The following is a 57,671-nucleotide window of genomic DNA, read 5'->3' as shown; positions in this document are numbered from 1 at the left end:
GCATAGCCTGCTGCTTAAACTGGTGATGCAACATGATCAAGGCGAGCGCTTTCATTTCTCCGGCGTGTTTACCGATGCGGCCGGGCGCGCATTGGAAGGCTTGAAAACCCAAGTCGCCGACCCCGATGCCGATCTGGCTTTGCAACGCATAGCCGGCAAATTGCGGCCTATCGTGTTCGTTGACGCACCGGCCAATCTGCCGCATCAGGGCGACGCAGTGAAGCTAAAAGTGGATTTACGCTGGCAACCTGTTTTGGAAGAAATGACATTATCGGCGCCGCTATTGCGTTTCCCGGCAAAGTTACGCCTGCGTCTGGTCGATTACAACGGCAAACAAATCGCTGAACGGGAAATTAGCGACACCTTTCCCGGTCAGGTCGAAGCCGATTTCGGCAAGCTGCTTGAGCCGGGCTATTACGCGGTCTATCCATCCTTGTATACAAACGATGGCCGCTTGATCATGCGTTATCCAGCCGACGGCTTTAGTGTGGTCGGCGGCAATGCCGCCCAAAAGCAACGCTTGGCGCAAAAAAAACTCTGGAACAACGATTACTATGCGTTGGCCGATGGCGATAAAAGTTTCAGGCAAGCCGGCGATTATTTCGCTTGGCTGGAACGGATGGGGATTTTCAAAAGCTACGGCAGCTATCCGGGCTTTGATCCCCAGTACCGGCCGCTTTGGGAACAAGCCAAGCAGCGTGGCTTACAGCTAGTCGCCGATTCTTCAGGCGACAGCAACTGGCTGAACGACAAGCCGGGGGACGGCCAAAGCTTTGTCAATGCAGCGGCTGCTTACACTCGCTATTTCAAAGCCACGAATGAAATCGACATTCGTCATGAAGCCGACTGGCAAAAGCTGCGCGAGCCGGCGCATTGGCTCGAGCGAGCGAAATGGGAGTACCAGCAGGCCCATCAAGCGCGCAGTGATGCGCATGTCGTCGGCGGTAGCCTGGTTAGGCCGGGCGAGGGTGAGTGGTTTAAACAGGTATTGCAACTGGGTTTGGATAATTATCAGGATGCCTGGGATGTGCATGCCTATCCGCAACAGCCGCCGCGTTTTGGCGGCCCCATCGGCAATGGTTCGAACGAAGATGAGCGGGGTGTTTTGGCAACCTATGCCAGCCTGGGCCGAAGCAACCAATTGCCGTTCTGGCTGGGCGAAACCGGCGCCAAGGCCATGCACGGCTTCAGCGGTCGGCGCTGGCAGGCCGAGCAGGTGGCAAAAATCATCGCCTGGGTCAACAGCCGTCAGGATTATCTGGGCGTGGGTTTTTGTATTGCACACGAATATGACCTGGCTTATGGCCGCATCTGGGATTATTCCTTGGGCCATAAGCCGGGCGAAGCGACGATGTATACCGCCGGCGCGCTGATCGACGGGCTGCCTTACCGTGCTATCGATACCAAGGATGGCAATATTCAGGCCGCCTATTTTGGCGACACCTTGATGATCTGGCGTGCGGACGAAACTATTAGTGTGTGGGCCATGCAGTTAGACCCAAAAAAAGCCTGGGTGGCGGTGGATGTGGTCGGGCAGGTTCGAGACTTGGCGGTCGATAGTGCAGGCAAGGCCAATGTTTCCATTTCATCCAGCCCTGTCTATCTGTTGTCGCGCGCTGACTATCTAAATTTGCTTCGCGATTAAAACCTGGCCTATTTGTGGTGCCTTTGCAAGGAGAATGGCTTTTCTATCCAGCAAAATAATGCGGCCGAGGGTAATAAGCTAACCAGGAAAGCCGGCGCTAAACCCATCCAGAATATCAGTTCACTACCGTGATGAGGAGGAAGTAATTTGGCAACTACCATGAAAATAGCTTTTAATGATAGACCATGAATTAAATAATAAGAATAACTCATGTTGCCCAGCCATCTAAGGTAGGGCAATGTAAATAAATAGTTGGTAAATCCTGAAGTACAAAAACATTCCAGACAGAAAATAAAAAACAGCGTGAAAAGCAATAAATACTTTAATGAAATATTGATGGGATAATAGCTGGTTATCCCGAATGATGTAATAGCCAATATTAAAGCTAGCAAGCCTATAGGCGGGAAGTGTTTTAAATAACCGCTTTCGACAGCTTCGTACAAAATTATTCCGGCAATAAACATTAATAAGCGAATTGGGCCGCTATGATTATAAAAATAGCCGAATAATATAATCGATGTCGATAAAAATAATAATATCCGGTATCTTCTCGGCCAAGAGCGCAGCTTAAGTGTCGTTATTAGTAACGGAATCAACAGGTAATAAAAAAACTCATAGCTCAATGACCAGGCTACGGTAATGATAGGAGTAATATCGAACAAGCCGGGCATCAGCAAATAATTTTGCATCACGAAAACAAATCCGCTTTTCCAGTCGTGGGGGATTTTCGATTCGGACGGAAAAGCAAACGAAAGTGCCAAATAAATAATAAAGACCACGGTAAAGGTTGGATAAATTCGCTGTATTCTGCGGTATAAATATTTTTTGAACTCGGTAGGCTTTTTTATCAGCATGCCGTAAATCAAATAACCGCTTAATACAAAAAACAAATCAACGCCGGTATTGCCGATGGTATGAATGTTTCTCGCAATTGCGTGAGTAATCGAATTTGTCAGCAGCCATGGTTCGATTAATGTCACATAGTGAACCAGAAATACCAGAAACACCGCAAAGCCGCGTATGCCTTCCATCGAGCGAATGGCGTTATGGCCAATATGGGATATTTCGAAAGTATTGCGGATCCAACTTGCGATATTTATCATAGTTATTGCTTAGGTTATTGATGCTGAGTCGAGGGTAAAAGTAATTAAATTACAAACCAATAGCGGCTGATTTACAAATCGCCAAGGTCCGTTCAACACATTGACCGTACTTGGCTGTCATTGGCGCAGGCAAATGAACCGTTTTTAAATTTACTTGGTCGGACTTCGTCCCGGCGCTAGACTTATAAAATCGCTAAACAGTATAGGATGGTCACGGTGACTAGTTCAAAGCAAACGCCCTTGTACGATTTACATCTGCAATTGGGCGCCAAAATGACCACATTTGCCGGCTACCAAATGCCGGTGCAATATAAAAGCGGGATCATTCACGAGCATTTGCACTGCCGCAGTCAGGCGGGTTTTTTCGATATTTCGCACATGGGACAGTGCAGAGTATCAGGCGAACACGCAGCAGAGGCCTTGGAAAAACTCACGCCCGGTGGCATCGTCGATCTAAAGCCGGGTGCGCAGAAATATACAGTGTTGACCAATGCCGAGGGAGGGGTGATAGACGACATCATCGTTACCCTCAACGCATCCGGTTTATCCCTCATCGTCAACGCCGGTTGCAAGGACAAAGATTTTGCTTACCTGCGCAGCCATTTACCGGCCGATTGTTTATTCGAAGCGTTAAGCGATTTAGCCTTGTTTGCCTTACAAGGACCGGGCGCAGTGGCGGTGATGGCCAAGTTTTCGGCTGAGGCCGGCGGGCTGAAGTTTATGCAGGCTTGCGCAACCGAGATTGCCGGGAGCGTATGCCATATCAGTCGCAGCGGGTATAGCGGCGAGGACGGCTTTGAGATTTCCTTGCCGCAAGCCGACGCGGAGCGAATCGCGCGTTTGCTGTTGGCGGAAGACGGTGTCGAACCGATAGGTTTGGGTGCCCGCGATACGCTACGCTTGGAAGCCGGTCTGTGTCTGTACGGGCACGAACTCAAAGAAACGATTACGCCTATCGAGGCAGGCTTGCAATGGATATTCAAAAAAGGCCATCGTGATTTTCCCGGCGCGGAAAAAATTCTGGCGCAATGGCAAAACGGCGCCGAGCGGGTACGGGTCGGTTTGCTGGTGGATGGCCGAATCCCTGTGCGTGAAGGTTGTGAGATAGTTCATCATGAGCAACAAGTAGGCACAGTGACCAGCGGCAGTTTCTCGCCCACTCTGAACCGTCCGGTGGCGATGGCGCTGCTGGACCGCCGGTTTGCCGAGCAGGGCAAGGTATTAACCGCGCTGGTGCGGAACTCTGCCATTCCGGTTACGGTCACTTCGCTACCTTTTGTTCCACACCGCTACTTGAGAAAATAAGCCCATGTCTGCCAAACACCCTCGTCTCGACCAACTGGAAATGCGCGGTAATTTCATTCAGCGGCATATTGGCCCCAATCCGCCGCAGACTAAGGAGATGCTGGCCGAGTTGGGCTTGAACGACCTGGAAGATATTGTCGGCCAAGTCATTCCGGCCAATATTCTCAACCACGAACCCTTAAAACTCACCGGCACCATCAGCGAGCGCGCGGTGATCAAATACCTGCGCAAGATGCGCGAGCGTAACAAGGTATTGGTGTCGATGATAGGGATGGGTTACTACGACACCATCATGCCGGCGGTGATCAAGCGCAACGTGTTGGAAAATCCCGGCTGGTACACCGCCTATACGCCGTATCAAGCTGAAGTGGGGCAGGGCCGGCTGGAGGCGTTGTTGAATTTTCAGCAAATGATCATCGATTTGACCGGCATGGAGATCGCCAACGCCTCGTTGTTGGACGAAGCGACAGCGGCTGCGGAAGCCATGACCATGTCGCGGCGCTTAGCCAAAAGCCAGTCCAACACGGTGTTGATCGATAAAGACTGCCATCCGCAAACCATCGCGGTGGTGCAGACCCGCGCCGGCTCCTTGGGCTATGACGTGGTAGTCGCCGATCCGTTCGGTAATCTAGAGCAATACGATTTCTTTGCCTTGATTCTGCAATACCCCGGTTCCAGCGGTGAAATCCGCGATCTTAGCGAAGCAACCGCGATCGCCCATGGCAAGCAAGCATTGGTAACGGTGGCCGCCGACTTACTGAGTTTGGTCCTGTTAAAGCCGCCAGCTCTGTTTGATGCCGATATCGCCGTGGGCAGTGCCCAGCGTTTTGGCGTGCCGATGGGTTACGGCGGTCCGCATGCGGCTTATTTCGCCACCCGCGACGACTTCAAACGCTCGATGCCCGGTCGCTTAATCGGGGTGTCCAAGGATAGTCATGGCCAAATCGCTTTGCGGATGGCCTTGCAGACCCGCGAGCAACATATTCGCCGTGACAAGGCCACTAGCAACATCTGTACGTCGCAGGTGTTGTTGGCGGTGATCGCCGGTTTTTATGCGGTCTATCACGGTGCGGAAGGGCTGAGGCTGATCGCCGGACGGGTGCATCGCTACGCACAAATTCTGGCTGCGGGTTTGGCGCAATGCGGCCATCAAGTGCTGAGCCAGTGCTATTTCGATACCGTGGTGGTCAGGGTGCCGAATCGCGCTCGCCGCATCGCCGCGCAGGCAGCTGATGTGAACATTAACCTGCGAGTTATCGATGCCGATACCCTGGGTATTTCGGTTGATGAAACCACCACCCGCGAGCATTTACGCACTTTGTGGCAAGTATTTGCTTCGCCCATCGCCGAACTGCCAGATATCAGCGCACTGGACGCCGCGCTGCACGAATGCATCCCCGATGCGCTGTTGCGCGACGATGCGATTCTGGAAAATCCGGTGTTTAGTCTGTATCACTCGGAAACCGAAATGATGCGCTACATGCGCCGGTTGGCGCGGCGCGATATCGCTCTGGACCGGGCGATGATTCCGCTGGGCTCGTGCACGATGAAGCTCAACGCCGCGACCGAGATGCAGGCCATTTCGTTCTACGAATTCAATTCCATGCATCCCTTCGTGCCGCTGTACCAGGCGCAAGGCTATCAGCAATTGTTCGCGGAGCTGGAAGATATGCTCTGTGATCTAACCGGCTTCGATGCGTTTTCCTTGCAGCCCAATGCCGGCTCGCAAGGCGAATACACCGGCTTGCTGGTGATTCGCAAATACCATCAAGTCAACGGCCAGGGGCAACGCACTATCTGCCTGATTCCGGCGTCCGCGCACGGCACCAATCCGGCCAGCGCCAGCTTGGCCGGCTTGACCGTGGTGGTGGTGGCTTGCGACGAGCAAGGCAATGTCAGCGTCGATGATCTACGCGCCAAAGCCCTGCAATATCAGGACACGCTGGCGGCGCTGATGATTACTTACCCGTCCACCCACGGCGTTTACGAACAAGCCTTCCGCGAGATCTGCGACATCGTCCATCAACACGGCGGCCAAGTGTATATGGACGGCGCTAACTTCAATGCTTTGGTCGGCATCAGTCGGCCCGGTAAAATCGGCGCGGACGTGGCGCATTTGAATTTGCATAAGACTTTTTGCATCCCGCACGGCGGCGGCGGTCCGGGGGTTGGGCCGATAGGCGTGGGGGCACATCTGGCGCCGTACTTGCCGGATCATCCGCTGGTGGAAGGCGTCAATCCAGCCAAGGGCGAGCATGGGACAGTGGGTACCGTATCAGCCGCGCCGTGGGGCTCCGCGAGTATTTTGACCATTTCCTGGGCGTACATCGCCATGATGGGCGCTACTGGTCTACGTCGAGCCACCTTGGCGGCCATCATGAATGCCAACTACATTGCTCGGCGACTGGCGCCGCATTATCCGATTCTGTACACAGATGCCAATGGCTGGGTAGCGCACGAATGCATTATCGATTGCCATCAGTTCCGCAAATCCGCCAATGTCACGGTCGAAGATATTGCCAAACGTTTGATCGATTACGGTTTCCACGCTCCGACCGTGTCGTTTCCGGTGGCAGACACTTTGATGATAGAGCCCACCGAAAGCGAGAATAAAACCGAGATCGACCGCTTTTGCGCAGCCTTGATTGCGATTCGTGAGGAGATTAAAGAGATCGAAGACGGCCTGGCCGACAGTCATAACAACGTGCTGCACAATGCGCCGCACACCCATCGGCTGCTGTTGGAGGAATGGACGCTGCCGTATTCCCGGCAAAAAGCCTTCTTCCCCGACAGCCATCAGCACGACGATAAATACTGGCCACCGGTGGGGCGTATCGATAATGTTTATGGCGACCGCAACATCATGTGCAGTTGCCCGACCGATTGGGCCGAGCCCATTGAGGGGATCTCCTGAACGCTTGCATGCAAGCCTTGGCCTTTGTCGATCTGGAAACCACCGGCGCTTCAGCCACCAAAGACCGCATCACCGAAATCGGTATCGTTTTGGTTGACGAGGACGGCGTTCGCGAGTGGAACCAATTAGTGCATCCGCAAGCCCGTATCCCGCTGTTCATTGAGCAATTGACCGGCATCAGTAACGAAATGGTCGCCGAGGCACCTAGCTTTGCGCAAGTGGCCGGCGAAGTGGCGGAATTGCTGGAAGGACGCTTGTTTATCGCCCATAACGCCCGCTTTGACTACGGCTTTTTGAAGAACGAGTTCAGCCGGGTGGGTATGACTTTCCGGCCGCAAGTGCTGTGTACGGTCAAACTGTCGCGGGCCTTGTATCCGCATTTTCACCGGCATAACCTGGACAGCCTGATCGAACGGCACGGTTTGCAGGCCAAAGACCGGCACCGGGCACTGGCCGACGCCCAATTGATTCATCAATTCTGGACCCAGGCCTATGAACAATTTTCCGACGAAACCGTCGATGCCGCCGTGCAGCGCTTGGTGGGTCGCTCCAGCCTGCCGTCCAATATCGATCCCTTACTGATTCACGATTTACCGGAAGCGCCCGGCGTCTACCTGTTTTACGGTGAGAACGACTTACCGTTGTACATTGGTAAAAGCGTGAATATTCGTAACCGGGTATTGGCGCATTTCGGTGCCGATCATAAGAACAATAAGGAAATGAGCCTGGCCCAGCAACTGCGGCGCATCGATTGGATTGAAACTGCCGGCGAGTTGGGTGCGCTGTTGCTGGAAGCGCGCTTGGTCAAGGAAAAAACGCCGGTTCACAACCAACGCCTGCGTCGCAAAAACGCCTTGTGCGCCTGGCAATTGCAACATCAGGGCGAACAACTGAAGCCACTGTTGAGTTGGGCCGGCGAGCTGGATTTCGGCGCCCAGGACAATCTGTACGGCTTGTACCACAGCCTGCGCGATGCCCAAAAAGCCCTGCGCGGCGTTGCCGAACAGCACGGCCTGTGTCTGAGCGTATTGGGCTTGGAGAAAACCGCCACTGGCCGGCCGTGTTTTGGCTACCAAATCAAAAAATGCCGTGGGGCTTGCTTCGGCGCCGAAGCGCCACTGGCCCATGCGGCGCGGGTGTTGATCGCCATGCAAAAACTCAAACTCGCCGTTTGGCCGTATCCGGGTGCGATCGGCATCAGTGAAGGCGAGGAACTGCATGTGATCGACCGCTGGTGTTACTTGGGCACCGCGAAAAACGAGGCCGAGATAGCGGAGTTATTGCAGGCCGGCGTTCCGGCGTTTGATCGGGATACTTATATGCTGCTCAGCAAGTCGTTGAAAAAGGCGGAGGTTGTGGTGCTGCCGCAGACATTGAGAGTGGTTGGTTGAACCGCATTCGTCCGATTACGCTTTGCTAATCGGACCTTAAATCATCAGTTGTAGCTACGCTCAGTTACTTATCCTTCCGAAGTGGATTTCGTGGTTAAAAAAAGTTTTTTCATGGCGTTATAAAAAAAAATGAGGAATATGAAAAAAGGAATCGCCATTAACATATGTTTTTTGTAATCAAAATGCTCCTCAAACAAATCTCTTGCTTCCTTTATGCCATGAAAAAAAAAGCTTTGCCCCTCCCAAGTATCTGCATTGTTAAATTCGTTTTTATGAATTGTGAATTTTTCTTGGAGTGTGCCGAATATTGGATGAAACCAAAATTTACCAGTGGCACCTTGTATCGCATTTTTTGGAAAACGCGTATATCTGTCGCCGGGTAAACCCCAATAAATTTCATGCTTACCGGAAGAGTCGGCCACATAATAAGTAGGGGGTGAGCATGAGCCTCTTCTGCATTTTTCTTCACCCTCTACAGATACAGTTCCCTCGTAAACAACCGCATCTTTAAGCGTAGGAAAATTTACAAAATGACTATATACCTTACATAAAAGTGGCTGGGCCGGGATGAATAATTTAAAACCCAATAAAAGCCATACTATCAATATAAAAATATTTTTTACTGTTTTCATTTCCTGCTCATAAAGCCATTTTCAACATCACATCTTTTACAGCTAAATCCCCTGCCACAGCCAGCGTAGTACCGTAGGGCGGATAAGCGAAGCGCCATCCGCCAAATTGGCTAATCTTTACTAATGCCAAACTATCGACGTAACCGCATCCCTGGTGGAAGGTATTTCTTCACGCTGAATTTGCTCGAACGCAAATCTAGCCTGCTAGTCGATCATATCGACAAACTAAGGCTCGCGGTGCGGATTGTTCGGGAAAAGCAAGCTTTTCACATCGACGCGTGGGTGGTTTTGCCCGATCACATGCACGCAATCTGGACATTACCGCCTGGAGATGATTGTTATTCAGATCGCTGGCGGGCAATCAAAAAAGCGTTTTCCAAAGCGATTCCTAACACCGAGTACCGATCCCCGAACCGAATCAGACGCCACGAACGGGGAGTTTACCCAAGGGCACAAGTGGCAAAGGCGATTTTGGGAACATACGATTTTCGATGAGGCAGACTACATCGCGCATATGGATTATATTCATTACAACCCGGTGAAACACGGTTGGGTCCGCGCGGTGGAAGATTTACCCACCGGGCATAAAGGCCATATTCTAGCTTTCATCGTTTGGTAGAAGTCGGCGTTTATCCTTCGGATTGGGCGTGCGGTGTTTCAGAATCTGTTAACGCTGGGGAAATGCATGACTTTTAGTAATGCTCGAATGGCGGATGGCGCTTTGCTTATCCGCCCTACGAACTGGGTGGCACATTGTCTGGGGTAAGAAAGGCCGAGACGCAAGGTTTTGCGTCTCGGCGGTATCAAACATTCTAGCAAGGAAAAGCGTTTTGCAAGTGCCGCCTTAAAAACCGGCTTTTGCTGTGGGATTTTACGAATTGCTGGAACAACTGTTTCCACGTTCCCTCGCTCAGGCGTGGGAATGCATATTAGTTTTGAACGCTGTATGGATTCCCACGGAGGATCGTGGTAACCAGAAAATATCGTCGCTCCCGCGAATGCGGGAGTACAGCGGCTATACTGGGTTCTTTGCGCGGTCTAACGGCTCCCGCCTTCACGGGAATGACGAATCCAGGGAATTTAAGAGCCGGGTTAATAAGTACAGCGCCATAGAAAATTTGTTAATCGCTTATGCGCGTTAAGCCCTTAACAATCGAGCTTGGCGGGCATTAGTTGCTAGCCAATATCCAGTGTTTTTCAGTTCCGCTTCATCGGAATGCTGCTATTATCAATCTCACACGACAGACTGTTAACTTCACTGCTCGATTCCACACCAGCCGATGTCTGAAAACACCATCAAATACGCCCAACTTGTCGATCTTGCCAGTCTGCAAACGCTGATGGACGATTTGTACCGGGTGATCGGCATACCAAACGCGATTATCGACACCGACGGTATCGTTATCACCAACGCCGGATGGCAAGACGCCTGCGTAAAATTTCATCGGGTCAATCACAACACATGCAGTAACTGCATAGAAAGCGATACGGCATTGGTTGAGAGCATGCTGAAAGGTGAGAGGTTTGCAATATACAAATGTCTGAACGGGCTGGTCGATTCGGCTATGCCGATTATCGTGGAGGGCCGGCATGTCGCCAATATTTTTACCGGCCAATGTTTTATTGAGCCTCCCGATCTGGAATTCTTTCGCGGTCAGGCCCGGCGCTATGGGTTCGAGGAAAATAGCTATCTGCAAAGCATCAGCAAAGTGCCGGTTATTCCGAAGCAGCGGCTGGAGACCATCACCGAAATGTACGCGCAACTCGCGCAAGCTTTCGCCAAACACGGTGCGGATCGGTTGCAGCAAAAACAGGCAGCGGCGAAATTGGCGGAGCTTAATAACGAATTGAATCGGCGCGTAGAGGAAAGAACCGAGCAATTGATTCAAAACAATCAGCACTTGCTGCTGGAAAAGCGTGCCCTGGCCGCCAGCGAAGCGCGTTTGTCGGCGCTATTCAAACACATGAGTAGCGGCGTGGCGGTATACCGAGCCAGCGAGGACGGTCGGGATTTCATTATCATCGGTTTCAACAAAGCCGCCGAGCAGATCGAAAAAATCACCCGTAAAGAATTGATAGGCAAAAAACTCACCGAAATGTTTCCTGGGGTATTCGAATTCGGCTTATTCGACGTCTTGCAGAGAGTCGCCAAAACTGGAACACCGGAAGCTTTTCCGCCATCGTTTTACCGCGACGAACGGATTCAGGGTTGGCGGGAAAATTATGTGTATAAATTGCCCGGCGGCGAAATTGTCTCGATTTACAACGATGTGACCGAGCGCAAGCTGGCGGAAAAGGCCTTGCATTTGACGCAGTTTTCGGTGGATAGAGCCACTGAATGTTTGTACTGGATAACCGCCGACGCCAGATTCCAATTTGTAAACAACACTGCCTGCCAAGTATTGGGCTATAGCCGCGAGGAGTTGTTGACCTTTTCGGTAATGGATATCGACAAGGAGTTAAAAGCGGAAAATTGGCCCGCGCATTGGCAGGAAGTAAAACAAAAAGGCGCGTTAAAAATGGAAGCCATCCATCGCTGTAAAGACGGCCGGGAAATACCGGTGGAAGTGGCCGCTAACTATTTGGTCTTCGAAGGCCTGGAATATAACTGCGCATTCGTGCGCGACATTAGCGAGCGAAAAGCCCTGCAAGCGGAGCTTGAGCGTCAGGCGCGTATCGATTATCTGACCGGGATTGCCAATCGCCGCTATTTCATGGAACAGGGCGAAGCGGAACTGGCGCGCACTGATCGTTACGGTAACCCTTTGTCGGTACTGATGCTGGATATCGACTATTTTAAAGCCGTCAACGACAACTACGGCCATGCGGCCGGCGATCAGGCCTTACAAAAACTGGGTTCCATTTTGGTAGAGGTTTTGCGGGAAATCGACATCCCCGGACGCATGGGCGGCGAAGAATTTGCGATCTTATTACCGGAAACCGGCTTGCTTAAAGCCATCGACGTGGCGGAACGACTCAGAAGCGTGGTTGCCAACAGCGTGATTCCGGTAGAGTCGGGGCTGGAATTGCAATTTACCGTATCAATCGGCGTGGCCACCCTGACGGATAAAAACAGCAGCATCGGCGATTTGTTGAATTTGGCCGATAAAGGTTTGTATCAAGCCAAACACAGCGGCCGGAATAAAGTCTGTAGTTTTTCGCAGCAACAATAGGACTGCATAGGGAATGCCGCGTGCGGCTTAAATCTACCGGCTTTACCCGTATTGCTGGACGTTTCCTCAGCACCTTCGGTCGAATCCACCACGAGTCCGGTAGGTGTGCCAACATATCCTCAGGATTTTAATAAGCTTCTCAAGCGCGAACGGATTCGATGTATTGCGCCAAGGCCGCCACCGAAGCGAAAATTTTTATCACGTCATCACGCTCGGCATCGATTTTTACCTGATAGGTTTTGCGAATCGCCAAGCCCAGTTCCAGCGCGTCTATGGAGTCTAGGCCCAGGCCGTCATGGAACAACGCGGCGTTGCTGTCGATATCCGCCACATCGACATCTTCCAGCGCCAGCGTGTCAATAATCAGCTGTTTTATTTCAGTTTCCATCTCGCTCATGGCGTTCTCGTTGTTGAGTAAAATAATCCTGTAAATACTGCGTTAAACGCCGCACCGCTATCGAGCGCGGTTGCAGCTCCCGGAAAGGCTGCAATTCGACATCGTCGCCAACGATCATTTGCAAATGAAAACGCTGCTGCGGGATTTGGTACCAGGCTTGGGTTTTGGTCAGGGTGCTGGGTTTACAGGTCAGCGTTACCGGGGTGATTATACTATCGGCTTGTAAGGCAATGGCTGCCGCCCCCCGTTGAAATCGATAGGCCTGACCGGGTACCGAGCGGGTGCCTTCCGGGAAAATCAGCATGGCGCCGCCGTTTTGCAGCCAGGTGGCGCAATCGTTGATCATGGTTTCGGAATCGGCGTTGCTGATATAGCCGGCGTTCAAAATCGGCCCGCGCATGGCGGGGTTATGCCATAGGCTAGCCTTGACGATGCAATTGGCTTGCCGGATGCGGCTGATTAGAAATACCACGTCAACCAGCGTTGGGTGATTGGCGACAATCAGCTGGCGGGGACGGTTGAGTTTTTCCAAGCCGATCACCTCATACGTCATCACGCCCAGCCTGTGCATCAGGCCTATAAACACATAAAAACTGAGATGGACGGTGTATTGGGCGCGGCCGGCTTTTTGGGTGCGGCTGCCCGGCCAAATTGCCAAGAGCGGAAACACCAGCAACCACAGCATCACGCCGCCGATACCGAAGCTGGTAAAGCTGATGGCTGTCGCCAGCAAGCGCCAGCCAAAGTCGATTTTTTTTATGAGTATGTTTGCCATTGCCAGCCGCGGTCCTGCTCGCCGACCAAACCCTATTGCAGGGCGGTGAGCAGGAATTTGATAAAGGCCGGCAATTGTAGCGGTTGCTCGCTGTGCTGACGAGTCGTTGACGATAAATCAAACTGCACGGCTAAGCCTATTCCGCGAGTCGCTAGGAATAGCGAGAAACAGGGCTTTTATATGCAGCCCGGCAGCGGACGGGAGTCCTCTTTGCTGAACTGCGGCAGGGTGGCGAAGGCTTCTTTCAGCTTTTCGTGCCACATCTTGCGGATTTTGCTCAGATACTCGTTGTCCTCCTGGAAACAATAGTATTCGTCCAATATCAGCGTATCCCGATGATAGATTAACAGTTCCACCGGCGCGCCGACGCTGGCGTTACTGCGCATCGTCGAATCCATCGAAATCAAACAGCAGCGGCCGGCTTCGTGCAGCGAGGTGTCGATTTTTAAAAAGCGATCCAGCACCGGTTTGCCGTATTTATTTTCGCCGATTTGCAGATAAGGGGTCTGCCTGGACGTAGTGATGCAATTGCCTTCCGGGTAAATCAAATAAGCGCCGTGCGGCTCTTGGCCGATTTGCCCCGCCAAAATAAAAGTGGCGGACGGATTGAAGCTGCTTTGGCCGGCATCCACATGACGGCGCTGTTTTTCGACGCTGATTCGTCCCAGATAGGCGGCGGCTTCCGACAGATAGTTGACCGTGTCCAGATTAACTTCGGTCTCTTCCTTCATATCGCGCTTCAACTGGTCGATCACGGCCTGAGTGGTGGCCAGATTGCCGGCGCTGAGCAGCACGATCTTGCGATCAGATGCCGTACAAAACGGGTGCATTTTGCCGTAAATGCTGACGTTGTCGATGCCGGCATTGGTTCTGGAATCCGAAGTTAAGACCAATCCGTCCTTTAGGGATACAGCAATACAGTAAGTCATGTGCTCTGTGCCTGAATATAGGGATAGCCGAAGTGTACTAAAGATACAGCGCAAAGGCCAAGGCAAGTCTTGCATTAGCTTGTGGTTGATTATGCTTGCCGTTAGTGGTTCGGTATTTGCACCACAACGATGCGACGTGGCCGGCTTTTGAGATCATTCAGGTGCAAAAGTACTTGTTTCAACAGCTAGTCGAAATTCTGTGTTTGTCGCGGCAGGTGGGCGGTATTCCAGCGATAAACTTGGATGGAGTCACAATAATTTGCCAATTTGTTGCCTAACTAAGGTCTGAATAGACACTTTTCAGTCGTCGGTTAAGACAAGCTTCGCCACTGTATTTTTTTTGGAATAATCTATGCTTGTTTACCGCAGTTCTCAGAATAAGATTATTAAAACAGTAACTTAGTAGGGTTTTTGGGTTGCCGGCAAACCTTAGCTACACACTGTCTTGTAATAAGCGTTTTTTATTTTGATTGAATAAGCTAGGTGCAGGGGTGTCTAGCCAGTATGGATTTTGAGAGGTTTTTAAAGGAAGGTGGATGAATGCCATTTTGCGGATATCTCCGGGTTTGTCGATAGTTGAAGGTGAGCCGCAAATTAGCCTGACAGAATGGGCAATCCCCGATTTTCAAATGCTAGCGAGAGGAGTTTTATGAATGATTTTTTGCAGTCCCATTCGACAAAATTATTGGGATCAATGCCGGTGGTTAAAAGTTTTGAGGGGCGGTTAGCGTCTTTAAACGATTGGTGGGGCAAAATCACGCTGATAGGGAAAATAAATAGCCACAACGTGGCGACGACTATTTTGGACGATATGAGTCGTACCCAGCTTAAATTCGGCGAACTACAGAAACAATTGACCCATAATTTACTGGTCGAAAATGTGCAAAAACTGGTGCTGGATAACTCGTCGAAAGCGCAAGTGGCTATCGATTTGTTGATTCGTAACCTATTCGAGCGCACTGCAGATGTGGGTTTTCTGGCAACCGACGACGATATCAGAGTGTTTCTTGGTTCCGCGAATGTCAGCACCGAGCAAACGCAGTTTATCGAAAACAGGCTCCGTGAATATGTCAAAAAATACAGTGTTTACGACGAGATTATCGTCTTTGATACCCAAGGGAACGTAAAGGCCCATTTGGACAAAGCCAATCCCATATCTTATTCCAATGATCCTTTATTGGCGGCAACGCTGAAGTCAGATCAGGATTATGTCGAAACCTTTCGCTATTCCGATTTACAAAGTGAGCGGCGCCACTCTTTAATCTATTCCTGCAAAATTACCGAAACCGATGACAAGAGTTCGCCGGTGTTGGGTGTTTTATGCCTGTGCTTTCGCTTTGATGACGAAATGCATAGCATTTTCGATGGACTCTTGATGTCGGGTGATATTGGGGTTTTAGCGATTATTGATCGGGATGGACAGGTGATTGCCAGCAGCAACGAACACTTGCTGCCGCTCAATACCGGATTTAATGGCGATGCGGGCTTGAGGATGCTGAATTATCGGCGTCAAGACTATATCGTGAATATGCGCAGCACCAACGGTTATCAGGGCTTTTATGGTCTGGGCTGGCGCGGCCAAATGATGACCGGATTGGGTATGGCGTTCGGTCGCGAAGAAAGGCAGCTGTCCCGTAACAGCTATACCGAGATCATGCATCAGGCAAGTTCTTTTCCGAGGGAATTACGGGAAATCCATCAGGCTTCTTCGGATATCAATACCGACCTTGGCTTGCTGGTCTTAAACGGACAGATTGCATCGGCCCGCAAAAATGCCACCGAATTTATGCCGGTGCTGGAGGCCATCAGGCAAATTGGCTCTGATATTACCGCCATTTTTAACGCGTCGGTTAAGAGTCTGCAGGAAGTGACGGTGATGTCCTCGCATCTAAATAATGCTGGATTTTTGGCGTCCTTGGCGGTCGATATCATGGATCGAAATTTATACGAGCGGGCTAACGATTGTCGCTGGTGGGCGCTCACCTCAGCCTTTAGGCGGGGTTTGGCCAATGCTGAGCTTAGTTTTACCGAAATCCGCCAAATCAGCGAAATCCTGCAATATATCAATGCACTTTACACGGTGTACACCAATCTTTATTTGTATGACAGCCACGGTCGAGTGCTGGCGGTCTCCTCGCCCCAGCAGCAAATGTTAGTCGGCGTCAAGTTAGACGAATCAACCGGCGCGGCCGAAGCTTTAAAACACAGCGATTCCCAACATTACACGGTCTCGGCATTTGATAAAACGCATCTCTACGGCGATCGGCACACTTACATCTATAACGCCGCAATTACCGACCTGGAGGATTCGCGCAAAGTGTTGGGTGGCATAGGCATTGTGTTCGATAGCGAACCGCAGTTTGAATCGATGCTGAACGATGTTTTGCCCTGCGATAAACAAGGTAAGGTATTAGCGGGCTGTTTTGGCGTGTTTGTGCAGAGAAACAAAACTATTATTGCTGTCGCCAATAACCCCGCGCTCGAAATTGGAGACACCTTAGACGTTGATGCGGCATTTTTCGAATTGAAAATCGGTCATCGTAGTTCGGAAGTGATACAGCTAAATGGTACCAGTTATATCTTTGGGGTGGCTGTCTCAAAGGGGTACCGCGAGTACAAAGTGCAGGATGGCTATCTTAACGATGTAATTGCCATGGTGTTTATCCCATTTTGATGGCAGCCACGGCCGAGTCATCCAATTTACGGACAATATTGGAATAGAATCTATTAGACATCTTCACATAACCGGCAGTATCCCCCAACCCAGCGGCTGACGCCGGTGTCGCTCGATGGACTAAACAACTTGTTCGGGTTAAATCCGCAAATAGGCGGCGTGGTCAGTGTTCAGGTTGGAACAGCCCGGTTAAGCGCGGTCGCTTTGTGCAACTCCTTACAATCGTTCGGCTGAGAATGTGTCGTTACAAACATTAGGCAGCCTTTTTTGCGGCTGCCTAGATGTTATCCTTAATTATTTTCATATAAATCAATAATTTAAAATGATTTCATAACTGGCATGGCCTGTGCTTTCTCACTGTATAACCAATCAAGTGAGGTGAAGAATATGGAACTGCCAGTATTAAACGAAACTCCAGCAGCAAGCGCAGGCGGCTGCTCCTCCCATTCTTGCGGTACAAGTGATGATCAACTCGGCCATTTATCCGACGAGATTCGCTCCAAGGTAGAAAACCATCCTTGTTACTCGGAAGACGCTCATCATTATTTTGCCCGCATGCACGTAGCGGTTGCGCCAGCCTGTAATATTCAATGCCACTATTGCAACCGCAAATACGATTGCTCTAACGAGTCACGTCCCGGTGTGGTTTCTGAATTGCTGACACCCGATCAAGCCGTGAAAAAAACCATGGCGGTGGCGGCCAACATTCCGCAAATGACCGTGCTGGGCATCGCCGGCCCTGGTGACCCACTGGCCAATCCAGAACGGACTTTCGAAACCTTCCGTCGCCTGAGCGCAGAAGCACCGGACATCAAATTGTGCGTTTCCACCAACGGTCTGGCCTTGCCCGAGTCGGTCGAGGAATTGTCCAAACACAATATCGACCACGTCACGATCACGATCAACTGTGTAGATCCTGAAATCGGTGCGCAAATTTATCCTTGGATTTTCTGGGAAAACAAGCGCATCAAGGGTGTGAAAGGCGCGAAGATTTTGATCGAGCAGCAACAAAAAGGCCTGGAAATGCTGGCTGCCAAAGGCATCTTGGTTAAAGTCAACTCGGTGATGATCCCTGGCGTCAACGACAAACACTTGGCCGAGGTCAGCAAAATCGTCAAAGCCAAAGGCGCTTTCCTGCACAACGTCATGCCTTTAATCGCGGAAGCTGAACATGGCACATTCTACGGTGTGATGGGTCAACGTGGTCCGACTCAAGATGAATTGATGGAACTGCAAGATTCCTGCTCCGGCGACATGAACATGATGCGTCACTGCCGGCAATGCCGCGCCGACGCGGTCGGTCTGCTGGGCGAAGACCGTGGCGACGAGTTCACCATGGACAAAATCGAGAGCATGGAAATCGATTACCAATCGGCGATGGAAAAACGCAAGGTCATCCACGAAGCGATCGCCGAGGAAATGCATAGCAAGCGCGCCGCGAAGGTGGAAAAAGCCGCCAGCCACGCCGAAGAGCCCAAGCTGAATACCCGTCCGGTGTTGATGGCGATCGCCACCAGCGGTCAAGGCGTCATCAATATGCACTTCGGGCATGCCAAGGAATTCCTGATCTACGAAGCATCGCCAAACGGCGTGCGCTTCATGAGCCATCGCAAGACCGATTTGTATTGCGGCGGCGACGATACCTGCGGCGACGGCGAGAGCGTGTTGCAACAAACCATTCGCTCCCTGGCCGGTTGTGAAGCGGTGTTGTGCTCCAAAATCGGTTACGAGCCTTGGGACTTGCTGGAAAAAGCCGGCATCGTACCCAACGGCGAGCACGCCATGGAGCCTATCGAAGAAGCTGTCATGGCGGTTTACAAGGAAATGGCTGCCGCCGGTAAGCTGGACGAGGCTGCACCACAAGAAGAACGGGCTACTGCCTGATCCGACATTTTCTCTCCTGTGTGAGAGGGTTGGGTGAGGCGAATCAAAATAAAAGCTTCTGCTTTTTAAATTCTCCTCTCCCCAGCCCTCTCCAGCAGGCGAGGAAGATTGTTAGAAATGATTAACCATCAAATCCAAAGGTAACGTCATGGCCTTACAAATTATCGAATCCTGCGTCAACTGTTATGCGTGTGAGCCGTTGTGTCCCAGCAAAGCTATCTATATGTCCGAAAAAGCCGGGCATTTCAGGATCAACCCGAAAAAATGCACTGAATGCGAAGGCGATTTTAAAGATACCCAATGCGCAAGCATTTGTCCTATCGAAGGTGCCATTCTTGACGCGCTAGGCGTCCCCATTAACCCGCCCGGTTCATTGACCGGTATTCCGCCGGAAAGAATGGCTGAAGCGATGGCGGAACTACAAGCACATTGACGGCCATGGCCACGGTGCATTTCTATGAAAAGCCGGGCTGCTTGAATAATACCCGGCAGAAGCAGTTGCTGAGCGCCGCCGGCCATTTGCTGGTGGTCTACGACCTGCTGCAACAGCCTTGGGGCAAGGAACCGGGCAAGTTGCGCTCGTTTTTCGGCGACATGCCGGTCGTGGATTGGTTTAATCGCAGCGCGCCGGCTGTCAAACAAGGGTTGGTCGATCCAAACACTGTCAGCGAAGACGAAGCTATAGCGCTGATGGTCGCGCAGCCGTTGTTGATTCGGAGGCCTTTGATGGAGGTCAACGAACAGCGCGTCTGCGGTTTCGACCAGCAACAGGTCGATGCCTGGTTGGGTTTGGCTGGTTCTGCCTCGCAGAAAGATTTGGAAACCTGCCCTAAGCAGTCGCGCGCCGAGGCTGGTAAGCCATGAACAGCGTCCAATTGGAGAGCGAAGAGGGCGTACCGCTTGCGGTAGCCTTATCCGAACGCGTGCATTGGGTCGGCGCGCTGGATCCGAACCTGCGTACCTTCGACATCATCCTGAAAACCGCCAACGGTACCAGTTACAACGCTTATGTGATCCGCGGCAGCGAAGGCGTGGCGGTAATAGACACCGTGAAAGAAGGCTTTGCCAACGACTTTTTCGCCCGTCTGGAAAGCGTCGCCGATTATTCGGAAATCAAAGTCATCGTCCTAAATCACTTGGAACCCGATCATACCGGCGCCTTGCCGGAGTTGATGAAACGGGCCCCGCAAGCGCAATTGTTTATCTCCCAAAAAGCCCAGTCCATGCTGAAAGGCCTGCTGAAACAGGACGAGCTGAGCTATACCCCGGTGGTGACCGGCGACAAAGTGTCCTTGGGCGACCGGAGCCTGGAATTTTTGCACACCCCTTATTTGCATTGGCCGGACACGCAATGCACCTATGCGCCTGAAGAGGCCATGCTGTTTTCCGGCGACGTATTCGGTTGCCACTTTTGCGATAACCGTTTGTACAACGACAAGGTCGGTGATTTCCGCTTTTCCTTTGAATACTACTACGCCCACATCATGCGGCCCTTCAAGGAATACGTGGTCAGGGCCTTGGAACTGATAGAACCTTTGCCGCTGAAATTGATTGCGCCTACCCATGGCCCGATCTTGCGTGACCGCCCGCAACATTACATCCAGCGCTATCGCCAGTTATCCAGCCCAGCGCTGCATAACGAACTCAGACCCAATCAAAAAACCCTGCTGATTTTTTACATTAGCTCCTATGGCAATACCCGACGCATGGCGGAAGCCATTTATCAAGGCGCGATGCAAATTGAGGATGTGCGGGTATCGCTTTACGACCTGGAAGGGGGCGAGGTTGCGCCGTTTGTGGATTTGATCGAAGAAGCCGACGGCCTGGTGTTGGGCACACCCACCATCAACGGCGATGCGGTCAAGCCGATTTGGGATCTGCTGTCTTCGCTGGCTGTGGTCAATCTAAAAAACAAGCTCGGCGGTGTGTTCGGTTCTTACGGCTGGACCGGCGAGGGCGTGCGCTTGGTGGAAGATCGCTTACGCGGCTTGAAGTTGCGCGTACCTATTCAAGGCCTGCGGGTCAAGTTGATTCCGACCGACGACGAGATCCACGAGTGCAAAGCCTTTGGCTTGGAACTGGCTCAGGAATTGACCGGGGCCAGAGAATCGAGGGTGATTAATTTTGCGGACCTGTAAACCGGATAAAACAGACGCCTGCTATTGAGCCTACAGCTTTATTCGTAGGCTAAACCGATCCAAGGAAGTGTCGGTGACCTCACTGGCCGCAAGGCCGGTGAAAATCAGGAATCGTTTCGGTTCCAAACCGGGAGTCCTCAGATTAGAGGCTGCCGAGATTACTTTTAAACCTTATGGAGTTTTTACAATGGCCAAAGCGACCATTACATTTGAAGATATAAACGTGACTGTTACCGTCCCCGCCGGCACCCGGGTTATTGAGGTGTCCGAGAAAGTAGGTTCCGGTATTACTTACGGTTGCCGGGAAGGCGATTGCGGAACCTGCATCATGAAGGTGACTGCTGGTTGGAATAACCTGACCGAGCCGTCAGTACTGGAAGACAAAATTTTGCGGGAAAACATGGCCGGCAAACACAACCGTCTGGCTTGCCAAGCGCAAGTATTGGGCGGCGAAATTTCCCTTAAACCAGTTTAAAAACGCAAAAGGAGTAACACATGGCATTAGTAACATTTACCAGTCCCGAATACCGGGATAAAACCGTTTACGCCGTTGCCGGCAGTCACACCCAGACTATTCTGAAGCTGGCTTTGGAAAACAAGATCCCCATTAATTTCGAATGCGAAGATGGCGAATGCGGCACTTGCGTGGTCCGCGTCACCAGCATCGATAAAAAAATGGAGCGCATGGGTGGCACGATGACCGAGAAGGAAAAAGCCCTGCTGAAACAAATCGGTAAAGTTTCTACCGAACAGTTGGAGCAAATGATCGTTGACGACCTGCCGCCCGAATGGCGTCTGGCTTGTCAGATGATCGTTAGGGATGAAGATATTCGCGTCGAATATTAATTATCTGCGTCATCGTTAAAAGGGCCGGAGAATCGAGTATGAGTTGCACACTTTCCATAGAACCGAATGATAGGGCAAAGCCCTCGGTAGTTAAGTCGCGGCAACACATTTTTCAAGATCTGATGGCCCGTGCCGACCAGTCGCCCAATAGCGTCTGGTTGGCACAAATCATCGCCAGTTGGCGTGTCGGCGATGGTGTGCTTCCCGATAGCCTGGGCTTGAGCCCGGCACAATTTCAACAACTGATCGATAGATGTTTCCCCGGTTATCTGCTGGCTCCTGAAGCCAGTTCCGGTAGCAGTCTGGATTTCAGTCGCATGTTGGAAAAACAGGATTTGGAAATCCTGCTCGCGCAATTTGCTGCCAATCCCGGTACGGAGACCGAATGGCTGATCGCAATGATCGTGGCGGCCTGTTTGGGCAGCGATCATCTTTGGCAGGATTTAGGGCTGTGGTCACGGACCGATTTGTCGGCCATGCTGGGCTACAACTTTCCGGAATTATTGGTGCGCAATAGCAAAGATATGAAATGGAAAAAGTTTTTGTACAAACAGCTGTGTGAAGCGGAAGGCTTGTACGTCTGCCGGGCGCCATCCTGCGAGGTTTGTAAAGATTATCCGCAGTGCTTCGGGCCGGAGGATTGAACCGGATTTCCGGTTCGGAATAATCTAAATTGCGCCCGTGCGTTGAATCTGCATTTTTCGTTCAGTACACTTTTTTCGGTCAGCGACGCATCTGATCACATCAAACCCAAAATCCGATAAGCCCCTTTCGTGTTCAAAACCACGGTAACCGGCGCGCCGGATTTGTTTTCCCAATACCAGCCGTGTGAACCTTCGAAGGGCGCGCTTAACGAGCCACTGGATTGGCTGTCGGTCGTTTCCTTGTAGCTTTTGAAATAGCCGGTTTTGTCGCCTTGTGGCTCGCCGTGAAAATCAAAATACAGTGCCGCGCCGTCGGTGGACCACGAATATTCCAGGGCCGCGCCTTTGGCTAAATGAAATTTGTATTCCAGACCTTCGCCTGCCGGCACCACAATCTTTACCGTATCTTGCCACTGTAAATTCGAAGCCGCTTGCGCGGCGCTAACCGCTACCGGCTGCTCCGCGCAAGCGTTGGCTGTTCCTGTGCTGGCGGTGTTGTTTGACGAGGACAAACTGATTAAACCGGTCATTTCGCCGAACCCGGTCGGGTCTATGCCGTATTCGGCGGGCAACACCGCCGTGACCAGAACTACACCCGCTAACAACGTTGCACATAGGCTGGCGAGGGTCAGCGATTTAACTGATTGAATCGGCGGGTTGCTGTCTTGCATCGAGTTATCCATGGATGATGTACCCCGTGATTTGGTAGCCGAACAGGATCAAGCCGCCGGACATTAACAGGGTGTTGGTGGCGGTGGAAAAGGTGTAATAACTGCGGTGGCGGCGCCAAAAGTCCAGCGCAATCAAGATAAACAACAGAGCCAGGAATTGGCCGATCTCTACACCCACATTAAACGCCAACAAGTTTTTCCAAAGCCCGGCATCGGGTAGCGAAAAATCCTGCAATTTGGTCGCCAGGCCAAAGCCGTGAAACAAGCCAAAAATCATCACCGCCCATTTCGTATTGGGCTGAAACCCCAAAAGACGCTGAAAACCGCCCAGGTTGTCGAAGCCTTTATACACAATCGACAGGCCGATGATGGCGTCGATCAGAAACGGATTGACCGAGATGTGGCTCAACACGCCGAACAGCAGCGTCAAGCTATGCCCGAGGGTAAACAGGCTGACATAGATCAACACGTCGCGGGTGCGGAATAAGAAAAAAATCACCCCTACCAAAAACAACAAATGATCGTAGCCGGTGACCATGTGCTTGGCGCCGATATACAAAAACGGGCCGATGGCGATGCCTTGGTTAGTCAGCAAAAACCGTTCGGTATTGGCATCGACGCCGTGGGCAAAGGCGGTAGCGCTGAGCAGGAATAGACAAAGCGGTAAGCCGATCAGTCTGATATTTCGCTGGATTGCGGGTCTCATGTTTAAAAATCCAATGGCAATGGGGGCGGAGTATATCCGACTCGGATACTTCGGTTAAATAGCCAGTCTGTTGCCGGTCAAACAAGTCACAGCTTACCGCGCTTAAATTTTTATCCGCTTTGAACCTTTGTTAATTTCCGCTGATTTACAAGGTAATTGCTCTGTACGAAACCGCTAGTGTTAATCTGTTCCAGCCGATACGGCTTAACCATGCAAGGGACGATACTTCTTAAAACAAACGGTTAACGCATATATGACGACACGCCAATGAGTTAATACGGCAATACCCGACTAATAGTGCCGATTGATCGGCCACCAGTAGCCTTGTTCCAAGGCAAACCAAGCAACAAGGAAATTTATGAACAGTTCAAAAACCAGTCTATCCGGCAACCACATGGCTTTGGCTGTGTTATCCGCGCTGATAGGTTCGCCTGCCTGGGCCAACACGATCAACGTCACCAATTTACTTGATGTAGCCGCTGCGGCGGATGGCAGTTGCACACTGCGCGAAGCGGTGGCCAACGCGAATAGCGATAGCGATACCACCGGCGGCGATTGTCCGGCCGGTGCGGGCGCCGATACCATCACCTTTGGCGTGAACGGTACTACTGTATTGAGTAGCACCTTGACCATCAGCGATGTCGATGGACTGAGCATTGATAGCTTGGGCCGTAGCGTCACGCTAAGCGGCGGTAACGCCGTGCGCGTGTTTTGGGTGACACCCGGCGCGGGTTTGACTTTAAAGAATCTGACCGTTGCCAACGGTTATGCGGACCCGCAGGGCGGCGGCGTTTATAACCAATTTGGTAACCTTACCGTGTTGAATAGCACGTTCGTCGGCAATACCGCCACCCGCACCGGCGGCGGCATCGCCAACTACTCGGATACCTCCCTAGCCAATCCCGGCGGGAATCTCACGGTGGTTAACAGTACGTTCTCCGGCAACAGTTCGGTTTTCGGCGGTGCGATTAGAAACTCAGGTATCTCGGCGACTATCACGAACAGCACCATTGTCGGCAATAGCGTGCAGTTGCCGGTTTGCCCGCCAGGCTTTTTTTGCTCCCTGGAAGACAACGGCGGCGGCATCGAAAATCTTGGTACGCTGAATCTACATAACAGCATCGTCGCCGGCAATACGGCGACGGTGGGTGATGCCGACATCGGCGGTTCGCCAACAACGGCCAGTTACAACTTGATTGGCTTTCCCGCTACCGTGTTTTACCGATGGAACGGTGTTGGCCCGATAGTGCCGGTCCACGGCAGCAACGGCAATATTACCGGTGTCGATGCGAGCACATTAGTCGAAGCTGCTTTGGCTAACAACGGTGGTCCGACCCAAACTTTGGCGTTAATCCCCGGCAGCCAGGCCATCGATACGGCCGATAACGTATTGTGTGCAACTGCGCCGGTGAGTAATTTGGACCAACGCGGCTTGGCTCGTCCGCAAGGCCCGCAATGCGATATCGGTGCTTTCGAATTGGCTGCCGTGCCCTCGGCAGATTTGGCCGTGACCGGCTCTGCAAGCGCGGCGATGGTGCGCGACAGCCTGACCTTGACTATTGTCGTTAAGAATAACGGTACAGCCGATGCCACGGGTGTGAAGTTAATCGATACCTTGCCAGCCTCCGGCTTGTCTTCAATCTCCGCAACCGCGTCGCAAGGCAGTTGCAGTGCGCCGGTCAGCGGCAAGATCACTTGTAATCTTGGTAGCCTGGCTAACACCGCCAGCGCCACTATCACCGTCAAAGCCATTCCCACCGCTGCGGTTACGATGAGCAATCAAGTGACTGTGCTTGCCGACCAAAACGACGGCCAGCCGCTAAATAACACTGCTACGCAAACGGTCGCTGTTCAGCCGCTATTATGCAACGGCCTGGTGCCCACCCTCGTCGGCACCCCTGGTGCGGATACTTTAGTCGGTAGCAAACGCCGCGACATCATCCACGGTTTGAGCGGTAACGACACCATCAGCGGCGGCGCGGATAACGACATCATCTGCGGCGGCCTAGGCCAAGACACGCTGAAAGGCGACGCCGGTAACGACACCCTGAACGGCGAAGCGGGTACGGATAGCTGCAACGGCGGCTCCGGTACCGATACCGCGACTAACTGTGAGGCTAAAACGGGTATTCCTTAGGTTTGAGGGTTGGCCAAAAAACTGGTTTTTTCAATCTCGGACAATCACTTCCTTCTTTGGGAGGGGGTGATTGTCGGGAAAATTGACCGATTATGGATAAACTGCTTTTACAACTACTCTGGTTTTACCCAGAGATCATTTGCTTGAGAGCTTGTCGAGTTTTCACTGAAAAGCTCTAAGTCATTCCCGGTTGGAGGCTATGTGGTTGCTAATTTTGAAGGCCTAAAGCTTGAACAAGTATTTGTCTTTCCTCCTGATTCAAATCGAGCAGTACGCTAGTATCTTGGCTACCGGCTTTCAGAAAATCGATGCCGGTGCGTAGAATCCTCAGTGGTAACCGCAACCCGTCGCAACTTTGACCAGCGGTTTCCCAGGCTGAGATCCATTGTTCCAGATTCTCGGGACTGGGTGTTTCGTCTTGATTTCGATGGATGGAAGCCAAGTGTTTAATCAGCGCGTCACCCAGAAAGGTAGCGGCATTATGTTGGATATATACCTCTGTTAATTCGGTTATCTGTTGCTTGCGAATTGAGGGCGCGAGACTGATCATAAAAATTGATGTTACGATGGCCGTCGAGATAGCTTCTTCTGGTTTTGTTTCAGGAGTCAATTTAGACAAGCCGTCGGCAAGCATTCGCAGACCCATTTGCCAATACCCTTTTATAGCGTTAATTAAGGTAAGGGCTAGATAGGCATCTACTACAACATCATTTGGGGCATTCGGTAGCGAGATAATTTTGGTGAAATCTTGTTCTGCATGTTTCTGATCATCCATTCGAATATAAATCAGTCCTCGGTTATATAAAGCATTAGATAACGTTTCTGGTTCCAACCCAGGTAAGGCTGTTGCTTCACTGTAATAGATAACAGCACTGGGATAGTCTTCTAAAACTCCAGAGACCACACCTTTGTTATAGTGCGCTTTAGCAATAAGGTCTGGAGCGATATCTTTCAATTTCAAGACCAAGTTGAAATCGGCTAGCGCATCATTAACGTGCCCAAGTCGGCCTGCAATTATTCCTCGTTGAAGGAATGCTTTTGCTCGTTGGTCAGAAGGGGCATCAGTTAAGCGAATGACGTTACTATAATCTTTGATAGCCTTATCAGTCTGCCCTATCATGTCATAGGTCCTGCCTCTACGATTGAGCACAATTGCGAGCATATCGCTCGATACATCCGCCTGTGTACACATTGTATTTACTGCTTGAATACCTGATTCGAACTGATCTAAATCAAAGTATGTTGTAGCAGCAAGTGCACTGGCCGTTACGATTACTTGTGCGGGATAATTTTTGCCGTCTTTGTAAATATCAGCAAGGTAAATTAAGCCTAATTTGTAATTGCCTTTGGCCAATTCCCCGCAGGCAACTGCTAATTCCTCGGAGAGTTTTACAGTCGATTCGATAAGAGGTAACCAGGTCTCGCGTTGAAAATCGTCGAATTCATTCCGAAAATCCTCAACCAAAAGCTGAGCACGCAAATTTCCCAATACTGAATTTTTATCGATAGCTGCCTGCAAGTAATTGCGTGCCGCGCTGCCATCGCTGGTATTTTGCAAGCGATTAGTCAATTGTTCGCCGTCGTACCAGACTCGCAAGAAATCCACCAGCAAGCGCATCGGTCCCGGTGATTGGTTTTCCTTAACTTCGACGCAGATACGCATCAATGGCTCGGCGATTTCGTATAGCGACTCGCGACCGCGTTGAGCCGATTGCACATAGCCTTTCTCACGTAAATCCTTAAGCTGGCTGGAGATGGTTTGCTGGCTGGCAAATAAGCGACGGGCCATATCCTTGACCGGTGTTGGCCGTTCGCGGCTGCAAAGAAATTCGATGATTTTGCGCTGCTGCGGTGGTAGCCAGCGGATGCGCTCCTGATAGTAGGGTGTCATCTCGTCTACCATTTTGGCGAAAGGCTCAACTAATGAGTCGATGTTATCGCCGGTGATGAATTGCGATAGCACCAGATAAATGCGGTGGTTGCCGCCGGATAAGTGGTGCAAAGCGCGTACCCGTGAACGACCTGTAGAGCTCCGTAGGAATGTGGCGGCTTTGTCCTGGCGATAGAGTGCGGCAATCTTGCCCAGCAATTCAGCGGCTTCTTCCACAGACAACATGGATAGCAATTCGGTTTGGAAAAATCCGAAGAAGGTACTGTTGCGCTTGGTAATGTCGTCTACCAAGCGCTGGGCAGTGGCTACGATGGTGAGTACCGGGTGTTCCTGAATAAAGGCTCGTAAGCGTTGTTGGCCGGCTTTACCCAGTCCTTCGAATAGCGCATCCAGATTTTCCAGCGCGACCAGCAAGGTTTTGCCAGCCAGTTTATCGAGCAGCAATTGAGCCAGCATACGTTCGGCCGTATCGGCATCCAAGTCGTAGATAGGTTCCAGGTCGGCTTCTCGAAACTCGTTTGAATAGCGTTTTGATAGAGCCTGGAATATTCGCCGCAGTAATTCGAGCAAAGTAGTACTGGTTTCGTCTTCGTTTAACCAGGCGATTCGCAGAGTATTTTCCAACGTTTGATCCTGGCCGACACGATGAACCAACAATGTAAGCAAATGGCTTTTGCCAGTGCCGCGTGGACCGATGAATAATAGATGATGCTTGTGCCCGCTGGTTGCGCTCTCACGTACCCGCTCCACGGCATCTATCAGTATGGCTTGGCGCTGTACGAAGATGGCTTCCAGATCTTCCGGAGCGGTACGGCTAGGGGTAAAAACAGATAAAAATGCTCTATCGCTCATGTTAGTTTTTCTTAAAGTCCTCGGGACAGCATCCACCAGCGTTTCAGTAATGGGAACTTGAATTGGTATAGGCCTTGCGCATCACGCGCCAGATAATGATCTTGCTCAACTGCTCTTAATAGCCTGAGCAATTGTTCCCGATCAATTTGCAAGCCCATGTTTTTTAATTCCTGTAACAGTTCATTGACTGGAGTGGGTTTCCCGCGCACCGCTACGCTGTCCAAGAGACTAAGAACTAAACTTTCAGTATTGTTACCGTAGTAGGTTGGAATTCGGTCTTGGTAGTGTGCTAATTCCCAGGGGTCGTTACCGTCCACCAACTGTTTGGTGACCAGTTCGTTTATGGAGTCCACCTTTGCCTCTCGGCCTGAGAGTTTGACTGCTTTGACGATGTGATGAATATAAAATGGAAAACCGTCAGATAGTTCGGCAATAGCTATCGATCCAGCTTCCATATCTTCTGTTTGAATGTTTTCTCCTACAATCAGTTTTGTGGCTAATTCGCGAGCGAAAATCGGCGTCAAAGTTGGTAATTCGAAAGCGAAAAGATCATTCAAGGGGGAATTGGCGTAACCGTGGTGTTTTAAACTATCGACCACGTGATGAAAACCGATGGAGCCAGTGAGTATCATCCGTAAGCCTTGGCCTCCCTGTTCTTGGCGCAAAGCTCGTAAAGTATCCAACACTTCCATTACTGTGCTTTGGCCTTCTCGGGTGGCTATGCTTTGTAACATCAGCGGCATTTCATCCCACAATAGCAATGGACGCTCATGCTGTTGAGCTTCTACCAAGTCCTCGATCGATTTGGTAAGCAGTGTCTTCCAGGGTATTTGTTCGGTAAACGTCGGTAATTTCAGAATACCCTTAATCTCTGTACCGCCGATGGCTTTCAGGAAGTCCTTGGCTCGACGGGCGCTTTGTTGGCGTGTCGACAAAAAACTATCTACCTCGCGATACACGGCTTGAGCGAAATCGAAAGCCGTATGGTATTGCTCCAAGTCTTGAAAAATGGGAACCCAGCCAGGCTTGGGTTCTGCGCAAAGTTTTTTTATGATGGTGGTTTTACCGATTCGACGTTCGGCATTCAGGCGTATCGACTGTTGCGCCAAGGTTTCCCAAATTTGTTCGATGATTTCGCTGCGACCAATGATTTCGCTAAGATCGATCTGCCCGCCAGGATTTGCTTTCATCAAAGCCTCCCCATTTATTCAAAAACTTAAACCTTATACTTTGATTTTTACGTACGTCAATTTTAACGTAAATTATGTGTGAGTTGGTTGTGTCTGGCAGCAACGGAAGTTTGCACAATTTAGCCACAAAGCGAAAATTAAGATTAGCTGGGTATTGCTTGTAAAAACGAGGGTTTTGTTATCTCGTTGGAGATGGCTACAGCACGAGGTAGCTATCTGGGGAATGTGGATAAAATTAATTCGGCATTGATAAATTTGTAATACAAGACAGGTGTCTAGGTATTATTTATAGTCAAGGCTTTGTTCGTCTGACTGTCGTATTGTGTTGGAAAAATTGAGAACAGTTAGCTTGGACGCGCCGCAAACGGCTCGGCGCATCCATTCCCAAACAAGCCTACTCGTCGTCCTGGCAGCCAAAATGATACTGATAATCGGCGATTGCGCGTCTGATGACCTCATGCGCTTCTTCGCGGCCGTAGACATGAGTAATTTCACAGACGCTTTTTTCGCTGGGCAAATGTTTGTAGGTCAGGAAGTAGTGCTTCAAGCGGTTGATATACGATTCCGGGCAGTCGGAGACGTCGCGCCATTGCCGGTAGAATTCGTCGCCTTTCATGACGGCGATGATTTTGTCGTCGGCCTCGCCGCCGTCCAGTAACCGAAAGCCGCCGATCGGAATGGCCTGCAACAGGATGTCGCCATGGGTCACGCTGCGTTCGCTTAATACGCAAATATCTAGCGGGTCGCCGTCGCCCTTACTGACTGGTTTGCCGGATTGGGTGGCGGCGTACTCGGCGATTTTTTCCGCGCAATAACTGCGTGGAATGAAGCCGTACAGGGTCGGAATCATATTGGAGAATTTTTGCGGCCGGTCGATTTTCAGATAGCCGCTGTCTTTGTCTATTTCGTATTTCACCGTGTCGGACGGTACGATTTCTATGAAGGCGGTGACGATATCCGGGGTGTTGTCGCCGGGTGAGATGCCATGCCAGGGGTGGGCTTTGTGTTTTATATTCATCTAAGATTTAGGGGCTTTGGGGAATAGAGTTACAGGGATATTTACCAGGATGGGGGCAATGCGCAAGCCATTCAAGTTTAATACTAGTATCTGATCAGGGTTGCGTTAAATGCCGTTGAGTTTTTTATCGAAATTACTCGTCGGCGGCGACTGGCGCGGGCTTGAGCTTCATGTCTTTATTCAGCCGTTGCAGGCGCTTGATCATTTCTTTTTTCATCTGTTCGCGGCCTATCGAGTGCTTCAGGCTACTGCCCATGCCCGCGACTTGATCGGTGGAGCTGCGGATCGAATAAAACACCAGTGTGCCGTCTTTATACGGTAGGCCGCCGGCTACCACTTGGCTGGAGTTGTAGGAGTGGCCGACGTAAAACTGCCGGGAAACCACAATGCCGCCGCCTTCGCCGATGGCGATGACTCGATGATTAAGTACGGCGGTGGGGCGGTCTTCCACGCGCCGATTCAACCACAAAAACTGTTCGCTGGTATTGGCCGGCAATGCGGCAGGGTAGTTTAACCAGGCTTGTTGCAGTTCCGGAAAGTAACGCGCCCAGGCTTTGCTGTTCACTGCGTCGTTACGCAGCTCCGCGGCCGGGTCGGCTGTGCCGCCGTCGCGGCTGTATGGGGCTATGCCGGCCAACCCACTTTTTTTATAGGCTTGCAGGCGTTGCAGTAAAAATTCTCGGTATTTTTGGTTGGCGGTTTTCAGTATGGTTTTGTTGTCGGCATCTTCCAGTCCGGCTTGCAGACTTTTCAAACTGTCCAGTTCGGCTTTGGATAGATTGAATTCGTCGCCCGGCTCCGCTTCCAGAAAGGCCTTGGCTTCGTCCAGTTGCTTTTCGGTAAAAGCAAACTTCTTAAGACTGTCGACGCCGGCGTTATCGCTCAGCATGCCGGTGGCGACGATGTCGCTCTCGCCGGCGTTGAGTTTGCCCTTTTTGATGTAATCGGCCAGTCGCGGCAAACCTACCGGCATGATCATCGCTACGCCAATAGCCAGTTCTTTTTGACTGGTTTCGCTGACGTCATAACCGATGATTTCGCCGCGTTCCAGTTGCGGGATTTGTGCGGCGCTGATGCCGAAGTTCTGTAGTGCTTGCTGTGGGCTAGGGGCGTCTTGAGCGCATGCCGGTTGGTAAAATAGCGCGGCAGCACTTAGTAACATGATGGGGAAGGAAGGTTTGTCGATCAGCATAAAAACTCCGTTTCAATATAGGTATTCTGATAAAAAGTATGAGGCTTCGGTCGAAGATTGCCGAACGCGTTCATTCTAAAAACTAGTGTGTATCGCCGCGCGCCGTTTATTTGTCCGAACCGAACAATTTGGAAATACTGGAATCGCCGCGTCCGGCCGGTTTTGCCGGCGTTGTTGCAGTTGGTGCGGGTGCTGGCGGTGGTGTCGGTCGTTGATCTTCCGCGTCGAACAGTCGCGTAAATTCAGCAGCAGGCAGCGGTTTGGAAAACAGATAGCCTTGGCCATAGTCGCAACCGGCGGCAGTTAGCAATTCCAGTTGCTGCGGGGTTTCGATACCTTCGGCTATCACTTTTAAGCTCAGTTTATGCGCCATCACGATAATCGCTTCGCACAGCGCCAGGTCGCTGGAATCGGCTTCCAGATTACGTACAAAACTCTGGTCGATCTTTAAATAATCAATGTCGAATTTTTTCAGATAAGACAATGACGAATAACCGGTACCGAAATCGTCGATAGCCACCTGGATGCCGGCATCGCGGTAGGCGTATAAATGGTCGCGGACGATATTATCGGCATCCAGCAACAGGCTTTCGGTAATTTCGATGACGACGCATTGGCCGGATAAGCCTAGTTCATGCAAGTAGTCTATCCATTTGCTGTCGCCCAGATTGCTGCGCGTAAATTGTACCGGCGACTTGTTAATACCCATTTGTAATTCCGGGCGATATTGGGCGCGCCACTCGGCAACCTGTTTTGCCGCCACCCGAAATACCCAATCGCCAATATCGACTATCAGTCCGGTCTCTTCGGCCAAAGGAATAAATTCCGCCGGGCTGATCATGCCGCGCGTCGGATGTTGCCAGCGAATCAGCGCTTCGGTTTTATGCATTCTGCCGTTGCTCAGTTCGATTATCGGTTGATAGAACAGGCAAAATTCTTGATTGGTCAGTGCTTGGCGCAGGTCGCTGGTCAGGCGCATGCGGTTTTGCGCGGTCTGCTCCATCTCTGTGGTGAAGAAATTGTAGCGGTTGCGGCCTTGTTGCTTGGCGGAATACATGGCCTGATCGGCGTTCTTGATCAATTGCTCGGCTTCCAGTGCGTCTTGCGGATAGAAGGTAATGCCGATGCTGACCGAGATGTAGGCCAGTTCCTCGCCCAAACGAAACGGTTCGGCAAGTTGGTGCAAAATGCCTTGCGCGACCCGGTCTATATTGGTTTCCGAGTCCAATTCACCCAGAATGATGGTGAACTCGTCGCCGCCCAGCCGGGCTACCGTATCGACATTACGCACGCAAGCTAAAATGCGCCGCGCGGTCTCCTGCAACAAAATGTCGCCCATGCCGTGACCCAGGGTGTCGTTGATCTCCTTGAAGCGGTCCAGATCCAGCAACATCACCGCCAAGCTGTTTTTGTCGCGGTGGGCTTTTTTGATTTCCTGATTCAAACGATCCTGGAACATGCGCCGGTTAGCCAGGTCGGTGAGCGGGTCGAAATTGGCTTGGCGCCAGATGGTTTGTTCGACGTGTTTTTGCTCGGTAATTTCCGAGAACATGGCCACCCGGCGTTCTACTTCGCCGCGTTCGCCGTAGATGGTATTGATCACCAGCCACTCGTGGTAAATGTCGCCGTTTTTGCGCTTATTCCAGATTTCGCCTTGCCAGTGGCCGGTTTGTGACAGCGAGTGCCACATGGTTTGATAAAAGTCCGGATCGTGGCGGCCCGATTTCAGAATGTCGGTGGAATGGCCTATCGCGTCTTCCGCGGTATAGCCGGTCAGGCGGGTAAATGCCTCGTTGATCGCAATGATGCGATTATCGGCATCGGCGACCATCACCGCTTCGCCGATAGCCTGATAAATCATGGCCATCAACTGCATTTCGTGCTCAAGGCGTTTACGTTCACTGATGTCCAGCACCGAGACGATAATGTAGCGCCGGTTGTCTATATCGATAGGAGTCAAACTGATTTCCACCGGAAATTCCGCGCCGTCGCCGCGTATTGCGGTTAGCGAGCGGCTGGCGCTCATCGGCCGGGCTCTGTTTTCCTGTAAAAATTGCGCGCGCTGCTCCGGGTGTTTAGCGCGGGCACGCTCCGGCACCAGCGCATCGACAGTCAGGCCTATCAACTCATCGAGCTTATAGACAAATACTTTCGCCGCGGGCGGGTTGGCGAGTTTGATAATGCCGTTTTCTCCGACTAAAAGCGTGGCTTCCGGCGAACCATCGACAATCTTGGATAATTGCAGCCATTGCAGGTGTTTGCGTTCGGTAATGTCGGTTTGGGTACCGATCATCCGCAAGGCCTTGCCCTGGGCATCGCGACTGATCACCAGGCCGCGCGTCAGAATCCAGCGCCATTGGTTATCGCCATGCTTTACTCGATGTTCATTGCTGAAGCGCACGCTGCGATTTTCCAGATGGGCTTGCAGGTCTGCCATCATCCTGGCGCTGTCTTCCGGGTGTATCGTGGCTTCCCAATTGCGGTAATCGTTGTCTCTGTCTTGTTCACTGAAGTTCAGAATCTCCATGCAGCGCGGCGACAAAAACACTTTACCGTTGGTCAAATCCCAATCCCAGACGCCGTCACCGCCGCTTTCCAGCGCAAATTTCCAGCGCAATTCGCTTTCTTGCAAAAGCTTTTCCGATAGCTTGCGTTCGCTGATGTCGGTGGAAATGCCGCACACCGCATAGATTTCGCCTTGCGCATTGCGTAGCGGAAACTTATGCGACAAATACGTGTGAATTTTACCGTCTTGATGGGTGAGTTTTTCTTCGAATATCTGCGCCTGGCCGCTATTGACGACCTGTAAATCGTTTTCCCAGAGTAGTTTGGTGTCGTCGCCCGGAAATAAATCGATATCCCGCTTGCCTCTGACGGTCTCGTTATCGACCGCGAACAGTTTTTCAAATTGGCGGTTGATTAGCTGATATTGGCCTTGCAGGTCTTTGCTGTAAATCACCGTGGGCGTATTGTCCAGAATGCTTTGAAACCGTAATTCGCTGACCGAAAGAGATTTGCCGAACTCGATGTTTAAGGATTCATCCTTGACCAGTTCGATAACGCCGACAATACGGTCCTGGTCGTCACGTAAGGGCATTTGCATCGAACTGATCCAGCGGCCGTTGCCGGAGGTAAATGGGGTTTGATAGACCGTTTCGCCTGTCAATGCCTTTTGAATGCCTCCAGGGATCGGCGTTTGCGCCAGCCAGGGAAATAATTCAATCGGTGTTTTCCCCAGGCAAGCGGTTTGAGGCCGCCCCGTCAGGGTTTCCATAAAACGATTCCAGAGTTCGATACGGCCATGCAGATCGTAAACAATCACGCCTTCCTGGACTGAACGCAGAATGTGTTTGTTGAAATCGCCGAGGGCTTTGCTGAATTGTTCGGATCGCTGGTACCGCTCTATGGCCAGCGCCAGGGAAACACCGACGCTGGACAGCACCAGCAAAAACGACCATTGCAGCAATAAGCCGGTTTCACTGCTGTCGGCTGCAAAAAAACCTACCTGAAAAATCGCGCCGAACATGCTTTGCAGCATCACCATGACTATCAGTAACAAGGTGCCATGCAAGCCAAAATACAGTGCGCCGTAAACCAGAAAAGCGAACATATAAAAAGCTTTACCGTAGTGGCCAAGATGCAACGGCCACTCCAGGAAAATCATTTGCCCCGCGAAAAATGCTGTTGTTACATAAAGCAACGCTCGCCAAACTTGATACGGGTTCCAGTCAAAACTTGGCGGCTGCCGCCAGACCAAAATAAGAGGCGTGACAATCGCAATACCCAAGACGTCGCCCATCCACCAATGTGCCAGACTGGTCGGCCATTGCTGCGCGTTTATTACCTCGAAATGCAACAGAATCAAGGAGCCCGCCATTGCCGCGATGATCGATGCAAGGGCGCCGGCAAACAGTACGCGTAAGTAGTCTTGCGGCTGTCGCAGTTTGCGAATCTCGCCCAGCAAATAGCAGCCGGCAAGCGCTTCAAGGCTATTGCCGCAAGCGATAGGCAACGCCTGTTGCAAGGGATTGCCCGCCCATAGATTGCCGAGCAAAGTGCCGAGGAACACGCCGGGCCAGAATTTTTTGCCGCCTAACAACAATGCCGCCAACGCCATGCCGGAGGGTGGCCAGATGATGGAAACGACGTGATTGGCGGCGAAAAACATCAGCACCAGTTTGGCAACGACTGCATAAGTAACCGCCAGGCCAATAAGGCGGACTAGTTCTGCATTGGAAAAGGTCGAGAATCGGCGCAAGAGATTACCTTGATTTATTGAAAGCTTACGAATAGACAAACAAAATATCTTGGTTTATCTCACGAAATGCAAGGTTTTGTCACGGGCTAAGTGCTGGGATTTCGGCGCATTCCTAACGGATGAAAGGTGGCTTCGCGCCGGTGATTCACCAGCGCCGGTTTGTGTTTAGACGCCCAAATTTTCAACTTCCACCGCCACTTTCAATTCGTGGTTCTGACCGCCGAAAATCACCCCTTTCAACGGCGTGACATCGCTATAGTCGCGGCCCCAGGCGACGATGATGTGCCTATCGCCCGGCAATTGATTGTTGGTGGGGTCGAAATCCATCCAGCCCAGGTCCGGTAAGTACACGGAGAACCAGGCATGCGAAGCGTCGGCGCCTACCAGTTTTTTCTTGCCGGGCGGCGGCAGGGTTTCGATATAGCCGCTGACATAGCGGGCCGCCAGGCCTTGCGAACGGATGCAGCCTATGGCCAGATGGGCGAAATCCTGACAGACGCCGCGCCGATGTTGCAGGACGGTGGTCAGCGGGGTAGCCAGATTGGTAAATTCCGGATCGAAGGTGAAATCGCGGTGGATACGTTGCATCAAATCGTGTATCGCTTCAATCAGTGCCTTGCCGGGTGTGAAGGACGCTTGCGCGTAGCCGGCCAGTTCCGCATCGGCGGAGACGAACGGCGAATCCAGTGCAAATTGCCGGGCCTCCAGGAGCGGCTCGCTTCTATCGTTCCAGAGTGCTTCCCTGACCAATTCCCAGCTCATGCCGTGACTAAAGTCCAGCTGCACCGGTTGCGGAAAAATCTGCACTTCGCTGCTGGCGGTGACTACAAACTCCCGATGCGGCTCGCGAATCGAAAACCAGGCGACTTGATTGCCGAAAAAATCGGTACGGGTCCGATAGTCGCAAGGCAAGGGGGTGATTTTCAGCTGCGAACTGAGTAATTGTTGGTTCGGACAAGGACGCGGCTGCATCCTGACTTCGTTGTAGGACAAGCCCACGGCTTGTTGGTAACGGTAGGTAGTGGTATGGGTAACCCGATAACGCATGGTGACTCCCTTAGGACAGCGATTGCGGCGCGTCCCCGTGGCGGAAATAATTGGCGGTCAAGGTATCGGACAGCGCGGCCAGCAGTGCGTAAATCTTGCTGAGTTGTTGGTCCAAGGCCTCGCGAATGCCGGCTTCCGACACGCTCAACAAGTCTTCGATGTTGGCGATATTTAGAATGCAGCTCGCCTCTAATAATAGCCGTTCTTCGGCGCTTATCCGACGGGTACTGGGTTCGCGCGGCAGTTTGCCGACATGTTCCTGCAAGCGGGCGATTTGATAGGCCAGTGAGCGGGGGTTGTTTGGGTCCATCAGCAGCAATTCCAGAAAGGAGGCCAACTCCAGATTGCTGCGGTAATGCTGGCGATAGCATATCAAGTTGTCGCTGGTATCCAGTAAGGATTCTATCAAGCGCGTTTCTGTCGCTTCGGTTTGCGGCATGGCAAATGCAGTTCTCAGCACCGAAACCAATTGCAAGCCGCGCTCCAGGCGCCGGCCGATGTCCAGAAACAGCCAGCCGTTGCCGCGCGTCATGCTTTCCATCACTAAGCCGCTGAATGCCGAGAGGGTGGTGATCAGCTGGTCCATTTGTTCCTGCATCGACCATAAACCGGTTTTACCCAGGCGGCGCGCCTCGGAAACCTGTTCCTCGATTTCGTCGATTACCCGCCAGGTATCCGACGACCATAAATCGCGCACCGCATAGCCGGATTGGGTCATCCTGTTTACCGTGTTGGCCAAGCTGCCCGCTCGGCTTTCGTCGACCACTACCGCCAGTAATTCGGCTTCGGGTGCTTGCAGTAAGCCCTCGTTATCCTCGGCAAAAAAGCCGGGGTAGGTGCCGGTCATGCTGGTGACGCAACGCAGCAGGGTTTCCAGGCTGAGCTGATAGTCAAGGCTGTCGCGATCCGGGTTGCTGAACAATTTTTTGATAGTGGCGCGTAATAACCGTACGCCGCCTTCCGCGCGTTCCGCGTTGCGGCCCACCCAGAAAATATTGTCGGCCGCGCGGCTGGGTAAAGCGTTGCCGTGGCCGGTCAGACCGCCGCCGCTGCGCTTGCTTGGAATGGCCGGATGCTGCGGTTCAGTGGCAACCACCCAGGTATCTTTACTGATGCCGCCGGTTTGGTTGCTGATCATCATATTGCCGTACTGCGGCGCGCTGCGGCTCAAGCCGCCCGGCATCAGGGTATAACCGTCAGCCCGCGCCACCATGAAACAGCGCAACAGGGTTTGACGGGGTTCGTAGCCGCCGGAAACCATCGCCGGTACAGTGGAGAAGCTTTCGTATTCCTGGCCGACGTAAAGCGCGGGCCGGGCCTTGATGCGTGCGCGCCAGTCCGCGAGTTGCGCCCGGCTGAGTTGATGACCGAACACCGAGTGTTCGCCGGGCTTGCGGTAGATCGGTTTGATCACCAGGCGTTCCAGATTGGCAAGCACATAATTTAATTCGCGGGCCTGACCGCACCACCAAGTGGCAATCGAATTCAATTTTAGGGTTTGGCCCAGGAAGTATTTGGCAATACCGGGCAGGAAGGGCATGATGCCGGGGTTTTCCAGCACGCCGCTACCGAGCGGATTGGCAATTGCCACATTGCCGCGTCTGACCACTTCCAATAGGCCGGGGACGCCGAGCCGCGAATCTTCGCGCAGCTCCAAGGGATCGCAGTAATTGTCGTCCACCCGGCGCAGAATGACGTCCACCCGCTGCAAGCCGACCAGCGATTTCAACCAGACATAGCCGTCGCGAATGGTCAGGTCGTCGCCTTGCACTAAGGGATAGCCCAGATAGGAGGCCAGATAGGCGTGTTCGAAGAAGGTTTCGTTTAACGGGCCGGGGGTCAGTACCACGACGCGCGGCGTGTCGGCGTCGCCGGGGGCGATCGCATTCAGACCGGCGCGCAGAGACTGGAAGAAACGCGCCAGGCGGTGAACGTGAGTATCGCGAAACAAGCTTGGCAAGACCCGCGACATAGCCAAGCGGTTTTCCAGTGCGTAGCCGGCACCGGACGGCGCTTGAGTGCGGTCGCCCAGTACCCACATTTTTTTATCCGGGCCGCGAGCCAGGTCGGCGGCGCATAGCACCAGCTGATGTTGGCCGGGCAAGCGCACTTGATCGCAAACGCGCAGGAAACCGCCGTGGTTATAAATCAGCTCCAAGGGCAGCAGGTTTTTCTTGATGAGCTGACGCGGGCCGTACAGGTCGGCCAAAATCAGGTTCAACAGTTCGGCGCGTTGCAGTAGTCCGGCCTCGATGTCGAACCATTCGTCGCCGGAAAGTAGTAGCGGTATTGGGTCGAGTTGCCAGGGGCGGTTGATACCATCCGGGTCGCCGTAGACGTTATAGGTGACGCCGTTTTCGCGCAGCAGCTTTAGCGCTTCCTGATGGCGTTGACCAACTTCGCGGGGGCCGAGCTGTTGCAATGCCTGCATCAGGTGGGCCCAATGCGGTCTAACCCGGCCAGTCTCGTCCAGCATTTCGTCGTGGATGCCCTTGTCGAGGCGGTATCCAGGCGCGAAAGCTTCTGGTGTGCTTAAGGTTTTCATAGGTTTAGTTTGCCGGTTTACCGGGTATTGCGCAATTTATCAAAGCCGATCTCGTTTATTTATATTTTCCAAGCCGGATTTTTCGCGCCGATGCCGATTCTGACGAGACTATGGATTGATGCGTAGTCCAAGAAACTCGCAAGAAACATGCCGTTACATTCAGGAATAGCCCAGAGCATCATTGACCGCGTGGATTCGGTCGCTCTGCCTAGAGTAGCCCAATATAAAGCATCGGTTTGATTCAAGCTTCTGAACTAAAGGGTATTTCCCCGCGTTAAGGCAAGATAAAAGTCGGTTGGGGCCGAGTAATTGATAGCCGTAGGCGCGCGACTTGGCATTGCTATTGCTTTATTTCAGGTAACTGATCAGAACCGGTTTGCGTTGAAATGGTGCGGTAGTTTTTGCACCAATTCCGCGCGGACTTGCACCATAAAAGCAACGTTCACGGATGCATACAGCATGATTACACCAACAATTTGGGCGGATTACAGCGCCGATAAGGCTTACGACGAGATGATAGCCGCAGGCGGCAAGCCACGCGATGCCTGCGCCAGTTTGAGTCAATACTTACAATCTTTGGGCATGGACGCTATTAAGGGCCGACTGTCTGCTGCGGAAGCGGCCATTATGGAGATGGGTATTACCTTTACCGTCTACAGCGACGAGGGCAATATCGACCGGGCTTGGCCTTTCGACATCATTCCGCGCCTGATCGATTTTCAGGAGTGGCAAGTGGTGGAGGCCGGCCTAAAACAGCGTCTGAAAGCCTTGAACTGCTTTATTAATGATGTCTATAACCAGCAGCAGATTATCAAGGACGGCCTGGTCCCGGCGGAATTGATCAACAGCTCCAGCAACTTTCGCAAGGAATGCTTAGGCATGCAGCCCAAATTCGGCAGCTGGGCGAATATCTGCGGTAGTGACTTGGTGCGAGCCGGCGACGGCAAGCTATATGTGTTGGAAGATAATCTGCGGGTACCGTCTGGCGTGTCTTACATGATCGAAAATCGGGTGATTACCAAACGGATATTTCCGGAATTGCTGGAAAATCTGAATATTTTGCCGGTGGACGATTATCCGACCCAGTTGTTCGAAATGTTGACTTCGCTGGCGCCGGAAGCCGACGACACGCCGCAAATCGCGGTATTAACTCCAGGCATTTACAACTCGGCCTATTTCGAACACGCTTTCCTGGCGCAGCAGATGGGTGCGGAACTGGTGGAAGGGGGCGATTTGTTGGTCAAGGACGACGATTGCGTTTATATGCGTACCATTAAAGGTCTGGAAAAAGTCGATGTGATTTATCGGCGCATCGACGACTTGTTTCTCGACCCTGAGGTGTTTCATAAGGATTCGGTGCTGGGTGTAAAAGGCCTGATGCGGGCCTGGAAGGCCGGAAATGTGGCCCTGGCCAATGCGCCCGGTGCCGGCGTGGCCGACGACAAGGTGGTCTATGCCTATGTACCGGAGATGATTCGTTACTACTTAAACGAAGAGCCGATTCTGCCCAACGTGCCGACCTACTTATGCAGCGACCCGGAGCAATGTGCCTATGTGCTGGCGCATTTGCCGGAGCTGGTGGTGAAACCGGCTAACGAATCCGGCGGTTACGGCATGTTGGTCGGGCCGCATGCCACGCAGAAGGAAATTAAGCAGTTCCATAAACTAATCCAGGAAAATCCGCGCAATTACATCGCCCAGCCGACGCTGGCCTTATCGACCTGCCCGACCTTATGCAACGACAAACTGGAGCCGCGGCATATCGATTTACGGCCGTTTATCCTGCATGGCGAAAACAGTTTCGTTACCGCCGGCGGACTGACCCGGGTGGCGTTGCGGGCCGGTTCGCTGGTGGTAAACTCTTCGCAGGGCGGTGGCAGTAAAGACACTTGGATTATCAACAGGGAGCAATAAGATGTTATCGCGATCCGCCGAACGTTTGTACTGGATGGCCCGTTACCTGGAGCGCACCGAAAACACCGCCCGCCTGATCAGCGCCACGATGCATCTGATCTACGACTTACCGTATGGCGTGGAACTGGGCTGGCGCAATTTGTTGAATATTTGCGGTGTGGAAGAGGCGTTTTATCAGCGCTTTAAAAATCCCAGCGAGCAGAATACCACGCGGTTTTTACTGGCAGACATGAGCAATTCCGGTTCCTTGCTGGCGTCCTTGTCGTTTGCCCGGGAAAACATTCGCACCAGCCGCGAGTTGATGCCGGACGAAGCCTGGCAGCAAGTCAACGAGATGTATCTGTACGCCAATAATAACCTGGACAGTCTGTCTAATCGCCGGGGCAGAGCCTTGTTTTTGCAGGAAATCATGGCCGGTTGCCAGCGTTTTACTGGCTTTATGGCGGGGGCGATGAGCAGCAGCGACAGTGCCCGGTTTATCTGTATCGGCCGTAATCTGGAACGCGCCGACATGACTAGCCGGATTATGGATTTCGGCACGGTGCTGCTGGCGGAAAATCGCAGTACCAAAATGCGCGAGTACGAAACTATCCTGTGGATCAACGTCTTGAAGTCGTTGAGTGCGGTATTGATGTATCGCAAGCACGTCCGCAATCGAATTAAAGGCGAGGACGTTTTGAACTATCTGTTAAAAAACCCCGATTTTCCCAGGGCTGTGGTGCATTGTATCGAAGAGATTACCCACTGTATAAAGCGCTTGCCTAATGCTGTCGAACTGTTCCCGCAGCTGGAGCAATTGGAACAACAGGTACTGGCCATCGATATTAAGCAGACTACGCCGGAGCAATTGCATCAGGTGCTGGACGGCTTGCAAGCTAAGTTCGACGAGTTACACAAGCAAATCGCGGCAATGTGGTTTTTAAATAATCTTGGCGAGGACGAGCTGGAGAAAAATTGACACTATGCTAACAGGAAGGTTTTCACCATTTATGCCCTTGCTTGCTATGTGTGGTTCAGAATGTTTGTAGCGCTGTAAACCAGCATTGTTGAGCGGAAGCAAGCTTGATCGAGGGGGCGCAGCTTGGATTGCTGCTGACCCAAACCACAAGTTGCTATATCATGCAGACATCGTTTTTAAAACTAAAGGGGGAGGGTTATGGATAAGCTAAGGGCGCTGGGTCTTGGGCCGGCGGGGCAAGACGAACAAGCTGTTAAGCAACAACTGCATCTTTATATCAATCTGAAACTGGCTTCGTGCGGGCAGCCGACCTGTATCGATACCGCATCCGCGCAGTTTATGGACACCGCCCAGGACTTGCTGAACAGCTATCTGGAAAAAAGCCGGCTGCTGGCCAGTTCCTCACTGTATCCCGCCGATAGACGTATTCAAGATTTCCTGGAGCGCTATTGCGCGGATCTGGGCTTTGCCAAAATCCCCAGTTTGCCGACCATGACTTTCGAGCTGGATAAGCATGGCGTTGCGCGCGAATTATCTTTGCCCTTGGGCGAAGACGAATTTCGCTCCGAAATCGTTTCCAGTTTTCGGGTTAAGCAAGGCATTTTGCATAATCCGGCCAGCGACCGGCGTACCACGCAAGGCTCGTTTCATGTTGCCGAAGGCGGTTTACCGGTGCCTGGCGACAAAAAGCAAGTGCCCAAGCTGACTTTTGCTTTGATGCTGGGCGAGGCTTTAAATCCGCCCGACGATTTGATGGTGCTGCCGTTTACCGCCCACCAACCCAAACCGGCGCGGATGTTTGCATCCTTGCTGATGCGCCCGGTGGTCTGTCCGGAAATTCCGGGCGTTGCCGCTGAAAAATCCATGGAAATTCGTTTCTTCGCGCCGGGCAATCTGGTCAGCAATCTGGATTTTGTCGAGAGTATCTTCGGTAACGGCGGCAATCCGGCTTTGCCGGAATGCGATGCAGCCCTGGATGTGGAGCATTGGTCCGGCCACAGCGGCTGCGTAATTCTGGCGCCGCATTTAACCAAACTCTCCAAAAAACAGCTGGGTCTGCCGCATTGGGACGAAGCCAGCGAACGCCAGCGTGCCGACGGCATGTGCTGGCAAGATCCGGCGGAACTGTATAACGAAGGCCAGGCGTTTAAACTGACTGCGCGCGACCACAGCGGCGTGATTGTCACTTTGCTGGCCGACAACTATTACGGCTATTGCAAGAAGGAAGTCAAAACCCAGATCAGCTATGCCGCCAATTTATTCGGCCTGGCGGAAGAAGAGCATGCTGGCGGGGCACTGGCATTTCGCCGCGTCAATCATGGCGATGAGTTCGGGATTGGCAGTTTGACCCGCGAACCGGGCTATGATTTCGACGAGATGACCTATCACTACGGCGCGATCATGGATGTGCAGCCGGAAGGCTATGCGGTGGATAGGCATTTTCCGGAAATTATCTACGTACCGCAGGATTTGCGGATGAGTCTGGCTACCCAGAAAATTACCTGGCTCCGCAACGGCCAAAGTCATAGCATTCGCTTGCAACCGGGCAAAATCTACGTGCAGCCCAACGGTTATAAGATCGAGATGTGTAAGCATCCCGGCGCGCCATCCTGGCGCTTGATCGGCACCGTCGCGGAAGGTACGTTTTGTCACAAGCCCTGCACGGTGTCCGGCGGCGGCAAATCTGAAATTTCCAAATCCATCGAAGACGCGGCGATCTACGGACCGTTGTTCGTGGACGATTTGCAACACGATCTGGATCGGGTGCAGGCGATTTTCGATAAAGATTACACCGGCCGCTTCTTGCCGGGTTTCGAGCGCGAAGACCGCGGCCCTAGCCGAACTGTGCTCAGTCCGGAGCGCAGCCTGGGGTCGGTGATCAAGCTGTTGACACCGTCGCGCAATCATACCCAGGAATTCAACGATTGGTTGAAGTCCATTCCGCCCAGCATCCTGGCTTTGGTGTTTTTGATCAAGCGCTTTTATCGCCCGGAATGGGGTAATAACTGGCGCGATAATTTATCGGTGGACGTGATCGACGGCGCACCCGGCCATGAGCTAAAACTGAATCAACGTAAGATCGTTGCGACTTATTTACGGGTAGGTTTTGACTTGGACGGTGGCTGGCGGACCTTCAAAGTGCGGCAAGACTATATTGCCTGCGAGAAAGTGCAAATGGAAGACGATATCAGTGCCTCGGTCGTGGTGCCGACCGATGCGGTGCGCGCCTGGCTGCCGGATGAGGGCTATGAAACGAGTCTGAAACTGGTCAGCAACTGCGAATATCGGCTGTTCCAACGTCCGGACGATGCCATCATCCCCGGATACGACAAGCAGACCGAGCTGAACATGTCAGGCCCCGGCAATTTCATGGCCAATTTCGAGCCTTTGGATCATGAGCATTTGTCAGCAATCGTGGAAGATGTGATGACTTTTTCCAAATTCACCGCCCCGATGCAAAAGCTGTTAACTGAGGCTTACCAGGCTGGAAAGGGCTTTGTCGTATGTTCCGCGCATCCGCGTCTGGTGAACGGCAAGCCGTCGAAAAATCCGCGCTATCTGGAAACCCGCGTCGACGTGGTGAAACCCTTACGCAAATATGTGGCCGAGTTGGGCGCACGTTTGCATCGCAAGATTCCGCTCAATCAACCGCTATGCCATCCGGTGGATGCGGTATTGACCGGCCGTCGCAACAATCCGCCAGAGCCGGGTATTCGCGCGCTGGCGGTTTACAACCCGATACATTATCAAGAGTTGCCGGAACTGTTCATGGACTTTGTTTGTTCCTTGACCGGCAAGTCACCGTCTACGACGGGTGCGGGCAGTGAAGGCGCGCTGACCAAGGGACCATTCAACGCTTTGCGCGGCACCGCCGATCTGAACAATGCGCTGGTATCGTTCATTTTGACCGGTTACCCGGGTTTTTCCAGCTCGGCCGGGTTTATCGGTCCGGATACCCGCGTCGATCATGACATCAGCTTATTGATTCCGGAAATCTGGGCGCGACTGTCGCGAGAAGAGCGTCACCCGGCATTTCTGTTGGAGCATGGCTATCTGGAGCCGTTAACCGATTTTGAGCACAACGGGCAAATCGTCTTGGCTAGCCGCTTAGGCTATCGGATTACCAGTCATTTCGTGCATGGCTTGATGGGCAAGATCTTCGACAATCCGTATGCGGTATTTACCGACGAGATTTTGCAACCCGAGCGTCAGGATTTGGAGGTATTCGTAGACGGTATCAATAATATCGTCGAAACCCAGCAGCGTGTCGCTCAACAATATCTCGAAGACGGCAGCATAGAAGATGCCTGTCCGCCGTTGTATGCCTTGCTGCATATCATGGCCGACGGTCATTACCAGGGCAAGGATGCGCATCATCCGGAGATACGGGCGATGTTTACCCGCGATTACTTACTGGCGTCGGATTGGTATCGGGAACGGCTACATATCAAGCAGCAGCGCGACATCGCGTTATGGCAAAGACATGTCGATTATTTGAACGGTTTCTTGCAAGAGAGCAGTCACCAGTCCTTGATCGGCGAACTGAAGTTGGTCGAGCGGCACCGCCAAGCTCAGCAAAAGTTGGCGGAGCTGGCCAGTCCGGCCTATCTGGAGTCTTTGGTCGGTACCTTGGGCGCGGATCCGTTGGGGCCGTATCGGGTCGGGGCGGATTAAGCGCGACTGACTGCTGAAGTTTTGGGGTGGTCGCCGTGCTGCGGCTACTCCGCTAGCCTACCGCCGTTATTCAGTCGAGTATGCGGCTAAACTCTTCGATAGGCAGCGGTAGACGGAAAAAATAGCCTTGAGCCCGGTCGCAATGGTGTTGTGTGAGAATATCCCACTGCTGTTCGGTTTCCACTCCCTTGGCTTCGACCCGCAAGTTTAAGCCGTGGGCCAGGCCGATCAGCGAACGGACGATGCAGGCGTCGTCGGGATTATTACAGATGTCGTTGACGAAGGCTGGGGGTATTGTCAGGGTATCCACCGGAAAGCGTTTTAGTCGTCTTAGCGAAGACAGGCCTGTGCCGAAGTCGTCTACCGTCAGCCGGATGCCGCGTTGTTTCAAGCCTTGCATGAGGTGCTCGGCGTGTCCGGCGCGTTCCATCAATATGCTTTCGGAAATTTCGAATTCCAGCCGGGATGCCGGCAAGCCGGTTTCCGAGAGCACCCTATCGATCATCGCCAATAAATCGGATTGTTTGAATTGGCGTTTGGCAAGATTGACCGCCAGTTTCAATTCGCTGCGGGCTTGTAAAGCCGGGTTCATGTAATCCCGGCAGGCGCTACGCAGTATCCATTCACCGATCTCGCCGATCAAGCCGATGTCTTCGGCGATCGGTACGAATTCCTCCGGCGCCACCGGGCCGATTTCCGGCAGCCAGCGCAGCAAGGCTTCGGCGCCGACAATTCGGTCGCTGTGCAAATCGATTTTAGCCTGGTAAACCAGGGAAAATTCGTTGCGCGCCAGGCCTAGCCGTAACAGGTTTTCGATGGCTTGGCGGCGCAGTGATTGGGCGTTGGCGGTGGCGTTGTAAAACTCGAAGGTATTGCGACCGCGCTGTTTAGCCAGGTATAGCGCGTCGTCGGCATGTTTGAGCAATTGCTGGCCGTCGCTGCCGTCGGTGGGATACACGCTGATGCCGAGACTGGTGCCGATGAACAATTGATGGTCGTCGATGAAAAACGCTTGGTTGATGGTATCGATCACCCGTCTGGCGATATCGCCGGCATCGGCTGGCGTCCGTAAATTAATGCCGATCAACGCAAATTCGTCGCCGCCCAGTCTGGCGATGATTTCTTGCTCGCGCAAGCACAGCGTGATGCGTTTGCCGACCTCGATCAGCAATTTATCGCCGATTAGGTGGCCGAGGGTGTCGTTGATGCTTTTAAAATGGTCCAAATCCAAATAAATCACCGCGAAGCGAGTCTTATAGCGTTTGGCCTGGCCGATGGCCTGATCCAGGCGCTCGTTGAATAGCGTGCGATTCGGCAGGTCGGTCAGCGGGTCGTAATAGGCCATGTGGCGGATGACTTCTTCCGAATCCTTGCGGTCGTTGATGTCGTGCATGATGGACACGAAATGGGTCACGTTATGGTGCTCGTCGAGCACCGGGGTAATCGATTCCAGGCACCAGAACAACTCGCCGTTTTTTTTGCGGTTTAAAAATTCGCCGTGCCAAGCCGAGCCGGCGCGTAAAGTCGTCCACAAATCTTTATAAGTCTTGGCGGAGGTCAGATCGGATTTGAGTAGATTGGTTTTTTGGCCCAGTACGTCCTGTTCGCAGTAGCCGGTTAATTTGTAAAAGGCCGGATTGCAATATTCGATGCGGGTCTTGGGGTCGGCGATCACCACGATGCTGGAGCTGAACTGCAAGGCCAGCGACAGCTTGCGCAATTCCTGCTCGGTTTTTTTATGGCTGTCGATTTCCTGGGCCAGCGCGCTATTGGCGGCCAGCAGCTGTTTCTGGCTGGGAATGGCCAATACCTTGGGAATCAAGGGCCAGATCAGGATGGCGGTGACGATGGAGCTCACCGCGGTCGCTGCTTTGATGGCGCCGGACAGCCAGTAATCCGGTATCCAGATGTTCCAGATACTGAGTAGATGCGTGGTGCCGCACAGCAAGATAAACACGCCGAACTGCCAGTAAATCCAGCTGAACGGAATGTCGTTGCGTTTTTTTAGTACATATAACAACGCAAACGGGATGGAGTAATACGACAATACGATCAGCGCGTCGGACACCACATGCAACAGCAATAAATCGCTCTGCCATAGGTAGCAATAGCCATGCGGCATGTAGCTGGTAATGTCGAGAGTATGATCTTGCATGCTTTCGATGACCGTGATGGAAGGCGGATGTCAAAAATCGGCTACTCGGCGGCGAGCGAGCCTAGCTATTTATTCATACCTTAGCGTTATTGTGTCGTGTGGCTGGCGGGGGAGCTTAACCCAAATCCCGCTAAATAAAAATAGCTAATGCCTGGATAGTGAGATGGCCGAGCTGGGGCCGCTGAAGTGGGCGGTATTAGCGCGCGAGGATGTTTCCCGGCAGGCGTTCCATTGCCGGTTTTGGCGAGTAACGGGATATTGAACCGATCCGTCCCTGGATGGTTTTCGGGGTTTAGCCCTTGCGTTTGGCTTTGGTTTTTCCTTTGCCTTTTGGAAATTCCTGGGTGATTAGCGAGCGCGCTAGTTTACGCAGGCCGTTGGAAGAGACTTCCAGGCCCAATGGTGAGCCTATCGATTCCAGCTCGTACATCAAGTCGGTCGCGGCTATCAGCGTCACGTAGCGCAGGCTGCTGTTGCCGGGTAGTTGGGTGGACGCGTCGCGCAGCAGCGGGGCGAGTGCGTCCCAGGAACTGTTGAAGAACTTGCGTACCGGATCGTTTTCCGCAACATATTCCGCCGTCAAGCCTTGTTCAAAGGCGACACCGGCTTTTTGCAATACATCGCGCAAAGCAGCCCTGCTGGCGTCGGCATCGGTATTAATAGGTGCCTTCTCGATGTTTTTTTCCAAGGATGCTTGCCAGCCTTGCCAGAGGTTGCGCCATTGTTTCAATTCCGTTTCGTTCAATATGGGGGCCGCTTTTAAGCCGCCGGCATTTTGGTTGGTAGCGGTGTAACCCACGTTGATTAAAATACCTTTCTCATCGGCTTTGACCTGATTGAAGCGCAGGCTGTTGATAGTGTTGTGCAGTTCCTCGCTATCTTCGGCGGCGATGAAGGGGAGCAGGGTTTTCGTAATGTCCGGGCGGGATTGGTTTAAGTCGATTTTCAGGGCGGCCAGCTTAGGCTCCGCGGCTTTTTTGATCAGCGACTGCAATTGTGCGATGTTCAATGGCTGACCGTTGCGATCAAATGCATTCAATTGGGTGACAGGGAAGCTTAGTACATTGCCAGAGGCATCTAATGTCGGTTGTTGCAAGGTTTGCAATATGCCGGACCATTCGATCAAGGTCATGCATTTGCCCCCTAGCGCGGTGCCGACTCGGGCTTGCACATTGTTCTGAATTTTGACTTGGCCTTGCTCGCCGCTGATTTGCGGATGGTCCAGATCCAGAAAGCTGCATTGCTTGCCGTCTTTCCAGGCTCTTACCGATTCATTGGGGCCGTCGTAAAGCTCGCGAACCAGCACACTTTTGATTAAGCCGTACTCCATGGGCACCGGAATATTAATTTCGCGGGCAATACCAGTCTGTGCTGTCAGCAGCAAGCCGGTAGTAAGTAACAGGGTACGCATTTTTGACATGATTTACTCCTTAACGTTGTCGGGCGCGGATTGATTAAGCGCGGCCGTGCCGCGATAAGCGGATGAAATTGGGTAACGGCGGTCACGGCCAAACGCTCTGGGCGTGATGCGGATACCGGGCGGCGATTGCCGGCGTTTGTATTCGTTTCTATCGACCAGGGAAATAGCTCTGTGCACATCGGTAAGCACGAAGCCTTGCGCCACGATTTCGGCGGCGGATTTATCCTGTTCCACATACAAAGCCAGGATGGGATCCAGCACTGAATAGGGCGGCAGGGAGTCTTCGTCTTTTTGGTCCGGCGCCAATTCCGCCGATGGTGCACGGGTGATGACACGTTGCGGAATGACTGGTGACAAGGTGTTGCGGTATTCGGCCAATTGGTAGACCAGTAATTTGGATACGTCTTTCAGCGGCGCAAAACCGCCGGCCATATCGCCGTAAAGCGTGGCATAGCCCACGCTCATTTCGCTTTTATTACCCGTGGTCAACAGCAGTTTGCCTTGTTTATTGGAAAGCGCCATCAACAGCACGCCACGGCAGCGGGCCTGGATATTTTCTTCTGTCGTGTCTTTTTTGCTGCCGGCAAACAGCGGAGCCAACATTTCGTTGAAGGCCGTTACCGCCGGTTCTATGGGCAGCACATGATATTTGATGCCCAAGGCTTCGGCTTCCAGGATCGCGTCCTGGTTGCTCATGTCTTGGGTATAGCGCGATGGCATCAACACCGCTTCGACTTGATCGGCGCCTAGCGCATCGACCGCCAAGGCCAGCACCAGCGCGGAATCGATACCGCCGGACAAACCGAGAATGGCGCCACGGAAGCCGTTTTTGCGGACGTAGTCTTGAATGCCCAACACCAGCGCTTTGTATTCGCTAACCACCGGTTGATACAAGTCGGCAATGCTGGATTTTTGTGGCTGCTGATTGACGAACTCCACTACGCTCAGTTGTTCCTCAAATTCGGCGGCACGAAAAACAACATCGCCGTTACGGTCTGCCACAAACGAGGCGCCATCAAAGATCAATTCGTCCTGGCCGCCGATTTGATTGACGTAGACCAGCGGCACCTGCTCGGCTTTAATTTGCGAACAAATAATATCCTCGCGTTGCTGCATCTTGCCGGCATGAAACGGCGAGGCGTTCAGGGTCAGAATGACGTCTGCGCCGACAGCGCGGTTTTTGGCGATGATGCCGGGTTGCCAGATGTCTTCGCAAATCGTCAAAGCAAGCCGACTATCCTTGACCGTAAACAAACTGGTTTGTACGCCGGCGGTAAAGTAACGCTGTTCGTCGAATACGCCGTAGTTGGGCAATGCTTGTTTGTTATACTCGGCGAGCGTTTCGCCATCGCGTAATGCCACCGCGGTATTGTAAAGCCGGCCTTCTTGCTGTCTCGGGTAGCCGATTACAACGGTTATGCCGGTTATCTTCTCGGCAATTTCGGCAACGGCTTGTTGCGCCTGTTGAATAAAATCGGATCGAAACAGCAAGTCTTCCGGCGGATAGCCGGTAACGCATAGTTCCGGGAATACCACCAGGTCGGCCTGCTGCTGTTTGGCCTGCACGGCCGCATCAATGATTTTGGTGGTGTTGGCTTGGATGTCTGCAACCGTGAAGTTCAATTGGGCTAAAGCTATTTTTAGAGGCATTACAAACAATGTGAGGGTGGTAGGGTGCTAAGCCGCTTGGCGATGCGGAATAGTAATCAACATGCTCTCGATGCTGAGGTGATAATCAAGTTGCGTCCATTCAATTCCGGTTCCGCCACAGATAAACCGGTAGTTGGTGCGTTGCTCATCCTCTGCGGTCTGCAATTGCGGATACCAGCTTAGCGGTGTTGAGATGATTCTGCCATCAGCAAGTTCTACATGCAGATACTGGCTGTCTATACGTATATTTTTACCGGTTATCGAAGTAGCCACGCCACGCCTCCATAAATGCTTGTTGATGGGTTTCGGTAGTGTCCAGCGCCTGTTTTAAATCCTTGGGTTTCAAGGTATTTCTGGTTACGCGGAGTGTTACTAATTCTATTTTGGCAAATTCGTCACCTTTGCTGACATGTATGTGCATCGGCTCGTGTTCGTTAGCGTAAAAGAAAAACTTGAAACCGTTAAGATTCAATAGGGTGGGCATGCTGCGGATTAAAAACAATCCCGCATTGCTACCCCAATATCCGAAGGCGAACTGACCATGCTGACGCCGGCCGCTTGCATCGCCGCAATTTTGCCCGCGGCCGTGCCGGCGCCACCGGTGACAATCGCACCCGCATGGCCCATACGTTTGCCCGGCGGCGCGGTTTGGCCGGCGATGTAACCCACCACCGGTTTGCTGACATGGGCTTTGATAAAGTCCGCTGCCTGTTCTTCGTCGCTACCGCCGATTTCACCGACCATCACGATGCCATGGGTGTCCGGGTCATCCTGGAAACGGCTCAGTACATCGATAAAATTCATGCCGTGGATCGGGTCGCCGCCGATGCCGACGCAGGTGCTTTGCCCCAGGCCTTCGCGGGTGGTTTGATGCACCGCTTCGTAGGTTAAGGTGCCGGAGCGGGACACGATGCCGATTTTGCCGGGCAGATGGATATGGCCGGGCATGATGCCGATCTTGCATTGGCCCGGCGTGATCACACCGGGGCAGTTGGGACCGACTAGCAACGAGCTGGTGCCTTGCATCGCCGCTTTAACTTTTAGCATTTGCAGGACCGGAATGCCTTCGGTGATGCAGATAATCAGTTCGATTCCGGCATCGACCGCTTCCAGGATGGCGTCAGCAGCGAAAAACGGCGGTACATAGATCATCGTTGCGGTGGCGCCGGTGGCTTTCACAGCTTGTTCGACGGTGTCGAAGACCGGCAAATCCAGATGCTTGGAGCCGCCGCGGCCAGGCGTAACGCCGCCAACCAGCTGTGTGCCGTAGGCCAGCGCTTGTTCGGAGTGAAAAGTACCTTGTTTGCCGGTGAAGCCTTGGCAAATAACTTTGGTGTGTTTGTCGATCAAAATGGACATTAGACAGCCTCCGCCAATTTAACCGCCTGTTCGGCGGCACTGTTCAAATCCTCCGCCGCGTAAAGACCCAAGCCGGAGTCTTTCAACATGGCCAGCCCTTGCTCAACATTAGTACCTTCCAGTCGCACTACGACCGGTATGGTCAAATGCATTTCCTCGACTGCGGCCAGGATGCCGGCCGCAATCACATCGCATTTGACGATGCCGCCAAAAATATTTACCAGCACCGCTTTGGTGGTGCCATCGGATAAAATCAATTTAAAAGCGGCCTTAACTTTGTCTTTATTAGTACCGCCGCCCACATCCAGGAAGTTGGCCGGCGCGCCGCCTTTGAGCTTGACCATGTCCATCGTCGCCATTGCCAGTCCTGCGCCGTTGACCATGCAGCCGATATTGCCGTCCAGCGTGATGTAGTTAAGGTCGAATTGCTTGGCTTCCGCTTCCTTGGCGTCTTCCTGCGAAGCATCGCGCATTGCGGCGATGTCCGGGTGTAAGGGGATGGCGTTGTCGTCGAAATTGATCTTGCCGTCCAATGCCACCAGTTTGCCGTCATCGGTTTGGATGAGCGGGTTGATCTCGATCTGGCTGGCATCCTTGGCCAAAAACAGTTGATACAGGCCGGTCATGATGGTTTGCAGCTGGCTTTGCTGGTCCTTGCCCAGTCCCAGTGCTGCCGCAACTTGCCGGCATTGATAGGGTTGCAATCCCGCAGCGGGATGCACCGGCACGCGAACGATTTTCTCCGGCGTCTCGGCGGCCACCGCTTCGATGTCCATGCCGCCGGCGGCTGAGGCGATAAATATCAGTCGTTCGCTTTCCCGATCCAGTAACAGGCTCAAATAATATTCTTGGTTGATTGCCGAGGCTTCTTCTACCCAAACGCTATTGACCGGCAGGCCGGCGGCATCGGTTTGATGTGTGACCAAACGAGTGCCCAGCATTGCCGCGCTGAAATCCTTCACTTCATCCAGATTCCGGGCAACCTTCACTCCGCCGGCTTTACCTCTGGCGCCGGCATGGATTTGGGCTTTAACTACCCACGCAGGACTGCTCAATGTTTGAGCGGCTTGTTGCGCTTGTTCGGGCGTTGTCGCCACGGCGCCTTGCGGCGCAGGGATCGCAAACTCTTTGAAGAGTTGTTTCGCCTGGTATTCGTGAATATTCATTTAGTGCTCCATGGATGGCTTAAATCGCGGCGTCTCAAGTTGGTGCTATGATTGAACTTACAAACATTCTAACTAACTCTGCATAAAAAACACGGGCAATGCTTTCTTCATCGGTCGATACTATTTATCCCTGCCCTTTTTCCAAAGGGTACGGCATTCCCGTTCGGCAAGCATGGTTGATGTTGAAGATTTTTGCCCTCTATCGGTTCATCACCGCCAGCTTGTTTGTAATGCTGTTTTATTTGCGGTTCGGGCCGTCGTTATTGGGTTCCTACGATCCGTCATTGTACCAGTTCACCAGTATTGCCTATCTGGGGATTTCGCTGTTTGCCGCGCCGGTCGCATTTCGACCGCGTTGGGCTTACGCCAGTCTGGCACAGTTATTTATTTTTACCGATATAGTCTTCATTACCTTGTTGATGCATGCCAGCGGTGGCATTGGCAGCGGCATCGGGATCTTGCTGGCTATCTCCATCGCGGCAGGTGGCTTATTGATTGGCGGGCGCTGCGCGATGTTGTTTGCGGCCTTGGCTAGTCTGGCAATTCTTGCTGAAGAGGTATATGCGATAGAAACGCATGCCTTTGAAAATACCACCTTGACCTATGCCGGCATGCTGGGCGTGTCATTTTTTTCGATAGCGTTTTTGTCGGTAATACTGGCGCAGCGTGCCGAACAATCGGCGGTTTTGGCCAGACGGCACGAGCAGACCATCGCCAGGCTGGAGAGTCTTAACCGCTATATCATCCAGCATTTGCAATCGGGCATCATGATAGTCGATGACCGGCAGGTCACTCAGCTTTCCAATCAATCGGCGTTGCGTTTGCTGGGGTTGGTGTTGCATCCGGAGGAACTGGCCGAGGTAGCGCCGGAACTGAGGCAGGCTTTTGAGTTGTGGCGCGCCAATCGGGACCAGGATTTTGCGATTATCCAATTAGCCAATCGCAACGAAGTGCAAGTGCGATTTTCCGAGTTGAGTATGGATGACGAAGCCTTATATATGCTGATTTTCGAGGACATTGCGTTGTATAACCAACGCTTACAACAAAGCAAGCTGGCCTCTCTAGGCCGGTTGACGGCCAGTATTGCCCATGAAATTCGCAATCCGCTCAGCGCAATTAGTCATGCCGGACAGTTGTTATCGGAAGCGCCGGACTTGGATGTGCAAGAGTTGCGTTTGACGGAAATCATCCAGCACCATTGTCAGCGGGTAAACAGCATCATCGAGGACATCCTTAAGCTGTCTCGGCGCAACCCGTCGCAGAAACAAAAAATTGCTTTGGACCAGTGGTTGCCGGCCTACGTTAACGAACAGAAATTGAACCTGGGCGAGCGGGCGGAGTGCTTTAAATTGATTTTTAAAGCGCAGGGCTTGAATGCCTGTATCGATAGCGGCCACTTGAAGCAAATCCTCGACAATCTTTGCGCCAATGCCTTGCAATACGGCAGGCCGGAGTGGGGACCGATTGTGCTTGAAGTGTCTCTGGTGCAGGATGCGCCGTGTATAAAAATTATCGATAATGGCGCGGGAATTGCCGCAGAGCATCGGCAGCATTTGTTCGAACCGTTTTTTACCACCTCTCACCAAGGTACCGGTTTAGGCTTGTATATTTCCAGGGAGTTGGCCGAATTGAATCAAGCGGAATTGAGCTACGCGGCTGATCCCGGAAAACCTTGTTTTACCTTGTTGCTGGCTAATGCCGATCACGCCGTCATTGAAATATGAATATGCCTGTTACGCTGGTTGTCGACGACGAACCCGACATCAGAGAATTACTCGAAATAACCCTAAACCGGATGCACATTCAAACCCGTTGCGCGGCCAATTTGGCCGAGGCCAAACAGTTACTGGCCGGCGAGGTGTTTGATTTGTGTCTTACCGATATGAAGTTACCGGACGGTGATGGGCTGGATTTGGTCGATCACATTCAATTGGCCGGTTTACAGTTGCCGGTGGCGGTGATTACCGCACATGGCAGCATGGATATTGCGATCAAAGCCATGAAAAAAGGCGCCTTCGATTTCCTGTCCAAGCCGGTCGATCTGGCGGTGCTGCGGCAGCTGGTCAGTCATGCGCTGCAAGCCTCGCTGACCAGGGTTTCCGACAAAGAGCGGCGCACCCGCGACATCTTGCTCGGCGAGTCGGCGCTGATGTGCGCTATTCGTTCGAAGATCGACAAGGTGGCTCGCAATCAGGCGCCGGTTTATATCAGCGGCGAGTCCGGTTCGGGGAAGGAGTTGGTGGCCAGATTGATACACCAGCAAAGCCCGCGCGGCGATAAGCCGTTTATTGCGATTAACTGCGGCGCGATCCCTCCCGAATTAATGGAAAGTGAGTTCTTCGGCCATAAAAAAGGCAGTTTCACTGGCGCGGTAGCCGACAAGCAAGGTTTGTTTCAGGCGGCCGATGGCGGTACCTTGTTTTTGGACGAAGTGGCCGATTTGCCTTTACCCCTGCAAGTCAAATTGTTGCGGGCGATTCAGGAAAAAAAAGTCCGACCGGTTGGCGAGCAGCGGGAAGTCGCAGTCGATGTGCGCTTATTGAGCGCAACCCACAAGGATTTGGCCAAAATGGTCCAGGAAGGCAGTTTCAGACAAGACTTGTATTACCGGATCAATGTCATCGAACTGAGTTTACCGCCCTTGCGCGCCAGACCGGCCGATATTCCTCAGCTTACCGAGCACTTATTGGCGGGGTTGGCCACAGCTAACGGTATGGCTTTACCCAAGCTGACCGACTCGGCGCTGAACGCGTTAAAGCACTACTATTTCCCCGGCAATGTCCGGGAGTTGGAAAATATACTGGAGCGGGCGCTGGCCTTGCACGATGGCGGCGTCATCGAAGCCGACGATCTGAACCTGCCGTTGGGGATGGAGTTGGCGGCGGTCGAAGATTTCGATGCCGAGAAAATGTCGCTGGAAACCTATCTCGAAGACATAGAGAAAAAAGCCTTGAGTGCGGCGCTGGAGGAAAATCGTTGGAACAAAACCGCCACCGCTAAATACTTGGGCCTAAGTTTTCGGTCGCTACGGTATCGCTTGAAAAAGTTGGGTCTGGAATAACAAAAATCTATTGTAAGCGAGTAGGAGCCTGCTACTCGCCTAAATAACTCGAAGTATCCCTATTGATACTTGCTCATGCCTTTCAATTGTTGCAACGCGGCTTGAATTTTGGCGTTTGCGGCGTCGTCCAGTTCGTTGTTTTTATACACTTTGTCCAACAGGCCTTCTTCTACCAATGCATCTTTGATCCAGCGTTTGGCAAAGGCATAGCTGGCTGGAACTTTGGCAACTTCACCTGTGCTTGGGTTTTTCAGGCTATCGACAGCGGGCGTTGGAGACTCAGCGGCGGCTTTTTTGGCCGGGGCGGATTTACTGGCTTTGGGGGCGGCGGGTTTGGGTGTGGCGGCTTTGGCTGG

40 protein-coding genes and 2 pseudogenes (1 of these 42 running past the window's edge) are annotated in these 57,671 nt (G+C 52.4%); 20 read left to right on the top strand and 22 right to left on the bottom strand.

Going from position 1 to position 57,671, the window contains the following annotated elements; translation table 11 throughout:
• Positions 1-1,645, top strand: partial view of a hypothetical protein gene (locus A1332_RS18070; protein ID WP_064009832.1) — the end only. Its footprint begins 2,036 nt before the window's first position; the window shows 1,645 of its 3,681 coding nt (coding positions 2,037-3,681); its start codon lies beyond the left edge, outside the window; the stop codon is at positions 1,643-1,645.
• Positions 1,646-1,653: 8 nt separating this feature from the next.
• Here A1332_RS18070 and A1332_RS18065 read toward each other — a convergent pair whose 3' ends face one another.
• Positions 1,654-2,748, bottom strand: coding sequence for an acyltransferase family protein (locus A1332_RS18065; protein ID WP_064009831.1), 1,095 nt, complete (start codon positions 2,746-2,748; stop codon positions 1,654-1,656).
• Positions 2,749-2,955: 207 nt separating this feature from the next.
• Between A1332_RS18065 and gcvT the strand changes: the two genes are divergently transcribed.
• Genes gcvT through A1332_RS18050 form a run of 3 tightly spaced genes read left to right on the top strand, consistent with a single transcriptional unit; the run spans position 2,956 to position 8,358 of the window.
• Positions 2,956-4,053, top strand: a complete 1,098-nt coding sequence (gcvT, locus tag A1332_RS18060; RefSeq protein WP_064009830.1) for a glycine cleavage system aminomethyltransferase GcvT — start codon at positions 2,956-2,958, stop codon at positions 4,051-4,053.
• Between the two features lie 4 nt (positions 4,054-4,057).
• Positions 4,058-6,967: an aminomethyl-transferring glycine dehydrogenase gene (gcvP, locus tag A1332_RS18055; protein WP_064009829.1), complete on the top strand. Its 2,910-nt coding sequence runs from the start codon at positions 4,058-4,060 to the stop codon at positions 6,965-6,967.
• Positions 6,968-6,975: 8 nt separating this feature from the next.
• Positions 6,976-8,358, top strand: coding sequence for a 3'-5' exonuclease family protein (locus A1332_RS18050; protein ID WP_197491505.1), 1,383 nt, complete (start codon positions 6,976-6,978; stop codon positions 8,356-8,358).
• Between the two features lie 68 nt (positions 8,359-8,426).
• On the opposite strand, the gene A1332_RS25405 is transcribed toward A1332_RS18050, so the two are convergent.
• Positions 8,427-8,990, bottom strand: coding sequence for a hypothetical protein (locus tag A1332_RS25405; protein WP_157204046.1), 564 nt, complete (start codon positions 8,988-8,990; stop codon positions 8,427-8,429).
• 123 nt (positions 8,991-9,113) lie between these two features.
• Here A1332_RS25405 and A1332_RS26555 point away from each other — a divergent pair.
• Positions 9,114-9,686: pseudogene (locus tag A1332_RS26555) on the top strand (REP-associated tyrosine transposase).
• A 584-nt stretch (positions 9,687-10,270) separates the two neighbouring features.
• Positions 10,271-12,163, top strand: a complete 1,893-nt coding sequence (locus A1332_RS18035; protein ID WP_064009826.1) for a diguanylate cyclase — start codon at positions 10,271-10,273, stop codon at positions 12,161-12,163.
• Positions 12,164-12,302: 139 nt separating this feature from the next.
• Here the strand turns inward: A1332_RS18035 and A1332_RS18030 are convergent, their stop codons facing one another.
• From A1332_RS18030 to A1332_RS18020, 3 genes are all read right to left on the bottom strand, one after another.
• Positions 12,303-12,560 carry a phosphopantetheine-binding protein gene (locus tag A1332_RS18030; protein WP_064009825.1) on the bottom strand — a complete coding sequence of 86 codons (258 nt, stop codon included), beginning with the start codon at positions 12,558-12,560 and terminating at the stop codon, positions 12,303-12,305.
• The gene (locus A1332_RS18025) at positions 12,541-13,335 is read right to left on the bottom strand and encodes a lysophospholipid acyltransferase family protein (RefSeq protein ID WP_064009824.1); all 795 of its coding nucleotides are present in this window, start codon (positions 13,333-13,335) and stop codon (positions 12,541-12,543) included. The genes A1332_RS18030 and A1332_RS18025 overlap by 20 nt, the downstream gene beginning before the upstream one ends.
• A gap of 176 nt (positions 13,336-13,511) precedes the next feature.
• The gene (locus tag A1332_RS18020; protein WP_020484739.1) at positions 13,512-14,264 is read right to left on the bottom strand and encodes a hypothetical protein; all 753 of its coding nucleotides are present in this window, start codon (positions 14,262-14,264) and stop codon (positions 13,512-13,514) included.
• A 649-nt stretch (positions 14,265-14,913) separates the two neighbouring features.
• Here A1332_RS18020 and A1332_RS18015 point away from each other — a divergent pair.
• From A1332_RS18015 to A1332_RS17980, 8 genes are all read left to right on the top strand, one after another.
• Positions 14,914-16,938 carry a cache domain-containing protein gene (locus tag A1332_RS18015; RefSeq protein WP_064009823.1) on the top strand — a complete coding sequence of 675 codons (2,025 nt, stop codon included), beginning with the start codon at positions 14,914-14,916 and terminating at the stop codon, positions 16,936-16,938.
• A 387-nt stretch (positions 16,939-17,325) separates the two neighbouring features.
• Positions 17,326-18,822 carry a nitrogenase cofactor biosynthesis protein NifB gene (nifB, locus tag A1332_RS18010; RefSeq protein WP_064009822.1) on the top strand — a complete coding sequence of 499 codons (1,497 nt, stop codon included), beginning with the start codon at positions 17,326-17,328 and terminating at the stop codon, positions 18,820-18,822.
• Positions 18,823-18,970: 148 nt separating this feature from the next.
• Complete coding sequence (locus tag A1332_RS18005) at positions 18,971-19,255, top strand: 4Fe-4S dicluster domain-containing protein (RefSeq protein ID WP_064009821.1); 285 nt, start codon at positions 18,971-18,973, stop codon at positions 19,253-19,255.
• 5 nt (positions 19,256-19,260) lie between these two features.
• Positions 19,261-19,686 (top strand): ArsC/Spx/MgsR family protein, encoded by a 426-nt coding sequence (locus A1332_RS18000; protein WP_064009820.1) that lies wholly within the window; start codon positions 19,261-19,263, stop codon positions 19,684-19,686.
• Complete coding sequence (locus tag A1332_RS17995; protein WP_064009819.1) at positions 19,683-20,960, top strand: FprA family A-type flavoprotein; 1,278 nt, start codon at positions 19,683-19,685, stop codon at positions 20,958-20,960. The genes A1332_RS18000 and A1332_RS17995 overlap by 4 nt, the downstream gene beginning before the upstream one ends.
• A 187-nt stretch (positions 20,961-21,147) precedes the next feature.
• Positions 21,148-21,435 (top strand): 2Fe-2S iron-sulfur cluster-binding protein, encoded by a 288-nt coding sequence (locus A1332_RS17990; protein ID WP_020484745.1) that lies wholly within the window; start codon positions 21,148-21,150, stop codon positions 21,433-21,435.
• Between the two features lie 20 nt (positions 21,436-21,455).
• Positions 21,456-21,806, top strand: a complete 351-nt coding sequence (locus A1332_RS17985; RefSeq protein WP_064009818.1) for a 2Fe-2S iron-sulfur cluster-binding protein — start codon at positions 21,456-21,458, stop codon at positions 21,804-21,806.
• 38 nt (positions 21,807-21,844) lie between these two features.
• Positions 21,845-22,450: a nitrogen fixation protein NifQ gene (locus A1332_RS17980; RefSeq protein ID WP_064009817.1), complete on the top strand. Its 606-nt coding sequence runs from the start codon at positions 21,845-21,847 to the stop codon at positions 22,448-22,450.
• Between the two features lie 95 nt (positions 22,451-22,545).
• Here A1332_RS17980 and A1332_RS17975 read toward each other — a convergent pair whose 3' ends face one another.
• Positions 22,546-23,121 carry a hypothetical protein gene (locus tag A1332_RS17975; protein ID WP_064009836.1) on the bottom strand — a complete coding sequence of 192 codons (576 nt, stop codon included), beginning with the start codon at positions 23,119-23,121 and terminating at the stop codon, positions 22,546-22,548.
• 4 nt (positions 23,122-23,125) lie between these two features.
• A complete protein-coding gene (locus A1332_RS17970) occupies positions 23,126-23,827 on the bottom strand; it encodes a HupE/UreJ family protein (RefSeq protein ID WP_064009816.1) in 702 nt (233 codons plus the stop codon).
• A gap of 358 nt (positions 23,828-24,185) precedes the next feature.
• On the opposite strand from A1332_RS17970, the gene A1332_RS17965 reads away from it, so the two are divergent.
• A complete protein-coding gene (locus A1332_RS17965) occupies positions 24,186-25,964 on the top strand; it encodes a DUF11 domain-containing protein (RefSeq protein WP_082879765.1) in 1,779 nt (592 codons plus the stop codon).
• 208 nt (positions 25,965-26,172) lie between these two features.
• Here the strand turns inward: A1332_RS17965 and A1332_RS17960 are convergent, their stop codons facing one another.
• The 7 genes from A1332_RS17960 to A1332_RS17930 form a co-directional block, all read right to left on the bottom strand.
• A complete protein-coding gene (locus A1332_RS17960; RefSeq protein WP_231890353.1) occupies positions 26,173-28,479 on the bottom strand; it encodes a winged helix-turn-helix domain-containing protein in 2,307 nt (768 codons plus the stop codon).
• Positions 28,480-28,718: 239 nt separating this feature from the next.
• A complete protein-coding gene (locus tag A1332_RS17955) occupies positions 28,719-29,897 on the bottom strand; it encodes a hypothetical protein (RefSeq protein ID WP_064009813.1) in 1,179 nt (392 codons plus the stop codon).
• 394 nt (positions 29,898-30,291) lie between these two features.
• Positions 30,292-30,915 carry an inorganic pyrophosphatase gene (locus tag A1332_RS17950; protein ID WP_064009812.1) on the bottom strand — a complete coding sequence of 208 codons (624 nt, stop codon included), beginning with the start codon at positions 30,913-30,915 and terminating at the stop codon, positions 30,292-30,294.
• 133 nt (positions 30,916-31,048) lie between these two features.
• Positions 31,049-32,107: a hypothetical protein gene (locus A1332_RS17945; protein WP_064009811.1), complete on the bottom strand. Its 1,059-nt coding sequence runs from the start codon at positions 32,105-32,107 to the stop codon at positions 31,049-31,051.
• A 106-nt stretch (positions 32,108-32,213) separates the two neighbouring features.
• The gene (locus A1332_RS17940; RefSeq protein ID WP_157204045.1) at positions 32,214-36,365 is read right to left on the bottom strand and encodes an EAL domain-containing protein; all 4,152 of its coding nucleotides are present in this window, start codon (positions 36,363-36,365) and stop codon (positions 32,214-32,216) included.
• Positions 36,366-36,530: 165 nt separating this feature from the next.
• Positions 36,531-37,412, bottom strand: coding sequence for a transglutaminase family protein (locus A1332_RS17935; protein WP_064009809.1), 882 nt, complete (start codon positions 37,410-37,412; stop codon positions 36,531-36,533).
• 10 nt (positions 37,413-37,422) lie between these two features.
• Positions 37,423-39,957 (bottom strand): circularly permuted type 2 ATP-grasp protein, encoded by a 2,535-nt coding sequence (locus tag A1332_RS17930; protein ID WP_064009808.1) that lies wholly within the window; start codon positions 39,955-39,957, stop codon positions 37,423-37,425.
• 459 nt (positions 39,958-40,416) lie between these two features.
• Between A1332_RS17930 and A1332_RS17925 the strand changes: the two genes are divergently transcribed.
• From A1332_RS17925 to A1332_RS17915, 3 genes are all read left to right on the top strand, one after another.
• On the top strand, positions 40,417-41,871 hold the full coding sequence (locus tag A1332_RS17925) for a circularly permuted type 2 ATP-grasp protein (RefSeq protein ID WP_064009807.1): 1,455 nt from the start codon (positions 40,417-40,419) through the stop codon (positions 41,869-41,871).
• 1 nt (position 41,872) lies between these two features.
• Positions 41,873-42,829 (top strand): alpha-E domain-containing protein, encoded by a 957-nt coding sequence (locus A1332_RS17920; RefSeq protein ID WP_064009806.1) that lies wholly within the window; start codon positions 41,873-41,875, stop codon positions 42,827-42,829.
• 198 nt (positions 42,830-43,027) lie between these two features.
• A complete protein-coding gene (locus A1332_RS17915) occupies positions 43,028-46,504 on the top strand; it encodes a hypothetical protein (protein WP_064009805.1) in 3,477 nt (1,158 codons plus the stop codon).
• 70 nt (positions 46,505-46,574) lie between these two features.
• Here A1332_RS17915 and A1332_RS17910 read toward each other — a convergent pair whose 3' ends face one another.
• The 7 genes from A1332_RS17910 to sucC form a co-directional block, all read right to left on the bottom strand.
• Positions 46,575-48,659: a putative bifunctional diguanylate cyclase/phosphodiesterase gene (locus A1332_RS17910; RefSeq protein WP_064009804.1), complete on the bottom strand. Its 2,085-nt coding sequence runs from the start codon at positions 48,657-48,659 to the stop codon at positions 46,575-46,577.
• A 292-nt stretch (positions 48,660-48,951) separates the two neighbouring features.
• Entirely contained in the window at positions 48,952-50,079 is a 1,128-nt protein-coding gene (locus A1332_RS17905; RefSeq protein ID WP_064009803.1) for a hypothetical protein, read from the bottom strand.
• 3 nt (positions 50,080-50,082) lie between these two features.
• Positions 50,083-51,729, bottom strand: coding sequence for an NAD+ synthase (locus A1332_RS17900; protein ID WP_064009802.1), 1,647 nt, complete (start codon positions 51,727-51,729; stop codon positions 50,083-50,085).
• Between the two features lie 27 nt (positions 51,730-51,756).
• Positions 51,757-52,002: a DUF2442 domain-containing protein gene (locus tag A1332_RS25005; protein ID WP_082879763.1), complete on the bottom strand. Its 246-nt coding sequence runs from the start codon at positions 52,000-52,002 to the stop codon at positions 51,757-51,759.
• Positions 51,980-52,231: a DUF4160 domain-containing protein gene (locus tag A1332_RS17895; RefSeq protein WP_231890352.1), complete on the bottom strand. Its 252-nt coding sequence runs from the start codon at positions 52,229-52,231 to the stop codon at positions 51,980-51,982. The genes A1332_RS25005 and A1332_RS17895 overlap by 23 nt, the downstream gene beginning before the upstream one ends.
• The gene (sucD, locus tag A1332_RS17890) at positions 52,222-53,088 is read right to left on the bottom strand and encodes a succinate--CoA ligase subunit alpha (RefSeq protein WP_064009801.1); all 867 of its coding nucleotides are present in this window, start codon (positions 53,086-53,088) and stop codon (positions 52,222-52,224) included. Before sucD ends, A1332_RS17895 begins: the two co-directional genes overlap by 10 nt.
• Positions 53,088-54,254 carry an ADP-forming succinate--CoA ligase subunit beta gene (gene sucC, locus A1332_RS17885; protein WP_064009800.1) on the bottom strand — a complete coding sequence of 389 codons (1,167 nt, stop codon included), beginning with the start codon at positions 54,252-54,254 and terminating at the stop codon, positions 53,088-53,090. The genes sucD and sucC overlap by 1 nt, the downstream gene beginning before the upstream one ends.
• Positions 54,255-54,433: 179 nt before the next feature.
• Here sucC and A1332_RS17880 point away from each other — a divergent pair, with 179 nt between their 5' ends.
• A complete protein-coding gene (locus tag A1332_RS17880) occupies positions 54,434-55,978 on the top strand; it encodes a sensor histidine kinase (RefSeq protein ID WP_082879762.1) in 1,545 nt (514 codons plus the stop codon).
• Positions 55,975-57,315 carry a sigma-54-dependent transcriptional regulator gene (locus A1332_RS17875; protein WP_064009798.1) on the top strand — a complete coding sequence of 447 codons (1,341 nt, stop codon included), beginning with the start codon at positions 55,975-55,977 and terminating at the stop codon, positions 57,313-57,315. Before A1332_RS17880 ends, A1332_RS17875 begins: the two co-directional genes overlap by 4 nt.
• A 59-nt stretch (positions 57,316-57,374) precedes the next feature.
• Here the strand turns inward: A1332_RS17875 and A1332_RS25725 are convergent.
• A pseudogene (locus tag A1332_RS25725) lies at positions 57,375-57,671 on the bottom strand (hypothetical protein); the annotation flags it as partial.

Origin of the sequence: Methylomonas methanica, from assembly GCF_001644035.1 — a bacterium.
Classification (GTDB): domain Bacteria; phylum Pseudomonadota; class Gammaproteobacteria; order Methylococcales; family Methylomonadaceae; genus Methylomonas; species Methylomonas methanica_A.
Note: the sequence above shows the minus strand (reverse complement) of the source record. Positions and strands in the feature narration are given on the sequence as shown.

Excerpts from the sequence above, each read along its gene's own strand:
- A1332_RS18065 (WP_064009831.1), bottom strand. The coding sequence starts at position 2,748 with ATGATAAATATCGCAAGTTGGATCCGCAATACTTTCGAAATATCCCAT.
- gcvT (WP_064009830.1), top strand. The coding sequence starts at position 2,956 with ATGGTCACGGTGACTAGTTCAAAGCAAACGCCCTTGTACGATTTACAT.
- gcvP (WP_064009829.1), top strand. The coding sequence starts at position 4,058 with ATGTCTGCCAAACACCCTCGTCTCGACCAACTGGAAATGCGCGGTAAT.
- A1332_RS18050 (WP_197491505.1), top strand. The coding sequence starts at position 6,976 with ATGCAAGCCTTGGCCTTTGTCGATCTGGAAACCACCGGCGCTTCAGCC.
- A1332_RS25405 (WP_157204046.1), bottom strand. The coding sequence starts at position 8,990 with ATGAAAACAGTAAAAAATATTTTTATATTGATAGTATGGCTTTTATTG.
- A1332_RS18035 (WP_064009826.1), top strand. The coding sequence starts at position 10,271 with ATGTCTGAAAACACCATCAAATACGCCCAACTTGTCGATCTTGCCAGT.
- A1332_RS18030 (WP_064009825.1), bottom strand. The coding sequence starts at position 12,560 with ATGAGCGAGATGGAAACTGAAATAAAACAGCTGATTATTGACACGCTG.
- A1332_RS18025 (WP_064009824.1), bottom strand. The coding sequence starts at position 13,335 with ATGGCAAACATACTCATAAAAAAAATCGACTTTGGCTGGCGCTTGCTG.
- A1332_RS18020 (WP_020484739.1), bottom strand. The coding sequence starts at position 14,264 with ATGACTTACTGTATTGCTGTATCCCTAAAGGACGGATTGGTCTTAACT.
- A1332_RS18015 (WP_064009823.1), top strand. The coding sequence starts at position 14,914 with ATGAATGATTTTTTGCAGTCCCATTCGACAAAATTATTGGGATCAATG.
- nifB (WP_064009822.1), top strand. The coding sequence starts at position 17,326 with ATGGAACTGCCAGTATTAAACGAAACTCCAGCAGCAAGCGCAGGCGGC.
- A1332_RS18005 (WP_064009821.1), top strand. The coding sequence starts at position 18,971 with ATGGCCTTACAAATTATCGAATCCTGCGTCAACTGTTATGCGTGTGAG.
- A1332_RS18000 (WP_064009820.1), top strand. The coding sequence starts at position 19,261 with ATGGCCACGGTGCATTTCTATGAAAAGCCGGGCTGCTTGAATAATACC.
- A1332_RS17995 (WP_064009819.1), top strand. The coding sequence starts at position 19,683 with ATGAACAGCGTCCAATTGGAGAGCGAAGAGGGCGTACCGCTTGCGGTA.
- A1332_RS17990 (WP_020484745.1), top strand. The coding sequence starts at position 21,148 with ATGGCCAAAGCGACCATTACATTTGAAGATATAAACGTGACTGTTACC.
- A1332_RS17985 (WP_064009818.1), top strand. The coding sequence starts at position 21,456 with ATGGCATTAGTAACATTTACCAGTCCCGAATACCGGGATAAAACCGTT.
- A1332_RS17980 (WP_064009817.1), top strand. The coding sequence starts at position 21,845 with ATGAGTTGCACACTTTCCATAGAACCGAATGATAGGGCAAAGCCCTCG.
- A1332_RS17975 (WP_064009836.1), bottom strand. The coding sequence starts at position 23,121 with ATGCAAGACAGCAACCCGCCGATTCAATCAGTTAAATCGCTGACCCTC.
- A1332_RS17970 (WP_064009816.1), bottom strand. The coding sequence starts at position 23,827 with ATGAGACCCGCAATCCAGCGAAATATCAGACTGATCGGCTTACCGCTT.
- A1332_RS17965 (WP_082879765.1), top strand. The coding sequence starts at position 24,186 with ATGAACAGTTCAAAAACCAGTCTATCCGGCAACCACATGGCTTTGGCT.
- A1332_RS17955 (WP_064009813.1), bottom strand. The coding sequence starts at position 29,897 with ATGAAAGCAAATCCTGGCGGGCAGATCGATCTTAGCGAAATCATTGGT.
- A1332_RS17950 (WP_064009812.1), bottom strand. The coding sequence starts at position 30,915 with ATGAATATAAAACACAAAGCCCACCCCTGGCATGGCATCTCACCCGGC.
- A1332_RS17945 (WP_064009811.1), bottom strand. The coding sequence starts at position 32,107 with ATGCTGATCGACAAACCTTCCTTCCCCATCATGTTACTAAGTGCTGCC.
- A1332_RS17935 (WP_064009809.1), bottom strand. The coding sequence starts at position 37,412 with ATGCGTTATCGGGTTACCCATACCACTACCTACCGTTACCAACAAGCC.
- A1332_RS17930 (WP_064009808.1), bottom strand. The coding sequence starts at position 39,957 with ATGAAAACCTTAAGCACACCAGAAGCTTTCGCGCCTGGATACCGCCTC.
- A1332_RS17925 (WP_064009807.1), top strand. The coding sequence starts at position 40,417 with ATGATTACACCAACAATTTGGGCGGATTACAGCGCCGATAAGGCTTAC.
- A1332_RS17920 (WP_064009806.1), top strand. The coding sequence starts at position 41,873 with ATGTTATCGCGATCCGCCGAACGTTTGTACTGGATGGCCCGTTACCTG.
- A1332_RS17915 (WP_064009805.1), top strand. The coding sequence starts at position 43,028 with ATGGATAAGCTAAGGGCGCTGGGTCTTGGGCCGGCGGGGCAAGACGAA.
- A1332_RS17910 (WP_064009804.1), bottom strand. The coding sequence starts at position 48,659 with ATGCAAGATCATACTCTCGACATTACCAGCTACATGCCGCATGGCTAT.
- A1332_RS17905 (WP_064009803.1), bottom strand. The coding sequence starts at position 50,079 with ATGTCAAAAATGCGTACCCTGTTACTTACTACCGGCTTGCTGCTGACA.
- A1332_RS17900 (WP_064009802.1), bottom strand. The coding sequence starts at position 51,729 with ATGCCTCTAAAAATAGCTTTAGCCCAATTGAACTTCACGGTTGCAGAC.
- sucD (WP_064009801.1), bottom strand. The coding sequence starts at position 53,088 with ATGTCCATTTTGATCGACAAACACACCAAAGTTATTTGCCAAGGCTTC.
- sucC (WP_064009800.1), bottom strand. The coding sequence starts at position 54,254 with ATGAATATTCACGAATACCAGGCGAAACAACTCTTCAAAGAGTTTGCG.
- A1332_RS17880 (WP_082879762.1), top strand. The coding sequence starts at position 54,434 with ATGTTGAAGATTTTTGCCCTCTATCGGTTCATCACCGCCAGCTTGTTT.
- A1332_RS17875 (WP_064009798.1), top strand. The coding sequence starts at position 55,975 with ATGAATATGCCTGTTACGCTGGTTGTCGACGACGAACCCGACATCAGA.